Source organism: Streptomyces xanthochromogenes, from assembly GCF_014650455.1.
Taxonomy (GTDB): domain Bacteria; phylum Actinomycetota; class Actinomycetes; order Streptomycetales; family Streptomycetaceae; genus Streptomyces; species Streptomyces xanthochromogenes.
In genome coordinates this window covers 115,344-170,615 of the sequence record NZ_BMUZ01000013.1, presented here as the reverse complement: position 1 = coordinate 170,615, position 55,272 = coordinate 115,344, and the positions used below count along the sequence as shown (strand labels likewise).

Annotated in this window: 58 protein-coding genes, 1 tRNA gene and 2 riboswitches (2 of these 61 running past the window's edge); of the genes, 18 read left to right on the top strand and 41 right to left on the bottom strand. The window is 70.5% G+C overall.

Annotated features, from left to right (window positions below):
- From IE267_RS30600 to IE267_RS30550, 11 genes are all read right to left on the bottom strand, one after another.
- Positions 1-259, bottom strand: partial view of a hypothetical protein gene (locus IE267_RS30600; protein ID WP_189765411.1) — the beginning only. The gene continues 323 nt to the left of window position 1, outside the view; 259 of the gene's 582 nt are visible here — the first part of the coding sequence; the start codon lies at positions 257-259; its stop codon lies off the left edge, out of view.
- A 102-nt stretch (positions 260-361) separates the two neighbouring features.
- Positions 362-1,141, bottom strand: a complete 780-nt coding sequence (locus tag IE267_RS30595; RefSeq protein WP_100578538.1) for an HAD-IIA family hydrolase — start codon at positions 1,139-1,141, stop codon at positions 362-364.
- 218 nt (positions 1,142-1,359) lie between these two features.
- Positions 1,360-2,436, bottom strand: coding sequence for a 2-aminoethylphosphonate ABC transporter substrate-binding protein (locus tag IE267_RS30590; protein ID WP_167153026.1), 1,077 nt, complete (start codon positions 2,434-2,436; stop codon positions 1,360-1,362).
- A 109-nt stretch (positions 2,437-2,545) separates the two neighbouring features.
- Positions 2,546-3,343, bottom strand: coding sequence for an ABC transporter permease (locus IE267_RS30585; protein WP_161257787.1), 798 nt, complete (start codon positions 3,341-3,343; stop codon positions 2,546-2,548).
- On the bottom strand, positions 3,330-4,253 hold the full coding sequence (locus IE267_RS30580) for a 2-aminoethylphosphonate ABC transporter permease subunit (protein WP_229861498.1): 924 nt from the start codon (positions 4,251-4,253) through the stop codon (positions 3,330-3,332). The genes IE267_RS30585 and IE267_RS30580 overlap by 14 nt, the downstream gene beginning before the upstream one ends.
- Positions 4,246-5,325 (bottom strand): ABC transporter ATP-binding protein, encoded by a 1,080-nt coding sequence (locus IE267_RS30575; protein WP_167153024.1) that lies wholly within the window; start codon positions 5,323-5,325, stop codon positions 4,246-4,248. The genes IE267_RS30580 and IE267_RS30575 overlap by 8 nt, the downstream gene beginning before the upstream one ends.
- Positions 5,322-6,035, bottom strand: coding sequence for an HAD family hydrolase (locus IE267_RS30570; protein WP_189765410.1), 714 nt, complete (start codon positions 6,033-6,035; stop codon positions 5,322-5,324). The genes IE267_RS30575 and IE267_RS30570 overlap by 4 nt, the downstream gene beginning before the upstream one ends.
- Positions 6,036-6,049: 14 nt before the next feature.
- Positions 6,050-7,180 carry a TIGR03364 family FAD-dependent oxidoreductase gene (locus IE267_RS30565; RefSeq protein ID WP_189765409.1) on the bottom strand — a complete coding sequence of 377 codons (1,131 nt, stop codon included), beginning with the start codon at positions 7,178-7,180 and terminating at the stop codon, positions 6,050-6,052.
- A 433-nt stretch (positions 7,181-7,613) separates the two neighbouring features.
- On the bottom strand, positions 7,614-8,336 hold the full coding sequence (locus IE267_RS30560) for a GntR family transcriptional regulator (protein ID WP_161256496.1): 723 nt from the start codon (positions 8,334-8,336) through the stop codon (positions 7,614-7,616).
- Between the two features lie 236 nt (positions 8,337-8,572).
- Positions 8,573-9,364 carry a hypothetical protein gene (locus IE267_RS30555; protein ID WP_167153021.1) on the bottom strand — a complete coding sequence of 264 codons (792 nt, stop codon included), beginning with the start codon at positions 9,362-9,364 and terminating at the stop codon, positions 8,573-8,575.
- A gap of 283 nt (positions 9,365-9,647) precedes the next feature.
- Complete coding sequence (locus tag IE267_RS30550) at positions 9,648-10,742, bottom strand: ROK family transcriptional regulator (protein WP_229861497.1); 1,095 nt, start codon at positions 10,740-10,742, stop codon at positions 9,648-9,650.
- Between the two features lie 67 nt (positions 10,743-10,809).
- On the opposite strand from IE267_RS30550, the gene IE267_RS30545 reads away from it, so the two are divergent.
- Positions 10,810-11,895, top strand: coding sequence for a Gfo/Idh/MocA family oxidoreductase (locus tag IE267_RS30545; protein WP_189765407.1), 1,086 nt, complete (start codon positions 10,810-10,812; stop codon positions 11,893-11,895).
- A gap of 56 nt (positions 11,896-11,951) precedes the next feature.
- A complete protein-coding gene (locus IE267_RS30540) occupies positions 11,952-12,464 on the top strand; it encodes a heme-degrading domain-containing protein (protein ID WP_189765480.1) in 513 nt (170 codons plus the stop codon).
- 6 nt (positions 12,465-12,470) lie between these two features.
- On the opposite strand, the gene IE267_RS30535 is transcribed toward IE267_RS30540, so the two are convergent.
- The 5 genes from IE267_RS30535 to IE267_RS30515 form a co-directional block, all read right to left on the bottom strand.
- Positions 12,471-13,892: a choice-of-anchor A family protein gene (locus tag IE267_RS30535; protein WP_189765406.1), complete on the bottom strand. Its 1,422-nt coding sequence runs from the start codon at positions 13,890-13,892 to the stop codon at positions 12,471-12,473.
- Between the two features lie 383 nt (positions 13,893-14,275).
- Positions 14,276-15,133 (bottom strand): fumarylacetoacetate hydrolase family protein, encoded by an 858-nt coding sequence (locus tag IE267_RS30530; protein WP_167153018.1) that lies wholly within the window; start codon positions 15,131-15,133, stop codon positions 14,276-14,278.
- A 133-nt stretch (positions 15,134-15,266) separates the two neighbouring features.
- Positions 15,267-16,034 (bottom strand): YidC/Oxa1 family membrane protein insertase, encoded by a 768-nt coding sequence (locus tag IE267_RS30525; RefSeq protein WP_189765405.1) that lies wholly within the window; start codon positions 16,032-16,034, stop codon positions 15,267-15,269.
- Positions 16,035-16,139: 105 nt separating this feature from the next.
- Positions 16,140-16,463 carry a DUF6412 domain-containing protein gene (locus IE267_RS30520; RefSeq protein WP_167153016.1) on the bottom strand — a complete coding sequence of 108 codons (324 nt, stop codon included), beginning with the start codon at positions 16,461-16,463 and terminating at the stop codon, positions 16,140-16,142.
- A 190-nt stretch (positions 16,464-16,653) separates the two neighbouring features.
- Positions 16,654-17,187, bottom strand: a complete 534-nt coding sequence (locus IE267_RS30515) for a winged helix-turn-helix transcriptional regulator (RefSeq protein WP_167153015.1) — start codon at positions 17,185-17,187, stop codon at positions 16,654-16,656.
- Between the two features lie 249 nt (positions 17,188-17,436).
- On the opposite strand from IE267_RS30515, the gene IE267_RS30510 reads away from it, so the two are divergent.
- Complete coding sequence (locus IE267_RS30510; RefSeq protein WP_189765404.1) at positions 17,437-18,933, top strand: MFS transporter; 1,497 nt, start codon at positions 17,437-17,439, stop codon at positions 18,931-18,933.
- A gap of 25 nt (positions 18,934-18,958) precedes the next feature.
- Here IE267_RS30510 and IE267_RS30505 read toward each other — a convergent pair whose 3' ends face one another.
- From IE267_RS30505 to IE267_RS30495, 3 genes are read right to left on the bottom strand one after another with little or no spacing between them, the layout of a single operon-like run.
- On the bottom strand, positions 18,959-20,470 hold the full coding sequence (locus tag IE267_RS30505) for a sodium:solute symporter family protein (RefSeq protein WP_189765403.1): 1,512 nt from the start codon (positions 20,468-20,470) through the stop codon (positions 18,959-18,961).
- Positions 20,467-20,679 (bottom strand): DUF3311 domain-containing protein, encoded by a 213-nt coding sequence (locus IE267_RS30500; protein WP_161247106.1) that lies wholly within the window; start codon positions 20,677-20,679, stop codon positions 20,467-20,469. The genes IE267_RS30505 and IE267_RS30500 overlap by 4 nt, the downstream gene beginning before the upstream one ends.
- Positions 20,680-20,688: 9 nt before the next feature.
- A complete protein-coding gene (locus tag IE267_RS30495; protein ID WP_373304610.1) occupies positions 20,689-21,561 on the bottom strand; it encodes a class E sortase in 873 nt (290 codons plus the stop codon).
- Between the two features lie 116 nt (positions 21,562-21,677).
- Between IE267_RS30495 and IE267_RS30490 the strand changes: the two genes are divergently transcribed.
- The 3 genes from IE267_RS30490 (at position 21,678) to IE267_RS30480 (ending at position 26,911) form a co-directional block, all read left to right on the top strand.
- Positions 21,678-22,691 carry an SEC-C domain-containing protein gene (locus tag IE267_RS30490; protein ID WP_161247108.1) on the top strand — a complete coding sequence of 338 codons (1,014 nt, stop codon included), beginning with the start codon at positions 21,678-21,680 and terminating at the stop codon, positions 22,689-22,691.
- Between the two features lie 76 nt (positions 22,692-22,767).
- Positions 22,768-25,902, top strand: a complete 3,135-nt coding sequence (locus IE267_RS30485) for a DEAD/DEAH box helicase (RefSeq protein WP_189765402.1) — start codon at positions 22,768-22,770, stop codon at positions 25,900-25,902.
- Between the two features lie 94 nt (positions 25,903-25,996).
- Positions 25,997-26,911: an SRA domain-containing endonuclease gene (locus IE267_RS30480; RefSeq protein ID WP_189765401.1), complete on the top strand. Its 915-nt coding sequence runs from the start codon at positions 25,997-25,999 to the stop codon at positions 26,909-26,911.
- On the opposite strand, the gene IE267_RS30475 is transcribed toward IE267_RS30480, so the two are convergent.
- Entirely contained in the window at positions 26,900-27,571 is a 672-nt protein-coding gene (locus IE267_RS30475) for an ATP-binding protein (protein WP_229861496.1), read from the bottom strand. The two genes, IE267_RS30480 and IE267_RS30475, sit on opposite strands and share 12 nt — an antisense overlap.
- A gap of 196 nt (positions 27,572-27,767) precedes the next feature.
- Here IE267_RS30475 and IE267_RS30470 point away from each other — a divergent pair, with 196 nt between their 5' ends.
- The 3 genes from IE267_RS30470 (at position 27,768) to IE267_RS30460 (ending at position 29,197) form a co-directional block, all read left to right on the top strand.
- Complete coding sequence (locus IE267_RS30470) at positions 27,768-28,613, top strand: helix-turn-helix domain-containing protein (protein WP_189765400.1); 846 nt, start codon at positions 27,768-27,770, stop codon at positions 28,611-28,613.
- A complete protein-coding gene (locus IE267_RS30465) occupies positions 28,613-28,804 on the top strand; it encodes a DUF397 domain-containing protein (protein ID WP_189765399.1) in 192 nt (63 codons plus the stop codon). The genes IE267_RS30470 and IE267_RS30465 overlap by 1 nt, the downstream gene beginning before the upstream one ends.
- 87 nt (positions 28,805-28,891) lie before the next feature.
- Positions 28,892-29,197, top strand: a complete 306-nt coding sequence (locus tag IE267_RS30460; RefSeq protein WP_167153007.1) for a hypothetical protein — start codon at positions 28,892-28,894, stop codon at positions 29,195-29,197.
- A gap of 238 nt (positions 29,198-29,435) precedes the next feature.
- Here IE267_RS30460 and IE267_RS30455 read toward each other — a convergent pair whose 3' ends face one another.
- Complete coding sequence (locus tag IE267_RS30455) at positions 29,436-30,812, bottom strand: SGNH/GDSL hydrolase family protein (protein ID WP_189765398.1); 1,377 nt, start codon at positions 30,810-30,812, stop codon at positions 29,436-29,438.
- Positions 30,813-31,042: 230 nt separating this feature from the next.
- Between IE267_RS30455 and IE267_RS30450 the strand changes: the two genes are divergently transcribed.
- Positions 31,043-32,479 (top strand): DUF445 domain-containing protein, encoded by a 1,437-nt coding sequence (locus IE267_RS30450; RefSeq protein WP_189765397.1) that lies wholly within the window; start codon positions 31,043-31,045, stop codon positions 32,477-32,479.
- 159 nt (positions 32,480-32,638) lie between these two features.
- Here the strand turns inward: IE267_RS30450 and IE267_RS30445 are convergent, their stop codons facing one another.
- The 4 genes from IE267_RS30445 to IE267_RS30430 form a co-directional block, all read right to left on the bottom strand.
- The gene (locus IE267_RS30445) at positions 32,639-33,316 is read right to left on the bottom strand and encodes a DUF1707 SHOCT-like domain-containing protein (RefSeq protein ID WP_189765477.1); all 678 of its coding nucleotides are present in this window, start codon (positions 33,314-33,316) and stop codon (positions 32,639-32,641) included.
- 43 nt (positions 33,317-33,359) lie between these two features.
- Entirely contained in the window at positions 33,360-34,322 is a 963-nt protein-coding gene (locus IE267_RS30440) for an ABC transporter ATP-binding protein (RefSeq protein ID WP_167153004.1), read from the bottom strand.
- Positions 34,323-34,450: 128 nt separating this feature from the next.
- A complete protein-coding gene (locus tag IE267_RS30435) occupies positions 34,451-35,245 on the bottom strand; it encodes an ABC transporter permease (RefSeq protein WP_229861511.1) in 795 nt (264 codons plus the stop codon).
- 157 nt (positions 35,246-35,402) lie between these two features.
- Positions 35,403-36,203, bottom strand: a complete 801-nt coding sequence (locus IE267_RS30430) for an ABC transporter permease (RefSeq protein ID WP_167153003.1) — start codon at positions 36,201-36,203, stop codon at positions 35,403-35,405.
- A gap of 204 nt (positions 36,204-36,407) precedes the next feature.
- Between IE267_RS30430 and IE267_RS30425 the strand changes: the two genes are divergently transcribed.
- Positions 36,408-39,038, top strand: a complete 2,631-nt coding sequence (locus IE267_RS30425; RefSeq protein ID WP_189765396.1) for a transglycosylase domain-containing protein — start codon at positions 36,408-36,410, stop codon at positions 39,036-39,038.
- A 77-nt stretch (positions 39,039-39,115) separates the two neighbouring features.
- Here IE267_RS30425 and IE267_RS30420 read toward each other — a convergent pair whose 3' ends face one another.
- The 3 genes from IE267_RS30420 to IE267_RS30410 form a co-directional block, all read right to left on the bottom strand.
- A complete protein-coding gene (locus tag IE267_RS30420) occupies positions 39,116-39,436 on the bottom strand; it encodes a DMT family transporter (protein WP_100578560.1) in 321 nt (106 codons plus the stop codon).
- Between the two features lie 31 nt (positions 39,437-39,467).
- A riboswitch (guanidine-III (ykkC-III) riboswitch) is annotated at positions 39,468-39,538 on the bottom strand.
- Between the two features lie 71 nt (positions 39,539-39,609).
- A complete protein-coding gene (locus tag IE267_RS30415) occupies positions 39,610-39,942 on the bottom strand; it encodes a GroES family chaperonin (RefSeq protein ID WP_100578561.1) in 333 nt (110 codons plus the stop codon).
- A 44-nt stretch (positions 39,943-39,986) separates the two neighbouring features.
- Entirely contained in the window at positions 39,987-40,307 is a 321-nt protein-coding gene (locus tag IE267_RS30410) for a DUF3618 domain-containing protein (protein ID WP_100578562.1), read from the bottom strand.
- A gap of 136 nt (positions 40,308-40,443) precedes the next feature.
- On the opposite strand from IE267_RS30410, the gene bcp reads away from it, so the two are divergent.
- From bcp to IE267_RS30390, 4 genes are all read left to right on the top strand, one after another.
- Positions 40,444-40,911 (top strand): thioredoxin-dependent thiol peroxidase, encoded by a 468-nt coding sequence (gene bcp, locus IE267_RS30405; RefSeq protein WP_161256941.1) that lies wholly within the window; start codon positions 40,444-40,446, stop codon positions 40,909-40,911.
- Between the two features lie 161 nt (positions 40,912-41,072).
- Positions 41,073-41,702 carry an HNH endonuclease signature motif containing protein gene (locus IE267_RS30400; protein ID WP_167153001.1) on the top strand — a complete coding sequence of 210 codons (630 nt, stop codon included), beginning with the start codon at positions 41,073-41,075 and terminating at the stop codon, positions 41,700-41,702.
- Entirely contained in the window at positions 41,699-42,535 is an 837-nt protein-coding gene (locus tag IE267_RS30395) for an HNH endonuclease family protein (RefSeq protein ID WP_189765395.1), read from the top strand. Before IE267_RS30400 ends, IE267_RS30395 begins: the two co-directional genes overlap by 4 nt.
- A 15-nt stretch (positions 42,536-42,550) precedes the next feature.
- Positions 42,551-42,625 (top strand) — tRNA-Leu (locus IE267_RS30390).
- A 45-nt stretch (positions 42,626-42,670) separates the two neighbouring features.
- On the opposite strand, the gene rdgB is transcribed toward IE267_RS30390, so the two are convergent.
- The 4 genes from rdgB to IE267_RS30370 form a co-directional block, all read right to left on the bottom strand.
- Complete coding sequence (gene rdgB / locus IE267_RS30385; RefSeq protein WP_161256931.1) at positions 42,671-43,273, bottom strand: RdgB/HAM1 family non-canonical purine NTP pyrophosphatase; 603 nt, start codon at positions 43,271-43,273, stop codon at positions 42,671-42,673.
- Positions 43,274-43,349: 76 nt separating this feature from the next.
- The gene (locus IE267_RS30380) at positions 43,350-43,724 is read right to left on the bottom strand and encodes a DUF8711 family protein (RefSeq protein WP_167152999.1); all 375 of its coding nucleotides are present in this window, start codon (positions 43,722-43,724) and stop codon (positions 43,350-43,352) included.
- A 142-nt stretch (positions 43,725-43,866) separates the two neighbouring features.
- Complete coding sequence (rph, locus tag IE267_RS30375; RefSeq protein WP_100578567.1) at positions 43,867-44,604, bottom strand: ribonuclease PH; 738 nt, start codon at positions 44,602-44,604, stop codon at positions 43,867-43,869.
- A 132-nt stretch (positions 44,605-44,736) separates the two neighbouring features.
- Entirely contained in the window at positions 44,737-44,970 is a 234-nt protein-coding gene (locus IE267_RS30370; protein WP_053729485.1) for a PTS sugar transporter subunit IIB, read from the bottom strand.
- 231 nt (positions 44,971-45,201) lie between these two features.
- Between IE267_RS30370 and IE267_RS30365 the strand changes: the two genes are divergently transcribed.
- A complete protein-coding gene (locus IE267_RS30365) occupies positions 45,202-46,497 on the top strand; it encodes a PTS transporter subunit EIIC (protein ID WP_167152997.1) in 1,296 nt (431 codons plus the stop codon).
- A 381-nt stretch (positions 46,498-46,878) separates the two neighbouring features.
- The gene (locus IE267_RS30360; RefSeq protein ID WP_167152996.1) at positions 46,879-48,144 is read left to right on the top strand and encodes a PTS transporter subunit EIIC; all 1,266 of its coding nucleotides are present in this window, start codon (positions 46,879-46,881) and stop codon (positions 48,142-48,144) included.
- An 83-nt stretch (positions 48,145-48,227) separates the two neighbouring features.
- Here IE267_RS30360 and IE267_RS30355 read toward each other — a convergent pair whose 3' ends face one another.
- Positions 48,228-48,980: an MBL fold metallo-hydrolase gene (locus IE267_RS30355; RefSeq protein ID WP_167152995.1), complete on the bottom strand. Its 753-nt coding sequence runs from the start codon at positions 48,978-48,980 to the stop codon at positions 48,228-48,230.
- A gap of 233 nt (positions 48,981-49,213) precedes the next feature.
- On the opposite strand from IE267_RS30355, the gene IE267_RS30350 reads away from it, so the two are divergent.
- Entirely contained in the window at positions 49,214-49,675 is a 462-nt protein-coding gene (locus IE267_RS30350) for a type II toxin-antitoxin system PemK/MazF family toxin (RefSeq protein ID WP_167152994.1), read from the top strand.
- A 46-nt stretch (positions 49,676-49,721) separates the two neighbouring features.
- Here the strand turns inward: IE267_RS30350 and IE267_RS30345 are convergent, their stop codons facing one another.
- From IE267_RS30345 to IE267_RS30315, 8 genes are all read right to left on the bottom strand, one after another.
- The gene (locus IE267_RS30345; RefSeq protein ID WP_161245042.1) at positions 49,722-50,672 is read right to left on the bottom strand and encodes a PLP-dependent cysteine synthase family protein; all 951 of its coding nucleotides are present in this window, start codon (positions 50,670-50,672) and stop codon (positions 49,722-49,724) included.
- 1 nt (position 50,673) lies between these two features.
- Positions 50,674-50,952, bottom strand: a complete 279-nt coding sequence (locus tag IE267_RS30340; protein WP_161245041.1) for a MoaD/ThiS family protein — start codon at positions 50,950-50,952, stop codon at positions 50,674-50,676.
- A 111-nt stretch (positions 50,953-51,063) separates the two neighbouring features.
- Positions 51,064-51,192, bottom strand: a complete 129-nt coding sequence (locus tag IE267_RS40195) for a putative leader peptide (RefSeq protein WP_264198279.1) — start codon at positions 51,190-51,192, stop codon at positions 51,064-51,066.
- Positions 51,193-51,258: 66 nt separating this feature from the next.
- The gene (locus IE267_RS30335; protein ID WP_189765394.1) at positions 51,259-52,074 is read right to left on the bottom strand and encodes an ABC transporter ATP-binding protein; all 816 of its coding nucleotides are present in this window, start codon (positions 52,072-52,074) and stop codon (positions 51,259-51,261) included.
- A complete protein-coding gene (locus IE267_RS30330) occupies positions 52,071-53,060 on the bottom strand; it encodes a FecCD family ABC transporter permease (RefSeq protein ID WP_229861510.1) in 990 nt (329 codons plus the stop codon). Before IE267_RS30330 ends, IE267_RS30335 begins: the two co-directional genes overlap by 4 nt.
- Positions 53,061-53,152: 92 nt before the next feature.
- The gene (locus tag IE267_RS30325; RefSeq protein WP_189765393.1) at positions 53,153-54,127 is read right to left on the bottom strand and encodes an ABC transporter substrate-binding protein; all 975 of its coding nucleotides are present in this window, start codon (positions 54,125-54,127) and stop codon (positions 53,153-53,155) included.
- 38 nt (positions 54,128-54,165) lie between these two features.
- A riboswitch (cobalamin riboswitch) is annotated at positions 54,166-54,294 on the bottom strand.
- Between the two features lie 41 nt (positions 54,295-54,335).
- Entirely contained in the window at positions 54,336-54,758 is a 423-nt protein-coding gene (locus IE267_RS30320; protein ID WP_189765392.1) for a M67 family metallopeptidase, read from the bottom strand.
- 85 nt (positions 54,759-54,843) lie between these two features.
- Positions 54,844-55,272: the 3' portion of an amino acid permease gene (locus IE267_RS30315; protein ID WP_161245037.1), read on the bottom strand. Its footprint extends 1,035 nt past the window's final position; 429 of the gene's 1,464 nt are visible here — the last part of the coding sequence; the start codon falls outside the window, past its right edge — the gene reads right to left on this strand; its stop codon occupies positions 54,844-54,846.

The following is a 55,272-nucleotide window of genomic DNA, read 5'->3' as shown; positions in this document are numbered from 1 at the left end:
GGGCCTGGGCGTAGAGACCGCCGTCCGCGGCGGGCGTGAAGCGGGCCTCCGAGACGAAGGCGTCGGACGTGCCGACCGCCTCGCGGCCGCCGCACACGCTGACCCGCAGATCCACCTCCCCGCCGGGAGCCGTGGTGCTCGGGGTCACCCGCACCGATCCGTGCGGCTCGGACTCGGCCACCGCGGGGGACGCGGGCAGCACGGTCAGGGCGGCGGCGGCCATCGTGGCCGCACAGAATGTGATGGGACGGATGCGCATCGTGAACCTCCTGTAACCGAGATTCACGGCTGAGCCCGCATTCCGCATCCCGAGGGCGTGGCGACTGGGCCGGATGGTCCACAGTCGCCCGCCCCCGCGGGGTCAGACCAGCTTCACCAGATCGGCGATCGAGTCGACGATCTTGGACGGGCGGAAGGGGTAGGACTCCACGTCCTCCGGCCGTGTCAGGCCCGTGAGCACCAGGAACGTCTGCATGCCCGCCTCCAGGCCGGCCAGCACATCGGTGTCCATCCGGTCGCCGATCATGGCGCTGGTCTCGGAGTGCGCGCCGATCGCGTTGAGCCCGGTGCGCATCATCAGCGGGTTGGGCTTGCCCGCGAAGTAGGGCTTCTTGCCGGTCGCCTTGGTGATGAGCGCCGCGACCGCGCCGGTGGCCGGCAGCGGGCCCTCCTGGCTCGGCCCGGTCTCGTCCGGGTTGGTGCAGATGAACCGGGCTCCGGCGTTGATGAGCCGGATCGCCTTGGTGAGCGCCTCGAAGCTGTACGTCCGGGTCTCGCCGAGCACCACGTAGTCCGGCTCGTGGTCGGTCAGGACGTAGCCGATGTCGTGCAGTGCGGTGGTGAGGCCCGCCTCGCCGATGACGTAGGCGGTGCCGCCGGGCCGCTGGTCGTCGAGGAACTTCGCGGTGGCGAGCGCCGAGGTCCAGATGTTCTCGACGGGCACGTCGAGGCCCATGCGCATCAGGCGGGCGTGCAGGTCGCGCGGTGTGTAGATCGAGTTGTTGGTCAGGACCAGGAAGGGCCGGCCCGACTCCTTCAGCGTCTTGAGGAACGCGTCCGCACCGGGAATGGGGGTGCCCTCGTGGATGAGGACACCGTCCATGTCGGTGAGCCAGGATTCGATCGGCTTGCGCTCTGCCATGGGTGCGGACTCCTGCGTTCTGCGCGGTCTTCTCGCGCTGATGAGCGATCAGCTGGGGACGCCGGCGCACCGCACTGTGCGTTGCCGGCGCCCCCAGCCTAGTCAGCATCCGCCGATCCTGACCTGGCCGATTCCGGTTCGTGCCCGAGCCGGCGTCTTTGTGCCCGAGCCGGCGACTGCGTACGCGGCCGGTTCGGTCGGCGTCCGTCCGCCCGGGGTCAGCTACCGGTGGCGCTCTTCCACGCGTCCACGTAGTCCGGCAGGTTCTTGGAGATGTCCATCCAGTCCGGCTGGAAGACGTCGACGCCCTGCATCAGCTTGCCGAGCGCGACCGCGTTCGCGTCCGTGGCCTTGATGTCGGTGCGGGCCGCGAAGCCGCCGCCGATCTCGCTGACCTGCTTCTGCGCCTGCTCGCTCAGCATGAAGTCCAGGAGCTTCTTGCCGTTGGCGCTGTGCGGGGCCTTGCTCACCAGACCGGCCGCGTAGGGCAGCCCGAAGGAGGACGGCTTGGTGCCGCTCGCGGTGCCGGGGAACCAGATGCCGAGGTTGGGCATGGTCTTGGACTGGGCGTAGTTCATCTGCACATCGCCGTTGGCGGCGAGCAGCTCACCCTTGTCGACCTTGGGCGCGAGCTTGCCGGTGGAGGCGGACGGCCCGACGTTGTTGGCCTGGAGCTTGCGCAGGTACTCCATCGCGGCTTCCTTGCCGCCGAAGTCGTGCATGGCCTTGATGACCAGCGCGGTGCCGTCGCCCGCGACGCCCGGGGTCGAGTACTGGATCTTGTTCTTGTACTTGGCTTCGAGGAGGTCGTCCCAGTTCTTGGGGGCCTCCTTGAGCTCCTTCTTGTTGTAGACGAACCCGAAGTAGTTGTTGACCACCGAAGTCCACATGCCGTCGGGCGACTTGGCGCCGCCGTCGACCTTGTCCGCCCCGGCCGGCACGTACTTCTGGAGCAGCCCCTTGGCCTGGGCCTGCTGGATGAACGGCGGCAGGGTGATGAGGAGGTCGGCCTGGGTGTTGGACTTCTCGCGGACCGCGCGCTGCACCATCTCGCCGGAACCTCCCTCGACGTACTTGACCTTGATGCCGGTCTTCGTCTCGAAGTCCTTGAAGACCTGGTCGTACCAGCCGTCGCCCTTCTCGCCCTTGAGGCCGTCGGCGCTGTAGACGGTGACGGTCTTCGCGTTCGAGTCGGCCGAGGAGTCGCCGCCGCAGGCGGAGAGCGTGGCGGCGAGGACGAGGCTGCCGGTGACGGCGGCGACCGGCTTGAGCGTGGTGAGGGTGTTTCTGTGCATGACGTTCGGGACTCCTGAGCTTCTCGGGTCAGCAGGGGTTCGCGGGGTTCGGCAGGGGTTCACAGGGGTTCGGCAGGGTTCGGCAGGTGACGCACCAGGTGCGTGCGGTTCAGCGGAAGGAGGCTTTGGTACGGATGCGGGAGACGCCGAGCAGGACGAGCAGCGTCGTCGCCATGAGCACCACGGCGACGGCCGCGCCGGTGAACAGGGAGCCGCGGTCGGTGATCGCGAAGATCTGCACCGGAAGCGGGGTCCAGTCCGGCGGGTAGAGCATCATCGTGGCGCTCAACTCGCCCATGGACAGGGCGAAGCAGAGACCCGCCGCCGCCGTCAGGGACGGCAGGAGCAGCGGCAGTTTCACCCGCCAGAGCACCAGCAGCGGACGGGCGCCCAGACTGGCCGCGGCCTGCTCGTACATCGGGTCGAGCCGCAGGATGGCAGCCGAAACCGACTGGTAGGCGAACGCCATGACAAGAACGGTGTGCGCCAGGATCACGATCCAGCGCGTCCCGTTGAGCAGCACCGGCGGCTTGGAGAAGGCGACGAGCACGGCGAGCCCGACGACCACCGACGGCACGGCGACCGGCAGCACGAACAGGGCGTCCATGAACCTCCGTCCGCCCTTCTTCAGGGCGGCCGCGGCGAGCGCCGCCCAGGCGCCGACGGTCAGCGCGAGGACGCTCGCCGTGAGCGCGGTGACCAGGCTGGTGGTGAGCGCCTGGAGCGAGTCGCCCGTGGTCGCCGCACCGTAGTGGCCGGTGGTGAACCCGGACGGGAAGGCTCCCGACCAGTTCGTGGCGAACGACGCGGCCACGATGACGAGCAGCGGCAGCGCGAAGACGGGCAGGAACAGGGCGAAGAAGACGGTCCAGGTGGCCCAGCGGCCACCCCGGCTATGCACCAACACGACGGCTCACCACCCGGTAGAGGCCGTAAAGGCCCACGGAAATCGCGATGTTGACGACGGCGACGACACAGGCGGCCGGGTAGTCGGACTCCAGGATCGCCTTGCTGTAGACGAGCATGGGCAGCGTGGTCACACCCTTGGCGCCGGTGAACAGGACGATGCCGAACTCGTTGAGGCACATCACCAGGACCAGCGAACCGCCCGCCGCGAGCGCGGGCAGCGCCTCGGGCAGGATCACCCGACGTACGATCCTGGCCGGCCGCGCGCCCAGCGAGGACGCCACTTCCAGCTGGGCGGTGTCCAGTTGGGAGAAGGCGGCGAGCAGCGGGCGCATCACGAACGGCGTGAAGTACGTGATCTCCGCGAGCAGCACCCCCCAGGGCGTGGTCAGGAACTGGAACGGCCCGCTGTGCGCCCCCGTGACGTCCGTCCACACGCCGTTGGCCATGCCGACCGTGCCGTAGACGAACAGCAGGGCGAGCGTGATCAGGAACGACGGGAACGACAGGAACACGTCGATGAACTTCGCGACGGCCTTCCCGCCGGGGAACGGCACGAACGCGATGACGAGCGCGAGCACGAACCCGAGCACGAGACATCCCACGGTCGCGCCGACCGCCAGCCACACGGTGGTGCCGAGCGCCTCCCGGAAGGCGCCGGAGGCGAACACGTCCGTGTAGGGCTGGAGGGAGGTGCCGCCGGAGTCCGGCGAGAAGGACTGCTGGACGACGAGGGCGAGGGGGTAGAGGAAGACGGCGGCGAGGACGAGAACGGGCGGCAACACCCAGACGAAAGCGGGCAGTTGCCGTCGGTCCGCGTCGCGCCGGCGACCGGTGTCCCCCGGCGCCGAACGGGGCGCGGACCCCGCTGCCGGGTCGGCGGCCAGTACGGCCGAGCCGCGCCTACTCACCGCCGACCCCCGCGGCCAGCAGCACCGCGTCCTCGCGGGCGAAGTGCAGGGTGACCTCGTCGCCGAGCGCCGGGGTGGCCCGGAGTTCGCGGACGTCCGCCTTCACCCGGTGCCCGGCGACATCGACGTACAGCCGGTGGGTGGACCCCCGCCACTGCACCTCCGCCACCTTCCCGCGCAGCGCGTTCGGCCCGGGCCCGAGCCCGACCAGGTGCGGCCGCACGCACAGCGTGGCCGTCGCGCCCCAGACCGCCTCGTCCGTGGCGACCGCGAGCTCCGTGCCGCCGAACAGCACGGACCCCGAACCCACCCGTACGGGAAGGAGGTTGGCGTTGCCGACGAACGACGCCGTGAACTCCGTGCGCGGTCGCCGGTAGAGGTCCTGCGGGGTGCCGCAGTCCCGCAGGCGGGACTGGTCCATGACCGCGATGCGGTCGGCCAGGGTGAGCGCCTCCACCTGGTCGTGGGTGACGTACAGGATCGAGACGTCCGGCAACTCCCGGTGCAACCGGGCGAGTTCGCTCAGCATGCCGGAGCGCAACTGGGCGTCGAGCGCGGACAGCGGCTCGTCGAGGAGGAGGACGCCGGGGCGGATGGCGAGCGCGCGGGCGATGGCGACGCGCTGCTGCTGGCCGCCGGACAGCTCGCGCGGATACCGCTTGGCGTAGCTGTCCATCCCGGTCATCGCGAGGGCCTCGGTGACGCGTCCGGGGATCTGCCCCTTGGGGACCTTCTGGGCCTTGAGGCCGAAGGCGACGTTGTCCTCGACCCGCATGTGCGGGAACAGCGCGTACTGCTGGACGACCATGCCGATGCCCCGCTGGTGGGGCGGCAGCCGCGTCACGTCGCGGTCGCCGATGAACACCCGCCCGCGCACCGGCTGGACGAACCCGGCCACGGCGCGCAGCGCGGTGGTCTTGCCCGACCCGGAGGGGCCGAGCAGCGCCATGACCTCGCCGGGCTCGACGGTCAGGTCGAGCGAGTCGAGGACGACATTGCCGTGGTAGGCCACGGTGACGCCGTCGAAGCGGATGCCGCTGCGCGGCGCCCCCGGCGAGGCGGCGCCGCTCACTCGGCCGCCTCCAACTCTGCTAGCACGTCCGGGAGTTCGGCGATGGAGCCGAGCACGTGGGTGGCGCCCGCCGCGGCGAGCGCTTCCTTGTCGTGGGCCCCGGTGAGGACACCCGCGACGATGCCGGCGCCGGAGCGCACGCCGCTGAGCATGTCGTACGAGGTGTCGCCCGCCACCGCGATGTCGCGCACCGAGTCGACGGCGCCGGTACGCAGGAGGGCGCTGAGCACCATGTCGGGGTAGGGGCGGCCGCGGCCGCCCGCGTCGGCCGGGCACAGGGTGAGCGGAACGAGGTCCTGCCAGCCGAGCGCGGCGAGGATCGCGTCCTGGGTGACCCGGGCGAACCCGGTGGACAGGACCACCGTCCGCCCCTTGGCCGCGAGCCGCTCGATGGCCTCGCGGGCGCCCGGGACGGGGGCGATGAGCCCGCCGTCGACGAGCGACCCGTACGCCTCCTCGAAGGCGGTGTTGGCGGTCCGGGCCTTGCCCTCGTCGCCGAAGAGGTGCCGGAAGACGGAGATCTTGGACTCGCCCATGGTGGCGCGGACGTAGTCGAGCATGGTGGCGTGCTCGGCGGAGCCCGGCTCGACGCCGAGGCGGCCGGCCGCGCTCGCGAAGGCCCGCTCGACGAGTCCGCCGTCGGCGACGGTGGTGCCCGCCATGTCGAGCACGACCAGGTTGTACGTGGTCCTGGGTTCGTATGCGGTCATCGAATTCAACTTCCTTACCAGTCAAGCTCGTTGGCGGTCTGCTCGGCGATGGCGGGCGAGCAGGTCATGCCGCGTCCGCCCGGCCCGGTCACCAGCCACACCCCGTCCCGCACCTGCTGGCGATGCACGACGCGCGAGGTGTCGGTGCACTGGGCGTAGACCCCGGCCCAGCGGCGCTCGATCCTGGGCAGCGGCCGGCCGAGGAAGGACTCGACGACCCCGACGAGGTGGTCGTACGGCTCCTCCAGCACGTCGAAGGCGAAGGGGTGCTCGTACTCGTGGGTGTCGCCGATGGTCAGCCCGCCGTCCGCGCGCTGCACCATGAGGAGCTGCATCTTGTGTGCGGCGGCGGTCGCCTCCTGGCCCTGCCCGGCGTTCAGCGCGTCGAGGGCCTCGCTCGCGTACGCCGGGTAGTAGCGGAAGCTGTCGGCGTCGGCGATGGAGGTGGTGAGCGCTTCGCCGAGCGGTGCGGTCTGCATCATCTGCAGGCGCACGCGGCGCACGGGCAGCTCGGGGGCGAGCTCGCGGACGAGGCCGCCGAGCCAGGCTCCCGTGCACAGGGCGACCGTGTCACCGGTGTGCACATCGCCGTGGTCGTCGCGGACCGCGCTCCCGTGCGCGCCCTCGATGACCTCGCGCACCTCACGTCCGCCCAGGAAGGTGTACCGGCCGGACGCCAACAGGACCGCTTTCAGGGCGAGTTGCGCGGTCCGGGGCTCGACGGCAGCGTCCCGCTCGCACCACAGTGCGGCCGTGAAGCGGCCGCGCAGGGCGGGGTTGAGGGCGCGGGCCTCGTCGGCGGTGAGGAGCTTGTAGCCGCGGGCCGCGGCGTCGTCGCGGGCCAACGCGGCCTCGGCGACGGCGAGTTCGAGCTCGGTGCGCAGCGGGGTCAGCGAGCCGTTGGGGCGGAAGCCGATCCCGGGGACGCGCTTGCCGATCCCCTCCCACAGTTCGCGGGCGCGCAGCGCGGTGTCCAGCTCCTCGCCCCCGGCCCGGCCGCTGACCCATATCTGGCCGAAGTTGCGGAGCGAGGCCCCGCGCGCCTCGCTCTCGCGCTCGATGTGTACGACCTCGTGGCCGCGTTCCACTGCTTGCCAGGCGTGCATGGTTCCCACCACGCCGGCTCCAACGACGATGACTCTCACGTCGGCAACGCTCCTCGGGACGGGTGTCCCGCGCCGGTCCTGTTGGCAACGGGACGGTGAACGGGTCCTCAAGCTTGGACTAGACCCGTTATCTATTCGTTATCACCCACCTGATGGCGCGGCACCCCCGCCCGGAGCTCCGCCCCGCACCCCGTATCGCGCCTGAAGGGCGCTCGTCCTCAATCGCCGGACTGGCTGAAGATGCCCATGCGGGCCGGCACCGGAGTCTCCAACGGGGCGCTGGGCCGCCTACGGGGGGGCGCGGGACTGCGACATCGCGCGGCCCTCGCCGCGATGGACGCGACCAACGGGACGCTGGGCCACCTACAGGGGCGCGGGGAACTGCGCGAACGGCCCCCGCGGTCCGCAGCCGGGGCTGCGGGCCGGACGTCGGCCGGGGCCGGACAGCCGGGCCGGGCCGGGGCTCGGCGGGCTACCGCCCGAGGTGGGTCGTGAAGGAGAACCGGTCCCCCCGGTACAGCGTCCGAACCCGCTCAAGCGGCCCCCCCGCCGCATCGCGCGAAACCCGATGGATGAGCAGCATCGGCAGCGCCGGCGGGGTCCCGATGAGCAGAGCCTCCCGCGGCGTCGCGAGCACGGTCTCGATGCGCTCGTCCACGTCGCCGAGCGTGAGCCCGAGCCGGTCGCGCAGATAGGCGTAGAAGGAGGAGTCGGGCTCGAAGTCCTTGTCCAGGTCGGGCAGCCGGGCCACCGACGCGTACGTGCTCTCCAGGCCCATCCGCTCGTCGTCGGCGAGCAGCACGCGCTCCATGTGCCAGACGGGCTCGCCCCGCTGGAGCCCGGTCTCGGCGGCGAGTGCGGGCGGGCACGGGAAACGTTCGAGGGCGATGAGGTGACGTCCGGGCTTACGCCCCTGGCGCCGCACGCCCTCGGTGTAGCTGGCGAGCGAGAGCGGCTGCTCCAGTTTCGCGCCGGCCACCACGGTGCCCCGGCCCTGGCGCCGGAGCCGCCCTTCGAGCAGCAGCTCGCGCAGCGCCTGGCGCACGGTCTCGCGGGCGACCTCGTACCGCAGAGCCAGGTCGCGCTCGGTCGGCAGCGGATCGCCCTCCCCCAACTCATCGACGAGCAGGGCTACTTGGGCCTTGACGGCGTAGTACTTGGGGATGCGCCCGTGGTCGGGGATGCCGGAGCGGATGGGGGCGCCGGGGGCCTGGTTCTCCGGGTAACCGGCCGGCCCGAGGCGGCCGACCGGCGCGGGGTGGCCGGCCGGTTCCGGGACGGCGACCGGTTCCGGGCGGGTGGCCGGTTCCGGGAGGGTGGCCGGTTCCGGGGGGCCGGTCGGTTCGGGGCCGCCGGTCAGGGGGTCGTTCGGGTTTTCCACGGGGTCGATGCTCGCACGGGCAGGTGAACGGCCGGGGCCGCCCCGGCCGTTCAGCGGCGGCGCAGACGCGGCCGCCGCGACGCCATGACCAGGGCCGCTCCCGCCGTCAGGAGCACCGCCGCGGTGAGCGCGAGGCGGGCCAGCGCGCTGCCGCGGCCGGTCGCGGCGAGCTCGTCGTCGATCCGGTGCAGCAGATCGCCCTCGGGCACGATCTCGAAGCGGTAGTCGCCGGACTCCCCCACCCACTGCCCGTCGCTTCCCCGGCGTTGCACGATGGCCGCGTTCGCGGTGATCGTGTCGGGCACGGCGTCGGCGGCGAAGCCGAGCCGCACCGGCACGGTGAGCGTCCTGCCCGGGGCGATGACGAAGCCGGGGAAGCCGTCGTCGAAGACGCCGATGTGCTCGTCCGCGTCCGTCCCGACGAAGGCGACCGGGTGTGTGCGGCCGGTCGCCGGGTCGTCGAACTCCATCTTGAGCTGGCTGTTCTTCAGGGTGCGGTCGCGGTCGACCAGCACGAGCACGGGATGGACCGCGTCGCAGGTCTCGTGCGCGGTGTTGGTCAGATCGATCGACCAGGCCTGACTGTCAGCGCCCGGCTGGTACTCGGCGGGCCCTCCGTGGATCTTGGTTTCCAGGGGGAACGCGGCACCGGTCCCCGCGGCGCAGAGCGGGAGCTTCAGGGAGAGCGGCGGGTCGACGGGTGCCGCGGCGACGACCGGCTTGCGCGGCGCGAGGTCGTGACGGCCGGGCGGAAGCCCCCCGTCGTCGGCCGCGGCCACTCCGGCGGCCGGGACGAGGGCGGCGGCGGCCACCGCGGTGACGAGGGCGGTACGCAGTCGCATGAGGGGCCTTTGCTGCTCGCGGCGTGCGGGGTTCGCGGGCGCCACCCGTCCGGATGCGGGTCCTTCCGGTCGGGCCCGGTCGTGAATCCGCGAGCCTGCCACGCCCCCGCCCACGGCCCGGGCCGCCACGTCCGGGCCCGGCCCCGGAGCCCGTGAAGACCGCCCCATCAGCCCAATATCGGCCCATCGTATGGACGTTCCGCAGCGGCACCCGGGCCCTGTAGTCCGCCACCCACAGGCCCCGCCCCCGCACCTGGACCTGCGCCTCCGCCTACGGGTGCGCCTACGGGTACGCCACGTTCGCGCGGCCGAAGACGGGGACGAGGACGAGCTGAGCCGCGCCCTCGGCGACGGAGTGCGGGCCGCCCGCGGCGGCGCGGACCGGGATCGCGGGGGCTCCGCCGCGCAGGGCGCGCTCCTCCACCACCGCGTTCACGCCCCGCACGAACGTCTCCTCGTCGGCCGCGACCTTGCGGCCGCCCAGCAGCACCGCGTCGATGTCGAGCAGCCCGACGAGGTTGGCGGCCCCCACCCCGAGGAAGCGGGCCGCGGCCGCGATGTCGCCGCGGGCCACCGAGGCCAGGCACAGCGCCTCGATGCAGCCCCGCCCGCCGCAGCCGCACGCCGGCCCGCCGAGCAGGATCGTCTGGTGCCCGAACTCCCCGGCCCCGGTCCGGGCCCCGCGGTGCAGCGCCCCGCCGAGCACGAGTCCCGCGCCGAGTCCGCTGCCCAGGTGGAGGTACGCGAACGACTCCGCCCGGGTGTCGGCGCGCAGGGCGAGACCGAGGGCGGCCGCGTTGGTGTCCTTGTCCAGGAAGACCTTCTGGCCCAGGCGTTCGGCGAGCGCGTCGCGCAGCGGGAAGCCGCTCCAGTGCGGGAAGCCGGTGACCCGGTGCAGCACCCCGCTGTCGTGGTCGAGCGGTCCCGGCATGGCGACGCCGACGCCGAGCACCCGGCGCCCGCCGGTCAGCGCCTCGGCCTCGGCCGCTGCCGCCTCCACCACCCGCGCGGGCTCCGCGCCGAGATCGAGCGGCACGGTCCTGGCGCCGACCAGGGTGCCCGCGAGGTCGACGAGGACGGCGCTCAGCTCGTCGCGGTCCAGGTGCAGCCCGATGGCGTGCGCGGCGGACGGAACGAGCTTGAGCACGGTGCGCGGCTTGCCTCCCGTGGAGGCGCGGCGGCCCGCCTCGGTGGCCGTGCCCTCGTCCCGCAGCCGCCCGGTGATCTTGCTGACGGCCTGCGGGGTGAGCCCGGTTCGCTCGGCGAGCTCCAGTCTGCTGATGCCCTCCTCGCCCGCCGCGCGCAGCAGGTCGAGCACCAGCGCGGCGTTGTGGTTGCGCAGTGCCGGCAGGTTCGCCCCCGTATTGCTCCTGTTCACCGACCCATTGTCCCTCCTGCTTGCACTTTGGCAACAGCGTTGCTTAAGTGGATGCATGAAGGATCCCATGAACGCTCCCCAGACCGACGGCCTCCGCGTGGGACTCGTGGGCTACGGCCTTGCGGGCTCCGTCTTCCACGCCCCGCTGATCGCCGCCACCGAGGGCCTGGTCCTCGACACGGTCGTCACCTCCAACCCCGAGCGCCAGGCGCAGGCCCGCGCCGAGCACGGCGACGGGCTGCGCTTCGCCGGCTCCCCCGAGGAGCTGCACGACGCCGGTCTCGACCTGGTCGTGATCGCCTCGCCGAACAAGACGCACGTCCCGATCGCGACCGGCGCCCTCAAGGCGGGTCTGCCGGTGGTCGTGGACAAGCCGCTGGCCGGCACGGCGGCCGAGGCGCGCGAGCTGGCATCGCTGGCGGAGGAGCGCGGCCTGCTGCTCTCGGTCTTCCAGAACCGCCGCTGGGACAACGACTTCCTGACCCTCAAGCGGCTGCTCGCGGACGGCGAGCTCGGTGACATCCAGCGCTTCGAGTCGCGCTTCGAGCGGTGGCGGCCGCAGCCCAAGGGCGGCTGGCGCGAGTCGGGCGACCCGTCCGAGATCGGCGGTCTCCTCTACGACCTGGGCAGCCATGTCGTGGACCAGGCACTCGTCCTGTTCGGCCCCGCCCTGCGCGTCTACGCGGAGGCCGATGTGCGCCGCCCCGGCGCCGAGGCCGACGACGACACCTTCATCGCGATCACCCACGCGGGCGGCGTCCGCTCGCACCTCCACGTGAGCGCGACCACCGCTCAACTCGGCCCGCGCTTCCGCGTGTTGGGCTCGTCGGCGGGCTATGTGAAGTACGGTCTCGACCCCCAGGAGGCGGCCCTGCGCGAGGGCAGGCGGCCCGGCGTGGACAAGCCGTGGGGCGTGGAGCCACAGTCCCTGTGGGGCCACCTCGGCTCCGGCGAGTCCCCCCTGACCGGCGGCGGCGCCGCGGTGGAAACCGCCCCCGGCGACTACCCGGCGTACTACGCGGCGATCGCGAAGGCCCTGCGCGAGGGGGGCGAACCGCCGGTCACCGCGCACGAGGCCGCGGCCGCGCTCGACGTCCTGGAGGCGGCCCGCCGCTCGGCCCGCGAGGGCGTGACGGTGGAGCTGGCGCTGTGAGGGCGCGGGACACGGCGGCGAAGCCGGAGACCGCGGAGTCCGGCCCGGCCACGGCGATCACCGAAGATCCGGTGGCATCCCTGGAGGCGGAGCAACAGCGCCTGGTCCTAAGGCAGTTCACCTACGAGGACGCCTGGAACCTGGGCGTGCTGCTGCGCGAGCTCGCCGTCGCGCGCAACGCCCCGGTCGCCATCGACGTACGCCACGGAGCCCGGCAGGTGTTCCGCTGCGCGCTGCCCGGCTCCAGCGCCGACAACGACGCGTGGATCGACCGCAAGCGCCGGGTGGCCGAGCGCTATGCCGCCCCGTCATTCCTCGTGGGCGCCCGCTTCCGGGCCAAGGGCACGACGTTCGAGGAGTCGTCGCGCCTGGACCCCAACTCCTTTGCCGCACACGGCGGTTCGTATCCCGTGACGGTCGAGGGCGTCGGGGTCGTGGGCACGGCGACGGTGTCGGGCCTGCCGCAGGCGGAGGACCACGCGCTGGTGGCCGAGGCGCTGACGCGACTGGTCGACGGCCTCGGCCACCCGGGCACCCAGGTCAACAGCCCCTCCCACACGGGCGATTGAGGGCTGCTACTTCCACAGCCCCTTGGGCTTGCGGGTCACCGCGAGGGTGATGCCGCCGGCCGCGACGAGCGTGACCGCGAGCCCGCCGAGCAGGATCGTCGTGTCCGAGGACGCCCCGGTGTCGGGCAGTTCACCGCCGCCGGTGTCCCCGCCCGAGCCGGTGCTCCCTCCGGTGTGCCCGCCGGTGTCTCCACCGGTGTCCCCGCCCGTGGTCATGCCTCCCGAGTCCGGAGGAGTCGGTGTGGGCGGTTCGGGTGTCGGGGGCTCGGGGGTGGGCGTCGGCGGCTCGGGAGTCGGGTCCGGGGGCTCGGGCGTCGGAGTGGGCGGTTCAGGGGTGGGCGTCGGAGGTTCCGGGGTCTCCTTGCAACTGGGCAGGTCCCCGTTGAAGGGGTAGGCGTGGAACTCCTGCCCGCCCCCGCCGCCCGCGATGGAGCTGTGCGTCAGCGAACCGACCGTGAAGAAGCGCCCGTTGACCCCGGGCAGCGTGACCGTCGTCGTGCTGTCGGGGTTGCCGACGAGGACACTGCCGGAGAACTGCCCGCTGCCGCGCAGCCGGACGGTGCCGGCGTCGGGGAAGTTCCACAGCAGCCGGTCGCGGAGCGCGGGCGGGAGCATGCCCATGTAGGTGTTGATCTCGCGCACGGCGCCGGTGAGGTTGACCAGGACGGTGGCCCCCTCGGGGATGCCGGTGAACCGGAACCCCTGGGCCCCGCCGCCGGACGTGGCGAGGTCGAAGTCGACGTTGAAGACCTGGATGGCGGACTTGCCGTCCCCGGTGAACAGGGTCTCGCTGCCGTTGTTCTTCGCGCTGCCGGTGGCGGCCCTCGGCTTGCCGTCGACGTAGGCGTAGCAGTGGCTGGCGGCGGCGAGGTTCGGCTTGAGCCGGGCGTACGGGGCGGCCGCTTCGGGGTCGTGGACGGTCTTGGGGCGGACGGTGCCGCTGAGGGTGCCGCCGTGGCGCACGATGCCGGAGACCGAGCCCTCCTCCGCGAGGAGGCGCTGCCCGGTGGCGACGGTGACGTCCTTGCCGGTGGTCAGGAACGCGGTGCCGTTGTCCGGCGGCACGCGGGAGCCGACTCCGGCGACGCCCACGTTGTAGACCTGGGAGACACCGGCGGCCTTGTGCTGGTCGAAGTTGCCGAGGACGACGACCTTGCCCTCGGCCTCGGCGGCGGCCTGCCGCACGAGGAAGTCCCCGCCGACGAAGATGTTGATGTTGTTGTCCCGCCCGGCGAGGGGCCCGTTGTTGGGGTCCGGGTAGGGATTGTCCGGGCAGTTGCTCCCCTTGCAGGGCCCGAGCCCGTCCGGCAACGGATCGGCGAACCCGAGCGTGGCCAGGCCGCCCACCACGGCGGCCGCCGCCACGACGACGGCCGAGGCGGCGGCCGCCCGCCTTCGAATCCCTGGCGCAATTCCTGCATTTCGCATATGAGCAATATGCGAAGTTAACCCCGGACTTCCCCTGAGACACGCACGGAGCCGCCCCCGTCCGGCGCACTGCCCCGCCGCGCCAGGGGGTGCCCGACCGCAGGCGGGCGTCCCGACCACCGGCAGCCGGCCGCCAACGAGCCGGGACCACCCACAGGCGGCCGGGTCAGCCAACCCCGCCGAACGGGAGGCCCGCCGCAGGCGGGCGCCACGACCACCGACGGCCGGCCGCCAACGGAACCGGAACCACCCACAGGCGGCTCAGCCTCACGAGCGGGCCGAACGGGCTGGGGGTCCCCCCTGCTCCTTAAGAGCTTGGGGGAGGGCGGGAAAGAGGCCCGCCGCAGGCCCAAGCCCCCACCCCCAACCCCCCGCCGGAGGCGCTACGCGTCCTTCAACCCCTGCCGCTGCCGCCCCAGCCCGGAGACCTCCAGCTCCACGACGTCCCCCGCCCGCAGGTACGGCTTGGGCTCGGGCTGCCCCATGGCCACCCCCGCAGGGGTACCCGTGTTGATGACGTCCCCCGGGTACAGCGTCATGAACTGGCTGACGTACCGGACGACCTCCGCGACGGGGAAGATCTGCTGGGCCGTCGACCCGTCCTGCTTGAGCTCCCCGTTGACCCAGAGCTTCAGGGAGAGCGCCTGCGGGTCCGGGACCTCGTCCCGGGTGACCAGCCACGGCCCGAGCGGGTTGAACGTCTCGCAGTTCTTGCCCTTGTCCCACGTGCCGCCGCGCTCGATCTGGAACTCCCGCTCCGACACGTCGTGCGACACCGCGTACCCGGCGACGTACGCCAGCGGGTCCTCGTCGTCGCTCACGTACCGCGCGGTGCGGCCGATGACGATGGCGAGTTCGACCTCCCAGTCCGTCTTCACCGAGCGGCGCGGCACGAGCACCGTGTCGTTCGGCCCGACGACCGTGTCCGCCGCCTTGAAGAAGATGACGGGCTCGGCCGGAATCGCCGCCCCGGTCTCCTCCGCGTGGTCGTGGTAGTTCAGCCCGATGCACACGACCTTGCCGATCCGCCCCACCGGCGGCCCGATGCGCGCACCGGAGTCGTCGAGCGCGGGCAGCACGCCGGTGTCCGCCGCGGCACGTATCCGGTCCAGGGCGAACTCGTCGGCGAGCAGTGCGCCGTCGATGTCGCTCACAAGGCCGGACAGGTCCCGCAGGGTTCCGTCGGCGTCGAGCAGCGCCGGACGCTCATCACCGGCGTTGCCTACGCGCAGCAGCTTCATGGTCAGTCTCCCTTGGTCGAGCGGGGCCCGGCCGATGGGTAGCGGCCATCGGAGGATCGTCCGATCCTCCAAGGAAGACGTCCAGTCCGCAAGACCCCGTTCACAAACTGGACCGTAACCAAGGTCCAGGGTGCTATGCGGCCGTGGCCAGCGCGGCGGGCGCGGGCAGCATGTCCTTGTAGAGGAAGGCCCGCTCGACGGCGGTCCAGGTGGTGCTGGTCACGACGTAGAGCGCGGCGGCGAGCGGCACCACGGCGACGCTGAACAGCGTGGCGAAGGACAGCAGCGGCATGAACTTGTTCATCGCCGCCATCCCCGGCACCGCGTCCTGCCCGCCCGGCGCGACCACGGGGTTGGCCGCCATCTGCCGCTTCATCCGCCGGAAGTTGAAGGTGGCCACGGCGGCGACGACGGCGAACAGCACGAGGTACACGAGTCCGCGCGGCCCGAAGATCCCGCCGTCGCCGAGCGCCTGCGTCCAGTTCCCGCCGAGCGGCGCCGCGAAAAGGGTGTGATCGAGCAGCGCGTTCGCCTTGCCGCCGATCCGCGCGCTGGAGAACAGGTGGTAGAGCAGGAAGAACGCCGGCATCTGGAGCAGGCTCGGCAGGCAGCCGGACAGCGGCGACACCTTCTCCGCGGCATGCAGCTCCATGACCGCTTTCTGGAGTGCCTTGCTGTCCTTGCCGTGCTTCTCGCGCAACGCGGTCATCTGCGGCCGCAACCTGGCTTGCGCCTTCTGACCCCGCGCTGCCTGCCGCGACAGAGGGTGCACAGCGAGACGTACAAGAGCAGTGAAGAGCACGATCGCCGCGGCCGTGGACGCACCGTGGAAGAGCGGTTCGAGCAGGCCGGCCAGATGTGCGGCGAGGCTCGCGAAAGCGCTGAAGAGTGAGGTGAACATGGCGAAGCCCTCCGGGGCGTCTCGTCAGGAATGACACGTGGGCGCACATGCGTGATGTGCCGGTCGGCGTGACGAGCCGGGCGGAGCGGAGGTACGAGGGTGCCCCTACGCGGCCGTCGGGACGAGAGCCCCGGGCGCTCGGGGCCTGGGCCGCCCGGAGGCGTCGGGGTCGCGCTGCGGCAGGAAGGCGGTACGCCGTTCCCGGTCCCGGATCGCGGTACGCACCCGGGTGCGGGCCACCTGCGGCACCGCCCGCGAGGCGAGCGTGGCGCAGACGGCGAGCGCGGAACCCGCGGCGGCGGTCGCGGCGAGCGCGACGGCGGCCGAGAGCATGCCGCCCTCGACGAGGACGGCCTGGGCCAGCAGGAAGAGGAAGAGCCCGAGCAGCGGCCGGGCGAGGCGTGCGCACCGTGCGATGACGCCGCTCATGCCACCCTCCCTCGCTCTGGTTCCACCGGGGTTTTCCTTCCAGCCGTTATACACGACGCCCGGACGGGGGTCGCCGTCGCAAGGGCGAAGCCGGAGCGGACGGGGTCGGCGCGGACGGGGCTGGAGCGCACGGGCCGGATCGGGCGCGGGAGCGGGCGGGGCCGGATCGGACGGACCGGGCCAACGGAGTTCAGCGCGGCTGGAGTTCGAGCGGTTCCAGGAGCCGCCTCGGGGCCCGCAGCGCTCGGCTCACGGCGTCCTCGGCCGGCCCGAGCCCGGGACCCGGCCGCATCTCGACGTCCGCGGGGTCGACGGTTCGCCCGCACTGCGGGCACTCCCCGTACGAGCCGAGTTCCGTACCGCACTCGGCATGGTGGAAGGTCCGCATCGGCCGTGCGTCCGGGTTGAACGCCCGCCCCCACAGCCCGAGCGCCCGCAGCGCCGGCCACAGCGCCCGCCCCAGTTCCGTCGGTACGTACTCGTCGCGCGGCGGCGACTCCTGATAGCGGCGCTTCTCCAGGACCCCGGCCTCGGTCAGCGACTGGAGGCGGGCGGCGAGCACGGCCCGCGGGATCTTGAGGTGGACCAGGAAGTCGTTGTAGCGGCGCACTCCGTACAGCGCGTCCCGCACGACCAGCAGGGTCCAGCGCTCGCCGACGATCTCCAGTGCCCGCGCGATGGAGCACTCCTGCGCCGCGTAGTCGTAGTCCTTGCCGAGAGCCATGCACCCCAGCCTACCGCCTGGGTTCACTGAACGAACCTTCGATGCTAGGGTCGGAGACAGATCGGGTTCATTCACTGAACCCATGAAGGAACCCATGAGCGAACCCGTGCATGAACCCAGCGCGGGACTGAACCCACCGCGGGACCGGCCCCATCCCGGGGCCCACCGCGCGACTGGGCTTGTCGCGAGCCGGACCGGGCCCGCACCCCGACGCGCGACCGAACCGACCACGCCTTGGTGAGGGAATCCATGACGCAGGCAGCACGCACCACCCACGTCACCCCGACCGGCCACGCCACCTCGACGGCCTCGACCGCGCACGCGGCGGAGGTCGAGGCCGAGGCCGAGGTCGAGGTCGAGGTCGAAGCCACCGACCCGGGCGCCGATCCGGGCCCCGGACCCGCCCGCCCCGGACTCGCACACCCCGGCGTCGTCCGGCCCGGCGCCACGCTCGCCGTCACCAGCGCCGCCACCGCCGTCGCGCTGATGAACTACACCGCCCCGATGCTGACCCTGCCCGGCATGACCGCGTCCTTCCACACCGCGCTCTCCGCCCAGGCCTGGCTGCTCAACGGCGCCCCACTCGGCCTCGCCGCGCTGCTCCTGATCGCGGGCAGCCTCGCCGACGACCACGGACGCCGCCGGGTCTTCCTGGCCGGCACCCTCGCGCTCGGGATCACGATGGCGCTCGGCGCGCTCGCCCCGACCACCCTGACCTTCACCCTCGCCCGGGTCGCGCAGGGCATGGCATCGGCCGCCATCCTCGCCAGCAGCCTCGGCCTGCTCGTCGCCGCCTTCCCCGCGGGCTCCGCCCGCATCCGCGCCACCGGAGTGTGGGGCGCCTTCGTCAGCGGCGGCATCGCCCTCGGCCCGCTCCTCGCCGGCGCCCTCGCCACTCTCAACTGGCGTTTGATATACGGGGTGTTGGCCGTCCCGGCACTGGTCACCGCCGGGGTCGCGCTGCGCGCCCTCACCGAGTCGCGGGCCCCGCGCGGCGGCCGCCCGGACGTGCCGGCCGCGCTCACGCTGAGCCTGGCCTTCACCGCCCTGATCGGCGCGCTGACCCTGGGCCGCGACGGCTGGCTGCGCCCCGCGGTGCTCGTCCTGCTGGTGGCCGCCGCCGCCCTGACGGCCGCCTTCGTCCTCGTCGAGCGCCGCGCCGGGTCCCCCATGATCGACCTGGCGCTCTTCCGCCGCGCGGAGTTCCTCGCCTCGTCGGCGGGTGCCCTGTTCACCGGCCTCGCCGTGATCAGCTTCTTCAGCTATCTGCCGGCGCTGCTCAGCCGCTCCCTCGGCACCTCACCGATGAACGCCGCCTGGCTGTTCGTGCTGTGGTCGGGCTCCGCGTTCGTGGTCGCGCTCCAGGCCAGGCGGCTCGCCGGCCGCGTCGGCGCCCGCCACCAGTTGGCCATCGGCTTCGTCCTGCACGCCGCCGGAGTCCTCGCGATGCTGGGCGCCCTCGCCTCCGGCCCGCTCCCGCGCCTCGTCCCCGGCCTCCTGCTCGCGGGCATCGGCAGCGGGCTCCTGAATGCCGCGCTCCCCCGCCTCGCCGTCGAATCGGTTCCGGCCGAGCGCGCCGCGATGGGCTCGGGCGCCAACAACACGGCCCGCTACATCGGTTCGTCCGCGGGCGTCGCCCTGACGATCGCGGTGGCACCGGCGGGCCCGGACACCGCGCTCGTCCTCTCGGCGGCCCTCGCGGCGGGGGCCGCGGCACTGACGGCGATGCTGCGCCCGCGCGGCTAGCGGCTGGCCGGACAGGGGCGGGACGTCACGTCCGAACCGCGGCGGACCCCATCTCGTCACCGTCGTGGATGGGATCACGGGCCAGCACATCGTCGTCGTCACCCACCGGCACCTCCCGCGGCCCGAGGAACGAAACGGCAAGCGCCACAAGGAGGTTGACGCCCAGGGCGACGATCCCCGCGTTGACGCCCCACACCGGATCGTGATCGGTGAAGACGAAGCCGCAGACCACCGCGACCCCCACCGCGAGCCCCGCGAGACCTCCCACCAGGGTCAACTTCCGCCACACGAGGCCCAGAAGCAGCATCGGCAGCAGCTGAGCCATCCCCTCGTAGGAGATGAGCGAAAGCCGTACGAGCGTGTTGGGCACGGCGTAGGTCATGAGCAGCGCGAGCGCTCCGGCGACGACCACCACGACCTGCGAGGCCGCCTTCTGCCGCTCCCGCAGCCGCGGCACCAGCGAGAGCACGCTGCGCCCCCACATCGTTCCGATGACCAGCATGAACACCGCCATCGGCACAATCGACGAGAGCGCCGCCGCCACCCCGATCAGGCCGACGGTCCAGGCGGGCAGCGAGTCGACGACCAGCTTGAACAGCGCGAGATTGGAGTCGGCCCCGGCCAGCCCCGGCACCACGAAGATCGCGGCCATGCCCAGCAGCATCGGCACGAAGAGCAGCACGTTGTAGGCGGGCAGCAGGATGGCGTTGCGCCGCAGCGCATCGGCGCTGCGCGCCCCGAGGTACCCGGCGACGGTGGTCGGGAAGATCACCACGGTGAGGGAGTTGAGGACGGATGTGGTGGCGAACCACGCCTGCCCGAAGGTCCCGCCGTGGCCCGGCAACGTAAGCCAGTCGCTCTTCTCGTTCACGACCCGATCGAGGAAGTCCCCGTACCCGCCGAAGTAGTGCAGCGGCACATAGACCGCCAGGAAGGCGAGGGTCGCGATGACGAGCACGTCCTTGAGCACCGACACCCAGGCGCTGCCGCGCAGCCCGCTGACGACCACGAACCCCGTGGTGACCGCGAAGGCGATGAAATAGGCCCAGTTGAGGGAGATCGCCCCGTAGGAGATCGTCGAGACGACGACGCCCATGCCGGTGATCTGCAGCTGGATGTACGGGAGCAGGAACACGGTGGCGAGCAGCGCGACGAGCGCCCCCACCCAGGGCCTCCCGTACCGGTGGGCCACCATGTCGGTGATCCCCACAAGCCCGTGCTTCTTCGCGTACGCCCACAACATGGGCCCGACCACATAGCCGACGGCATAGCCGCAGGACATGTAGGCGACCACATACAGCACCGGCGCACCGTAGTTGTAGCCCCAGCCCGCGGCGCCCAGATAGCTGAAGCTGGTGTAGCTCTCGCCCGCCATCAGCACCCAGATGAACACGGTCCCCAGGCTCCGCCCGCCCACCGACCACTCGGTGAGCCCACCGCCCCCGCCGCCGCGGCCGCGCACGGCGAAGAGCCCGAGGGCGACGGTGGCGACCATGAAGACGCCGAAGACGGACGTGGCAACAGCAGCGCTGCTCATCGCGACCTCCCCCGGCGTTCGCCCCGGTGGTCTCCCCGCCAGGTGAGCCAGACGGCGAGCGGAGTGGCCAGGGTCGCGACCAGCAACCAGAAGAAGAGGAAGGGGAGTCCGAAGACCACGGGCCGCACCTTGTTCACCAAGGGCAGCGCCCCCAGGTACAGCAGATAGGGCACCCCCAGCCAGAGCACATGAGATCGACGACGACGCATCCCCGAACGCTAGCGCGGACGGCTCGCCCGCAACTTCCCCCACACGACGAGCCGGTAGGTGGAGGTGAACTCGGGTGTGCAGGTGGTGAGCGTGATGTAACGCCCGGGCGCGCTGTACCCGTACGAGGGCTTGACGACGCTACGGGGGACGGGAGCTATGGTCCCGCCGTCGCGCGAGGAGGTCTGCGGCAGGAGCGAGTCGACCACATACGCATAGACGGTGTCCCGGGTCTCGACGACGACGGAGTCCCCCACCCGCAGCCGGTTGATGTAGCGGAACGGCTCACCGTGGGTGTTGCGGTGCCCGGCGAGCGCGAAGTTCCCGGCCTGCCCCGGCTGAGCGGTCCCCACGTAGTGCCCGACGTACCCCTTGTCGAGCACCCCGGCCTTGCTGATCCCCTCCGCGATGGGTGCCGTGACCCCGATCCGCGGAATCCGGATGACGGCGTACGCCTGATCTCCACGCGGCGTGCTCTTCCCTCCGGACGCGGCGCCACCACCGGGGGCGCCGGCCCGGGGCCCGCCCTCCACGGCGGCGTCCTCGTCACCGGCGGCGGGCGAGGCCTGCGACGAATCAGATGGATCGGACGGATCGGATGAACCGGCCAGACCGGACCGACCGGAGGGATCACCGGCGCGGTCCGAGCCCGGGGCTCCCCACTGATCCTCAAGTGAGTGGACGGTGTCGCGGGCCTCGGCACGGGCCTCCCGATTGGTCCACCACAGTTGGTGCGCGACGAGCAGCAGCACGAGGAGCCCGACCGTGACGGCGAGCTCCGCGCCGACCCACAGCCCGCGAGCCGCCCGAGCCCGCGGCCCGCGCCCGGGTCCGCGTCCCCGTCCGCCCTGCACCCTCACCGGTACCGGTATCCCTGTGCGCACGGGCGCAGGCTAGGTGCCGGGGCGGCAACTCACCAGGCCCACGACGTGACGCAGTCGACCGCCCTGGGCCGGAAGCGCCCTCCGCCGGGCACCCGTACGGCAGTACGGTGTCCCTCATGCGCCCCGACACGCCTGCCGATCACACCGCCGAAGCCGAGCGTCTGCTGCGCACCGCGGACCAGTACCCGGAGGACCAGGAGCCCCTGCTGCTCCAGGCCGCGGCCCACCTGGAGCTCTCCGGCGACCGCCCCCGGGCGACCACGCTCTACGACCGCCTGCTGTCCACGAGGGTGGACCACCCGCACCTGGTGAAGGCGTTCAAGGCGGCGAACCTGTGGGAGTACGGCCACGAGCCGGAGGCCCGCGCGATCATCGAGGGCATCCGGGCAGCGGCCCCGCTGGACCCGGCGGCCTGGGAGATCGTCGCCGAGACCCTTGAGGCCCACGACGAACTGGACCTCGCCCACGCCTCCCTGACCAGGGCCCTGACGCTCCTGGGCATCGCCGAGGCCACGGTCGACACGAGGGCGATCCCGTACAGCACCCAGTCCCTGGTCACCACCCGCCACCGGGTGCGCCGCCTGCTCGCGCTGCCGCACGACGACTGGGACACCCTGGCCGACGACCTGCACACGGCACCGATCTCCCTGGACGAACTCCACGACCCCAAGCGCCTGTGGTCCCTCGGCTCGGAGGACCCGGCCGAACTCCAGGCCGAACTCGCCCGCCTGCGGGCCGAGTTGGGCAGCTACCGTGCCGCCCTGTCCCGCCCGTTCCCGGTCGCGGTCCTGCACTGGCCGGAACCGGAACTGGACGAACTCCTGACGGCGTATCCCGAGCTGCAGTCCGAATACCCCACGCACGCGGCCCACTTGCTGGACATCGAGGCCTCCCTGCGCGAACTGGCCGCGGCCGGCACGCCGAACCTGGGCATCGTGACGGCCACGGTCCCCTCCTACGAGGCCTTCGCCGCCTCCGAAGCCTCCTCCCCCGCCAACGCCGACCTCCTCCCCCAATACGCCACCACCCTGGCCGCCCGAGCCCGAGCCACCTCCTGGCCCCCCGGCCGCGGCGCCGACTGCTGGTGCGGCTCTGGGGTCAACTACGGGGACTGCCACGGGGCGGCTTGATCCGTTCAACTCCCTTGTCCGGAGTGTCAGTGGCCCCTGCTTCACTAGGGGTGACAGTCCATGGGAGGGGCGCAGCGTGACCAACACCGCCGACTCGGGGCAACCCGTAACCGGTCTCTACGAGCAACTCATCACGCTGCGTCTCACCGAGCAGCTCAAAGGGCTGGATGCCGCCGGATGGCAAACCGTTGATGCCGAGGTCGGCGCCGAATCAACGCCGCACGTCCTCGCGCGTCATATCGCCAACACCGTGCGCCAGGTACTCCACCGACTACCGGCCGCAGAACGCGTACATGCCGCCAATCACATCCTTGAGTCCCTGAGCACATTGGCTGGAGCGCGGGAGTGGGTGGATCTCGTAGCCGAAGGCCCGCGCCAACTCCTGGCCTTGGCCGAGCCAGAGGCACCGGGTGTCTATGCAATCCGCCCGGCCACTCCGCTGTCCGAGACGGCTTTGATCACCAACGCACCCGACGATCCCAATCTGGGCTTCGAACTTCGAGCCGAGCTCGCCACTGCTGACCGCGTCGACCTGCTGTGCGCCTTCGTTAAGTGGCACGGCCTGCGCGTGCTGGAGCAATCACTCAAGGCAGCCCATGCCCGAGGCGTACCTATCCGAGTGATCACGACCACTTATATCGGAGCCACGGAGCGACGAGCTCTTGACCGTTTGGTCGAAGAATTCAACGCCGAGGTGCGCGTGAGCTACGAGCTACGCTCAACACGTCTGCACGCAAAAGCCTGGCTCTTCCGTCGCAACAGTGGGTACGACACGGCGTATGTAGGGAGCTCGAACCTCTCCAAGGCTGCTCTCCTGGACGGGTTGGAATGGAACGTGCGGCTGTCTTCCGTCGCCACCCCCGATGTCCTGCGTAAGTTCGAAGCCACCTTCGACTCGTACTGGAACGATCCGACGTTCGAGCTGTACGACCCAGCCCGAGACGGCACACGCCTCGACGAGGCATTGAATCGCGCCTCGGGCCGAATGAACGGCACCGAGCGCCCCTCGCTCCAGCTCTCGGGCTTGGAAGTCCGCCCGTATCCGCATCAGCGGGACATGCTGGAGCGCCTTGAGGTCGAGCGCACCGTTCATGATCGCCACCGCAACTTGCTGGTCGCAGCGACTGGTACGGGCAAGACGGTCATGGCCGCATTGGACTACAAGCGGTTGCGGCAGAAATTGGGCCGTGATGCACGACTCCTGTTCGTCGCTCACCGCAAGGAGATCCTGCAGCAGTCGCTCCGCACTTACCAAGACGTCCTCGTCGACGCCGACTTCGGCGAGCTGCTCCACTCCGGCGAGATCCCCGAGCGATGGACCCACGTCTTCGCCAGTGTGCAATCCCTCAACGCGCGCGCTCTAGAGCAACTCGCCCCGGACCACTTCGACATCATCGTTATCGACGAGTTCCACCACGGCACCTCTCCGACATATCGAAAGATTCTCGACCACTTCCGCCCATCCGAACTGCTCGGCCTGACCGCTACGCCGGAACGCATGGACGGCAAGAACATTCAGGACGAGTTCTTCGATGGTCGCATCGCAGCTGAGATGCGTCTGTGGGAGGCGCTCGAGAACGACCTCCTCAGCCCCTTCCACTATTTCGGGATCAGTGACAACACCGACCTCACTACCGTCCAGTGGAAGCGAGGCGCCTATGACACTGTGGCCTTGAACAACGTCCTGACGGGCAATGACGCCAGGGCTCGTCTGGTGATCAAGGCAGTAGAGGACAAGGTGCCGGACCCTGGGTCCATGCGTGCTCTAGGCTTCTGTGTCTCGGTCGCTCACGCCCACTTCATGGCGAAGTACTTCCGACGCGCTGGCCTGAACTCTGTTGCGCTCTCCGGTGAGACCCCAGCGGAGGAGCGCAAGCGCGCCTTGGCCGACTTGAAGACGGGCAAGCTCCAGGCCATCTTCTCCGTCGACCTCTTCAACGAGGGATTGGACATCCCTGACGTTGACACGCTATTGCTGCTGCGACCGACTGCAAGCGCGACCGTCTTCCTCCAGCAATTGGGCCGCGGCCTGCGTCGAAGTGAAGGAAAAGCAGTGCTGACCGTCTTGGACTTCATCGGCCAGCACCGTAAGGAGTTCCGCTTCGAGAACCAGTTCCGAGCCTTGACCAATCTGACTCGGAAGCGGCTCCTGAACCACATCGAGCATGACTTCCCCAAGCTTCCCTCTGGCTGCCAAATCATCCTGGAGCCCAAGGCGAAGAAGGTCATCATGGAAAACATCAAGGCTCAACTCGGCGTCAACGTAGTGGCACTGGCACGCGAGGTTGCGACATACGGCGAGTCACGTCTGAGCACCTACCTCGATGAGAGCGGCCGCGACCTCCAGGAGATCTACCGCAGCGGCAATTCATGGAGCGGCCTGCTGCGTCGCGCCCAGCTTCTGACCTCACCTGCGCCGGAGGGTGAGGCAGCCCTCCTGAAGCGGGTTCCGTCTTTCCTCCACGTGGACGATCCACAACGAGTGGCCGCCTACTCCCAACTTTTGGCAGATCAGCCGCCCGCCTACGCCGACCTCAGCGAGCAGGAGCAGGGGTATGCCCGCATGCTCTACTTCTCGCTGTGGCCCCTGGGCGGCTTCGCTAGCTACGACGAGGCCTTCGCCACGCTCGCCGACCAGAAGGCCCTACGCGACGAATTGACGCAGGTCTTGGCACACAACCTCGCACACACGGAGCACGTGCCGCTGCCACTCCACGGAAGCCAAGCCAGTTTGCCGCTCACCGTCCACGCCTCGTACACACGCGAGGAAATCCTGCCAGCCCTCGGCCAGTCCGAGATTGGCGGCTTCATGCCGGCCCACTTCCGCGAAGGCGTGAGGTGGTGCGCGTCGGCGATGACGGATGCCCTCCTCATCACGCGCGAGAAAGACGAGAAGGACTTCTCGCCCCAAACCCGTTACCACGATTACGCGTTGAGCGAGAGACTCTTCCACTGGGAGTCCCAGAACCAGACCTCGGAGTCGTCACCCACCGGCCTGCGCTACCAGAACCACGGAGCCGAGGGCAGCCACATCCTCCTTTTCATCCGCCGCTACAAGACCATGGACATCGGGGGCGCCCAGCCATGGATGCTACTGGGGCCTGCTCGCTACGTTAGCCACAAGGGAAGTAAGCCCATGGCCGTCACATGGGAACTCGCGCATGAGCTCCCTGCCGACGTTCTAACGTATTCCGTGATCGCCGCGGGCTGAATAGGAGCTGGCGGTCAGCTTTCCAATTCTGGAAACCATTGCTACTCAAGAGCAGTTCTGAATTCCGATAGCCGCAACCGCGAGGAGTCACGCAGTGAACATAGTTGCCGTTGGCACCAAAATAAAGCGAACGGTGATCCACGACCAGCATGGCGGGAATCGCCAAAAGGGGATCAGCCGCCCGAAGAACGGACCCTACCTCTTCCTCTTCTCCAACCCTGAGAGAGGTCGCGAGTACGGGTACTACGACGGGTGGGGAAACGACGGGTGCTATCACTACTGCGGTGAGGGTCGGGTTGGGGACCAGGAGATGACTGCTGGCAATCTGAACATTCTTGAACACCAGCAGCAGAAACGTTCGCTCGAACTTTTCAAGTCCACCGCAAAGGGTGTGGTTGCTCGCCTCGGACAGTTCGTCCTAGACGAGAAGGAGCCTCACTACACCACCGACGCCCCAGGCACCGACGGCGTGATCCGCACCGTCATCATGTTTCGCCTGCGGCCCGTCGATCAGGCAGCACCGAAAACCGATCTGCCACTCGAACCTGTCAAGTCCACGCAGGTCAAGGACGTTGCCATCGAACAGCACAATGTGGAGCAAATGACGGTGAGCTCCAGCGGTAGGTCGCGCCAATCCGAGCGTCGCGAAGCGAAGCTCGTCAAGGCGTACAGCCGCTACTTGGCCACCAAGGGGCACCACATCACCAGAAAGAAGATCATTCCAGAGGGGGAAGTGAAGGCTCTCTACACTGACCTCTACGACGCGACCGACGAACTGCTCATCGAGGCAAAGGCTAACGTGACGCGCGAAGCAATTCGTATGGCCATAGGTCAGCTCTTCGACTATCGACGACACTTGGAACCCAAGCCCGCCATAGCGCTCTTGCTGCCTTCGAAGCCGCGACTCGATCTCCTCAAGCTCTGCCATGCCGCCGAGGTTGCCGCCCAGGTGATTTGGCCGGAGGGCGATGAATTCGTGAAGAGCACGCCCCAGACGTCAATGGCGTGACTCCGCCTCGTCCATGTTCTCGAAGTGACTCCATGCTCTGTCGATGACCGCTTGGGAGTCGCGCCCATGCACACGCAGCCATCGCAGGAGGTCGACGATCAGCCCAGTCGTCACCTTTTCCGCGGCGGAAAGGGTGACGCGGCGGGCTGGTGTCTGGCAGTTCTGATCATTCAGGGAGTAGAGGGCCAACAGGGCTTCTGCGCGCGCGACTTGAGGGTCGTCAACATGGTCGTACGCGGACCGAAGCCCCGTCGCCAGCTCGCACCACGTGACCTTCACATCCTCCCGGAGAATCACGCCCCACCGCTCCGCGGTCGCTTCCACCAAAGCCATCCCTCGCCCCGATTCATCGTCGGCGCAAGCCGACAGGAGCGTCGGTAGGGCTCGCGCATCGGGATCAATGACCGCAATACGTAGTCGACTTCCGTTCATGGATACGGCCAGCGTCGTCGGCGTGCCCGGTCCGACATGAGTGATGACATTAGTGACGAGTTCCGTCACGCACAGCTGAGCCGCCTCAACAACGTGGGGCAGCCCCCACAAGTTCAAGTGGAGACACATGACGCGCCTCAGGCCGGCGAGCTCCCTGGGTTCTGCCATGAACGGCAGAGCCCAGGCCTTCCTCTCGATCTCGAATCGGCATCCGTCCCAGACAGTCACCTTGCGCCCCCTTCTCAGCTGCTCTGTGTGCGCCGCTCTGTCTCTCCAGGGTGGCAGCGGAACTCTCAATATGGAACTCTCACAAGGGAGTTGCAGGAGCACGGCCGGCCTTCATGCGCCCCAGGCGTGCGCTGTGTTGTCCTCAACGCCATGGGCCGGGCAGGCTCAGGGAGATCGACACGAAGGGCCGTCACCCATGGCTGTTGGACCGACCACCCGCAGGCGCCAGCTCGGGGCGGACCTGCGTCGGCTGCGCGAGCGCACGGGGCTCACCTTGGAGGAGGCCGGGGCACTCGTCGGGGTCTCCAAAGCCACTCTGAGTCGCTACGAGACCAAAGAGGGAACCGTCAAGTGGCCCGCTGTGGATGCACTTTGCCGCGAGTACGGGGCTTCCGAGCAAGAGCGGACTACGCTCGTCGAACTAGCCAAGGGGGCAAAGATTCAAGGGTGGTGGCGATCCCTCGCCGACCCCATCCCGGAGTCCATGAACTTGATGCTGACCCTGGAGGACGAGGTCGTCCGCGAGGACCACTACGCGTGCATGTACGTTCCCGGGCTGCTCCAGACACGTGCGTACGCCGAGGCCGTACACCGCGCCTCGGAGATGCGCTGCACCGAGCAAGAGATCACGCACATGGTGGACATCCGCATGAAGCGCCAAGAACTGCTCGCGCGAGACGATGCTCCTCACATCTGGGCCGTGATCGACGAGGCGGTCATTCGCCGAATGGTCGGGGGAAGGGAGGTCATGCGTGATCAGCTGCACCACCTTCACGATCAGGCTAGAAAGCCCCAAGTGACCATCCAAATACTGCCGTTTGCTCAAGGTGCGCACGCGGCAGCCGTCGGAAGCTTCGTGATCCTGGGTGGCCCAACACCCGAACTAGACGTCGTGTACGTGGACATCATCGGCGGCGGGCTGTTCATGGAGAAGCCCGCAGAGCTGGAGCGCTATAAGTTGGCGTTCCAATATCTGAGCGCCCAGGCGTTGGACATCGAAGCGTCGGCGGCGCTCCTCGATCGGGCCCGCAGGGAGCTGTGATGGATCAGCAGGACGTCCGCTGGGTGAAGTCCTCGTACAGCGGTGGCAGCGGTACGGAGTGCGTGGAGACCGCGCAGTTCTCGGCGCGCACGGCCGTGCGTGACTCGAAGCGGCCCGACGGTCCGTGCATATCGTTCGGAAGTGTCCCTTGGGTGGCTTTCGTCCGGGCGATAAGGCGCGAGGCTCTCTGACGAGAGGCCGCCCTGCCCCGGCCCGCCGCCAAGCCCCCCGACCCCCCGAGCTAGCCTCGAAGAAAACCGCACTCCAGGAGGCAAACCATGGCAAAGGTCCCCGCAACTTTGATCGCGGCCGGTGGGCTCGTCGGGGGGTATGGGGTGGCTCGGTGGACCAGGAAGCGGCCGCTTGGCGGGGTGGCGCTGGCCGGGGCCGGGGCGCTGGCGGCCCGGCAGTGGCAGCAGGCGGCCGGGACGAAGGCGGCCGTGGGGCTGACCACCGCCTATGTCGCCGCGTTCGCCGGGTCGCACCCGCTGGCCAAGAAGGTCGGCGCCTGGCCCTCCGTGTTCGGGGTGGCCGGGGCCGTCGCCCTCGCCTCCTGGGCCGTCACGCGCAACTCGGGTGAGTAGTAGTTCCACCCCGCGGCAAAGAAGGTCCGGGGGGCGTGAACGCGTGGCTCCCCACGCCCGTACTTAGGGGCAACTCCCCCTGGTGGTCGGGTGCATGGCCGTACGACTGGGACGGGCAGAAGCCAGTCGTGCCCGGTTGTGCACCCGGCGGGAGGGGCCCGTTGAGCCGCGGCACACGCGTGCCGCCAAGCCCCGGCCCCGGGGCCCAAGCCCCGGCCCCACGCCCCGCCCCGGCCCGTCACAGCGCCCCCGGATCGATCGCCGCTCCCACCGCCCGGTACCCCGCATCGCTCGGGTGCAGGTGGTCCCCCGAGTCGTACGGGGGTGACAGCTCGCGCGGGGAATCGGGGGCTCTCAGGGTGCGGTCGATGTCGATGACGCCCTCGTAGACCCCGCCCCCTCGGATCGCCGCGTTCACCGTTTCCCGTACCGCCTCGACCTGCGCCGTGCAGGCGCGAAGGCCGCCGCACGGCGCAAGGGTGGTGCCCAGGACTCGTACGCCCCGCGCGTGGCCACGCCGCACCAGGTCCCGCATGCCGGCGAGCAGCGCGTCCGCGTTGCGCTCGCCGCCGCTGAGCAGGTCGTTGATGCCCAGCTCGACGATGACCGTCCGCACCCCTGCCCGGCCCAGCGCGTCCCGCTGGAAGCGGTCCGGGCCGCTCGGGCCGCTGCGCCCTGTCAGTAGGCCGTTTCCGCCGATCCCGGCGTTCAGGACGGCCCGTGGCACACCGGCCGTCCGCTCCCGCAGGTTCCTCAGGCGTTCGGCCAGCACATCCGTCCAGCGACGATCCGCGCCCGGGGTGGAGCCCACCCCCTCCGTGATCGAGTCGCCGAGCACCACGACGCTGCCGCCCGCCGACTCCGGGCCCTGTACGTCCAGCGCGGTCACGTACCGCCAGGCACCTGTCGTGCCCGCGAACGCCCCGGGATCGGCGGCGCGGTCCGTCCCTCCCGGTACCTCGTACGAGGTCCCCAGCGCCTGGGGGTGCCAGGTGACGGGGCCGGCCGCGTACACGGATACGTACAGGTCGGCCGCTGCCGGTACCTCGAACGTCAGCGGGTCGCTCACGGCCTGCCCGCCCGGCGGTACGGAGATCCTCGCGTGGCCGTGGAAGGTCAGCGTCCGCATGGTCCGGGCCGGGGCGGCCGCGGTCGCGAGGGTGGCGTGGCGCAGGTCGAGCGGGGCCGTCCCGAACAGGTTCGAGACGGTGATGCGGGCCCGGCTGCCGCCCATCGTGGTGTGCACGACATTGCGTACGGTCCGCGCCGCGCCGCCCCCCGGCTCGGCCTCGACGGGGGCGGAATACCAGGTTCCGACCCAGCCGTCACCGCCTGCTCCCGGGTCCGGGCCCGCCTCAGAGCCCTGGCCGACTCCAGGGCGCGCGCCCGTACCCGTACCCGTACCCGCACCCGTACCCGTACCCGCGCCCGCACCCGCACCCGCACCCGCACCCGCACCCGCACCCGCACCCGCCAGGGAATCAAAGCCCCTCCCCACGCCCCTCCCCACGCCCGTGCCCACCGCCGCCCCGCTCGGCACGACCACCGCGCACAGGACGGCGACAACCAGCACCGTCACCGCCGCGAGCCAGGCCGGACGAGTCCGCGTGGACATGATCCGAATGTACGGAGCCACGGCCAGTCCGGCCACGCGAACGGGTGACAGGACGCCTGTACGGGAACTGAACGTGCGGCCCACGAGTAGTTCCTGTAGAGGTCGGTGGAGGTACGCGGAGGGCCGCCACAGGCACAGGGGCCGTACGGGGTCGCACAGGGCTACCGGCCGAATCCGGCCTCGTGGTCGTGAATGATCGGGGCGCGGGTACCCGCGGACAGGTGGAGCGAATGGAACGGGAACGTACGAGAACGGGGCCCGGGGCCGAGAACACCGGGAACGCCGGGAAAGCCGGAGATTCCGGGGATGCCGGGGATGCCGGGGATGCCGGGGCCTCCGGGAACGCCGCGGCGGCGGTCGCGGCGGACACCGCCGCGCGCACGCCCGGCGCAGCCTCCTCGTCCCCCTTCGCCTATACGGCGGCGGACGAGGAGAAGCGCCGGGGCGTGCGCCGGATGAAGGCCACCGCGACCGGGCTGCTGCTCCTGGTCGCGGTCGTCTTCGGGCTCGCCACCTGGGCCGACCGCTCGGGCGCTGGCGCCTGGGCCGGGTACGTGGCGGCGGCGGCCGAGGCCGGCATGGTGGGCGCGCTCGCCGACTGGTTCGCGGTGACCGCACTGTTCCGCCGTCCGCTGGGCCTGCCCATCCCGCACACGGCGATCATCCAGAACAAGAAGGACCAGTTCGGCGCCTCCCTCGGCACCTTCGTGGGCGAGAACTTCCTGTCGGCCGCCGTGGTGCGCACCCGCCTGCAGGCCCTCGGCATCGGCCGCCGCCTGGGCACCTGGCTCGCCGAGCCCGACCACGCCGAGCGCGTCACATCGGAGCTGGCCACAGCCCTGCGCGGCGCGCTGACGGTCCTGCGGGACTCCGACGTCCAAGCGGTCGTCGGCGAGGCCATCACGCGCCGGGCGGACGCCGCGGAGATCGCACCGGGCGTCGGCAAGGCCCTGGAGCGGATCGTGGCCGACGGCAGCCACCGCCGGGCCGTGGACCTGGTGTGCGTACGGGCCCACGACTGGCTGGTCACACACGGCGACTCGGTGATGGACGCGGTGCAGGGCGGGGCCCCCGGCTGGACCCCCCGGTTCGTGGACCGCAAGGTGGGCGAGCGCGTCTACCGGGAGCTGCTGCGCTTCGTGACCGAGATGCGTGACATGCCGGCCCACCCGGCACGGGGCGCCCTGGACCGGTTCCTCGCGGACTTCGCGGCGGACCTCCAGTCGGACTCCGAGACCCGGACCAGGGTCGAGCGCTTCAAGTCGGAGATACTGGCCCGCCCCGAGGTCCAGGACATCATCGCCTCGGCCTGGTCCTCCGTACGCTCGATGATCATCGCGGCGGCCGAGGACGACCACAGCGAGCTGCGGCTGCGCGCCCGGGCGTCCCTGCTCTCGCTCGGCACCCGACTGTCCACCGACCCCCGCCTCCAGTCCAAGGTGGATGGCTGGCTGGAGGACGCGGCGGCGTACGTGGTGTCGACGTACCGCGCCGAGATCACCTCCCTGATCACGGACACGGTGGCGTCCTGGGACGCGAACGACACCTCCCGCAAGATCGAGGCGAACATCGGCCGCGACCTTCAGTTCATCCGTATCAACGGCACGGTGGTCGGCGCGCTGGCCGGTCTCGTGATCTACACGGTGTCGCACGCGCTGGGCGGGTAGACCCGGCCCGGCCCGGTTGACCCGGCTCAGCCCAGATGACCCCGCCCAACCCAGGTGAGCCGGCTCAGCCCAGGACGCCCGGACCGACCCAGGTGGCCCGGACCGACCCGGACGATCCGGACCGACCCCGATGATCCCGCCCGGCCCAGACGATCCGGCTCAGCCCAGTTCCTTGCGTTCCCGCTTCTTCCGGGTCTCCCGCTGCTTCTCCAACCGCAGCCGCTCCTTCTGCGCCTTGCGCAGCTTGCGGTCGACGCCGATGCCGCCCATCAGCGCGTACGCGAAGATCGTGACGTCCGGGGAGCCGGGGGTGCCGTCGCCGCTGGCCTTGCCGCCGTCGACACCGCCCATGATGCCGAAACCCTTGACCCGGACGGTCAGTTCGGGCGGTACGGTCACGCCGATTCCGCCCATGATCGTGAAGAGGCGCAGCACGGTGTGGCGGTCCTCGAAGCGGGCCTCGCGCAGGTCGATGTCGCCGCCGCCCCACATGGCGAACGCGGTGAACCTGCGCGCCACCGTCCACGTCCCCTTGCGCGAGAACCCGCTCCAGAAGGCGAACCCGCCCGCGGAGGTGGGCGAGTGGCCGATGCGGGAGGGCCAGTGGACCTCGGTCTCGTCCTCCGTGCGGCGCGCGGCGGGAGCCGTCGGACCCACCGCGACCACCGAGCCGGGCGCGGGCAGGTCACGGACCAGCGGCTCCAACTCCCCGTGCGTGCGCGCCTTGTAGGCCGCCTCCAGGCGCTGCTCGAACTCCTCCATGTCGAGACGCCCCTCGGCCACCGCGTCCCTCAACGACTCGGCGACCCGCTCCCGCTCGGCGTCCGAGGCACGCATCTCCGGCAGCCCGCCCGTTGGTTCACTCGTCATGCTGCGCAGACTAGTGAACCTCCGGGCCCTCGTACATTCGGGCGATCACGGCCTCGATGTCCGGCTCCCGCACCGACAGGTCCACCAACGGATACTCCGCGGCGATCTGTGCGACCAGCGGCGCCGCCGACGCCGAGGCGGGGAACGCGAGCCACTGGCGGGGTCCCTCGACCTTGATCACCCGGGCTCCCTCGGCCCGCACCGGCGGGAGTTCGCGCTCCAGGTCCACCACCAGGGTGCGTTCGCTCTCGCCCGCCTCGTGCAGCCCGGCGAGCGCGCCGTCGTACATCAGGCGGCCGTGGTCGATGACCATCACGCGCTTGCAGAGCTGCTCGATGTCGGTCAGGTCGTGGGTGGTGAGCAGGATCGTGGTGGCGCGCTCGGCGTTCAGGTCGCGCAGGAACTGGCGGACCTTGGCCTTGCTGATGACGTCGAGGCCGATCGTCGGCTCGTCGAGGTACAGCACGTCCGGGTCGTGCAGCAGGGCCGCCGCGATGTCGCCGCGCATCCGCTGGCCGAGCGAGAGCTGGCGTACGGGAACGTCCAACAGGCTTGCCAGGTCGAGGAGTTCGACGCAGCGGTCGAGGTTCTCGCGGAACCGGGCGTCCGGGATGCGGTACATGCGGTGGGCCAGGCGGTAGGAGTCGTAGAGCGGCAAGTCCCACCAGAGCGTGGTGCGTTGGCCGAACACCACCCCGATGCGCTGCGCCATTTTCGTCCGCTCGCGGGACGGGTCGAGGCCCGCGACGCCGATGCGGCCGGCGCTCGGGGTGAGGATGCCCGTCAGCATCTTGATGGTGGTGGACTTCCCGGCGCCGTTCGGGCCGATGTAGCCGACCATCTCGCCGCGCGGCACCCGGAAACTGATCCCGTCCACCGCCCTGACCTGCCGCTTCTCGCGTCGCCAGCGGCCCGTCTTGCGGCGTACGTCGAAGACCTTCTCGACGCCGTCGAGTTCGATGAGGTCCGTCACGTCAACGCCTTCCGTTCATGGGCGAGTTCGGGCTCACAGGGCGGCCCGCGGTGCTGGTTCGTGGTTCACGGGCGGCCCCGCGGTGCTGGTTCGTGGTTCACGGGCGGCTCCTCGCGCCGGCTCACGGGTCAGCTCCCCGTGCTGCGGTACGCCCTGACGCCCACCCGCCACGCCAGGCCCGCCAGGGTCAGGCACAGCGCCGCCACCAGCGGGGGCGTGAAGGCGAGCCAGGACGGCAGGCCCAACGGGTAGGGGCGGCCCAGGATGTAGAGCGCGGGCAGCCAGTTCACGAAGGCCAGCGGAAAGATGTAGGTGACGCCGCGCACCATGTCCTTGGCGAACACCGTCGGCGGATACTGGAGCAGCGTCTGGCCGCCGTACGTGAACGCGCTCTGCACCTCGGCCGCGTCCTGCGCCCAGAACTGGAAGGCGGCGCCCGCCACGAACACCGCGCAGAAGATCGCGGTGCCGCTGAGCAGCATCACCGGCACGAGCAGCACCTTCAGGACCGTCCAGTGCACGTGCAGGGCCAACAGCGAGCCACCGAGCACCAGGCCGCCCTGCAGGAGGCGGCCGAGGCGCTGGAGGCCGAAGCGGTCGGCGGCGACCTGGGCGAGGACCGGCGCAGGGCGCACCAGAAGGGTGTCGAGCGTGCCGTCCCGGACCCGCGCGCCCAGCTTGTCGATGGAGCCGAGCAGCGCGTTCGCGAGGCCGAACGCCGTCGTCGACGTCCCGTACAGGAAGGCCACTTCGGCGAAGGAGTAGCCGCCGAGCGAGCGGACCTGCGAGAACATCAGGGCGATCACGACGAAGTCGAACGCCGTCACCAGGAAGTTGCCGACCAGCATCATCACGAAGGACGCACGGTAGGCGAGTGTGGAGCGGATCCACATTCCGGCGATCATCGTGTACGTGGCCCACATACCCGGCGCCGGAAGCCGCTCGGTCACGCCCGCCGCCCCGGCCACACCGACCACTCCGGTCGCGTCCATCGCGTCTGTCGCCCCGGCCACGCCCGCGGCGCCGACGGCCTCCGGCGCGTCCGGCACGCCGGGTCCGCCCGTCCCTCCGGGCCCCGTGTCAGCCACCTTGCACCACCACCCTCCGTACCGCCGCGGACTGGAGCACCCGGCCCGCGCCGAGCAGCACCGCCGCCCAGCCCAGCTGGAAGCCGTAGGCGCCGAGCAGGCCCGTGCCGTGGTGGCGGCCCATCAGGACGTCCGCCGGGATCTGGAGCAGGCAGGACCAGGGCAGCGCGCGGGCCACCTCGCCGAGCAGGCCGGGGAAGGCGTTGAGCGGCAGCAGCATCCCGGAGAAGAACAGGCCCGCGATGGAGACGAGCGAGGAGACTCCGGCCCCGTCGAGCAGCCAGAACGCGGTGAGAGCCACCAGGAACCGCAGCGCGAAGCTCACCACCACGCCGAGCAGCACCGCGAGGAGGAAGGCGAGCCACGTCCCCGGGTTCGTCGGCAGCGCGAGGTCGAAGAACAGCGCCCCGAAGGCGAGCGGGACCGCTCCGCGCCCCAGGAAGTGGAACAGCGCCCGGCCCAGATCGGCCGACAGCCACCACAGCTGGAGGTCGGCGGGGCGGTAGAGGTCGATCGCGATGTCACCCGTACGGATGCGTTCCACGAGTTCGTCCGCGAAGCCCCCGCCGAACATGTTGACCGTCATCAGCATGGCCTGGCTGACCCACACATAGGTGAGCGCCTGGGACTGGTCGTAGCCACCGAGGTTGGGGCGCTGGTCCCACAGGGCTATATAGGTGTACGCCACGATCACGCCGAAGACGGTGTTGGTGAACACCCCGGCCGCGGTGGCCACCCGGTACGTCGTATAGCGCCGGAACCCACCCGCGGCCACGACCCCGTACAGCCGCACGAACGCCCCCTCACCCGCCACGGACACCAAAGCGCGAGAGCCTAGCCCAGCCCCCCGGCCCTTCGCGACGGAATTTCCGCGGTTGGACATGCAAGATGTCCTTACGGTGCGAATCGCCCTAATTGGTCGATTCTTATCGACAACCAGCCCGTACCTCACCCCGCACGCGACCGAGACGCAAGGGCCGGAGAGAGCCGGAGAGACATGAGCGACGACGAGCAGCCGGAGCCACCGCACCCCGGACCCAAGGCGCCCCGGGAGTGGACGCCCCGCGACCTCGGCGCCTCCGGATCCACCCCGCCCGGCCGAGGCGCCGCAGCCGAGGGCCCCGACGGCCCGGCCGGCCCGAGCGAGACCGCAGGCCCACCCGGCCGGCCCGATGCCACCCCCGGTGCGAGCGCCGGCACCCCCGCCGGCACCCCCGCGGCCCCGGCCGGCCCGGGCAAGCGGCCCAAGCGCACCGGCCGGCGCCGGTTCGTACCCCGCTGGCGCGTGGTCCTCGGCATCGTCCTGCTCTTCGCGCTGCTCCTCATCGGCGGCTTCGTCGCCGGCTACACGCTCGTGTCGATCCCGGCCGCGAACGCCGGGGCCACCGCCCAGTCCAACGTCTTCCTGTACGCCGACGGAACCCCGCTCGCCTCGGACGGCGAGGTCAACCGCGAGAACGTACAGCTCGCGCAGGTCCCGCTGACCGTCCAGCACGCCGTACTGGCCGCCGAGGACCGGGACTTCTACTCCGAGCGCGCCGTCGACCCCAAGGCGATGGTCCGCGCCGCCTGGAACACCCTCACCGGCAAGGGCACCCAGGGCGGCTCCACCATCACCCAGCAGTACGTGAAGAACTACTACCTGGGCCAGGAGCAGACCGTCACCCGCAAGGTGAAGGAGTTCTTCATCGCGATCAAACTCAATCGCGAGGAGACCAAGGAGGACATCCTCGCCGGGTACCTGAACACCAGCTACTTCGGCCGCAACGCGTACGGCATCCAGGCCGCGTCCCAGGCGTACTACAGCAAGGACGTCGAGAAGCTCACCACCGGCGAGGGCGCCTACCTCGCGTCCCTGCTCAACTCCCCCAGCGCGTACGACGTGATCGCCCACCCGCAGAACAAGCCCCGGGCGCTCGCCCGTTGGAACTACGTCCTGGACGGCATGGTCAAGAAGAAGTGGCTCGGCGCCCCCGAACGGGCCGCGACCACCTTCCCCGTGCCCGGAAAGGTCAAGCCGCGCGCGGGCCTCGCGGGCCAGCGCGGCTACGTCGTCGAGGCCGTCAAGGACTACCTCACCGGCAACAAGATCATCGACGAGAACACCCTGGCCACCGGCGGCTACCGGATCACCACCACCCTCCAGAAGGCCAAGCAGGACGCCTTCGTCAAGGCCGTCGACGACACCGTCAACTCCAAGCTGAGCGCGGACCGCAAGGCCGACCGCAACGTGCGGGTCGGCGGCGCCTCCATCGACCCGGCGAGCGGCAAGGTCCTCGCGATGTACGGGGGCATCGACTACACCAAGCAGTACGTCAACAACGCGACCCGGCGCGACTTCCAGGTGGGCTCCACCTTCAAGCCGTTCGTCTTCACCTCGGCCGTCGTCAACGGCTCGACCACGCAGGACGGGCGCCCCATCACCCCGAACACCGTCTACGACGGCACCAACAAGCGGTACGTGCAGGGCTGGAAGGGCACCCCGTACAACCCCGCCAACGAGGACGACACCTCCTACGGGCCCATCACCGTGCGCACCGCCACCGACAAGTCGGTCAACGCGGTGTACGCGCAGATGGCCGTCGACGTCGGCCCCGCCAAGGTCAGGCAGACCGCGGTCGACCTCGGCCTGCCCTCCGACACCCCGGACATGCCCAACGGCCCGTCCATCGCGCTCGGCACCGCGACCGCCAGCGTCCTCGACATGACACAGGCGTACGCCACGCTCGCCGGGCACGGCCGGCACGGCACGTACACGATGGTCGAATCCGTCATCAAGGACGGCGAGAAGACCGAACTGCCCGCGCAGGACGCCGAACAGGCCGTCACCCGCGAGGCCGCCGACACCACCACGTCGATGCTGCAGAGCGTCGTCGACGGCGGCACGGGCACGGCAGCGCAGGCCTCCGGGCGGCCCTCCGCCGGCAAGACCGGCACCGCCGAACAGGACAAGGCCGCCTGGTTCGCGGGCTACACCCCGGACCTGGCCACCGTCGTCGCGCTGATGGGCGCCGACCCCGACACGGCCGTGCAGCAGCCGCTGTACGGGGCACTCGGCTTCCCCCGCATGAACGGCGGCGGCCCGCCCGCACAGATCTGGGCGCAGTACACCAAGGGCGCCCTGCGGGGCAGCGAACCCAAGGACTTCGACCTGGAGCTCCAGGACGGCGCCACCATTCCCGTCGAACCGCCGGCCCCCAACCCGCCCCAGCCCTCGACGCCCGGCACCGACCAAGGCCCGACACAGGGCCAGGACCAGGGCCAGACGGGTGGCCGCAACCAGGGTCAGACGCAGGGCCAGAACCAGGGGCAGACCCAAGGACAGAACCAGGGCGGCCGCAACCAGGGACAGACCCAGGGCCAGAACCAGGGCGGCCGCAACCAGGGACAGACCCAGGGCCAGAACCAAGGTCAGGACCAGGGCCAGACGCAGGGCGGCGCCGACAACGGCGGTACCAACACCGGCGGTCAGACCCAGGGCCAGACACAAGGTCAGATCCAGGGCCAGGACCAGGGCCAGACCCAGGGCGGCACCGAGACCGGCGGCACCAACACCGGTGATACCGAGGGCCCCGGCGCCACCACGACGGGCCTGGCCGCACGGCCCCGGGGCTCACGAAGCCCCTGACCTCGTGAGCCCCTGACTTCGTGAGCTGGTGACTTCGTGAGCTGGTGACCTGGCGAGCTGGTGACCTCGCTCGTGAGCTAGTGGCCGCTCGTCGCCTTGAGGCCGACCACGGAGACGAGCAGCAGACAGACGAAGAAGATCCGGGCGGCGGTGGCCGGCTCACCAAGGACCACCATGCCGAGCACCGCCGCACCGGCCGCGCCGATCCCCACCCACACGCCGTACGCGGTACCGATGGGCAGCGTCTTGGCGGCCTGCGACAGCAGCATCATGGAAGCGACGATCCCGGCGCCCGTGAGCACACTGGGGACCAGACGGGTGAAGCCGTCGGTGTACTTCATCCCGATCGACCAGCCCACTTCGAGCAGACCGGCGACGACGAGCAGAACCCAGGCCATGAGGACCTCCGAGACGCGTGACGGAAATGCGGGTGCGTCGTCTTGTCCTGACCCGGTACGACGCGTCTCGTCGGGGTCCCACCACGATAACAAAGGGCAGGCAAAAGGGCTGGTGACAACGGTCACCAGCCCTTCGGCACGGCCACGGAGGCGGTCGGCCCCGCCTCACGGATTCACAGATACAGCCCCGTGGAGTCCTCCGACACCCGCTCGGAGGCCACGGCGTGCAGATCGCGCTCCCGCATCAGGACGTACGCCACACCCCGCACCTCGACCTCGGCACGGTCCTCGGGGTCGTACAGGACCCGGTCGCCGGGCTCCACGGTGCGTACGTTCTGACCGACCGCGACCACCTCCGCCCAGGCCAGCCGTTTGCCGACGGCAGCGGTCGCCGGAATGAGGATGCCGCCGCCCGAACGCCGCTCGCCCTCGGGCGTGTCGGACCGGACCAGCACACGGTCGTGCAGCATCCGGATGGGCAGCTTGTCGTGGGTGTTCTCGCTCACGGGGTCGAACCTACCCGCACCGGCCACCGCCGTACGCGGAAGGGTCAGGCCCGCCGCTTGCGGGCCGACAGGGCGAGCAGCCCCACCAGGCCGACCGCGACGAGCGCGACCGGCACGATCCGCTCCACGCGGGGCGCGCCCTCGTCGGAAACGAACTGCGCCTTCACGTCGCTCACCGTGCGGTTCACCGCGACGTACGCCCGGCCCGCCGTGTGGTCCACGGCCGAGGCGAACCTGGCCTTCGCATCGCCGACGATCGTGGACGGGTGCAGCCGCACCCCGATCTCGTCGAGGGTCACCGCGAGCTGGTTTCGCCGGCTCCTGATGTCCGCCTCGATCTGCGCAGGGGTCCTGGCATCCGACACTGCGCCGCCTCCGGTGGTCGTATGGGGTCATCCGTCATCCACAGTCTGTCAGTTCCACCGCGAATGCACTGTCACAGGCCCCCATTAGGCTCTGTCGGTGTACGCCACCCCCTCGGCCATTCCGGAGGAAACCCACATGAGCGAGCGACTTCAGCCCGGCGACACCGCCCCCGCCTTCACCCTGCCCGACGCCGACGGCAACGACGTCTCGCTCGCCGCCCACAAGGGCCGCAAGGTCATCGTGTACTTCTACCCGGCCGCCCTCACCCCCGGCTGCACCAAGCAGGCCTGCGACTTCACGGACAACCTGGAGCTGCTTGCGGGCGCCGGTTACGACGTCATCGGCGTGTCCCCCGACAAGCCCGAGAAGCTGGCGAAGTTCCGCGAGAAGGAGTCCCTGAAGGTCACGCTGGTCGGCGACCCCTCCAAGGAGGTCCTGGAGGCGTACGGGGCGTACGGCGAGAAGAAGCTGTACGGCAAGACGGTGACGGGCGTCATCCGCTCGACGGTGGTCGTGGACGAGGACGGCAAGGTGGAGCGCGCCCTGTACAACGTGAAGGCCACGGGCCACGTCGCCAAGATCATCAAGGACCTCGGCATCTGACCCCGGGCAGGGCGTCCCCGCCCCGCACAGCGCCCCGCCCCTGCACAGCCCCGCCCGACGGGGAAGCGGGGTGGGGCGTTCCGCATTTCGGGTGTGACTGTCCGCTATTCGGTTCGTTACTCCGTACGAGGCTGCGAACGTGCGGCCGGGACGGAGGAGCCATGGCAACCAGGTACACCCCCGCGCGGCTGGCTGAGGCTGCCCGGGAGACGCAGCACATCGACGACGCGGTCCGCTGGTGCGGAGGCGTACCTACGCCCGGCAGCAGGCGCTATCTGCGGCAGCGGATGGCAGAGGCCGGGATCGACATCTCGCACTTCGCCACGAACCAGGTTCGGCACACCGAGCAGCGCCTGCGTGCGGCAGTGGCTGTGTCGGCCACCATCAAGGACGTCGTGCGCCACTTGGGTATCAGCCAGGTCGGTGGCAACCAAACCCATATCAGCCGACGCATAGCCGCCCTGGGGATCGACACCAGCCACTTCACGCGCACACGCCGGGGCCGCCCCAGGGGCTCCCTCGGTGACCTTCTCGGTCTGCGCGACCCCGCGGACGGCAGGATCCCCGGTGAGCGTCTACGGCGAGCGCTCTTGAGCAAGGGCATCAAGGAGCGGTGCGCAATGTGCGGCACGGGGCCGGAGTGGAACGGCAGACCGCTCCGGCTCGAAGTCGACCACATCAATGGCGCCTGGTGGGACAACCGCTTGGAGAACCTCCAGCTCCTCTGCCCCAACTGCCATGCGGTTACCGACACTTACCGCGGCCGTACGCGACGAGAGCAGGCGTCATGACTTCGCCGAAGTACACCCGGGACCTGCTCGCGGAAACGGCCAGCACTTCCTCCAGCCTGGTCGACATGCTGCGAAGGTTCGACGCTCCGCTGAGCAGCCGCCCACTCGGCTACCTCAAGAGGCGGCTGGAGCACTACGGAATCGACACCGCGCACTTCGAGGAGGAGGCGCTTCCCGAACGGGCCCGGCGCTCCTATCCGAAGGAACTGCTCGCAGAGGCGGCAGCCGCTTCGCGCAGTATTCGGGAGATGGTCCAGTACATGGGGTTCTCACCGCGTGACAGCCCCTACGGGCACATCCGCAACAAGTTGGACCAGTTCGGCATCGATACCTCCCACTTCGTCGAGGGCCGCAGACACGGACCCAAAACCGTGCCCCGCGACCGGCTCGAAGCCGCCGTCGCTTCGTCCCGGAGCGTTGCTGGGGTACTGGAGAAGCTCGGTATCACCAACAATGGCGCGGGCCGGGCTCGCCTGAAGCGCAGCCTGGACGCGCACGGCATCTGCACCGACCATTTCGTCGGCCAGGGCCACCGCCGCGGTGTCCCGTCCACCGAGCGCAAGTCGGCGGGTGAGATTCTGGTGCGGCTGGCGCCCGGTTCGGCCCGCACCAAGACGGCGCAACTTCGGCGCGCACTCGACGATCTGGGGATCGCACACGTCTGCGACGCCTGCGGGACGAGCGACACCTGGCAGGGGAAGCGGCTCGTCCTTGAGATCGACCACGTGAACGGCGACCGCCTCGACAACCGACGGGAGAATCTCCGGTACCTGTGCCCCTGCTGCCACAGCCAGACCGGAACCTTTTCGAACCGCCGGGGAGCCGCACAGTAGAGTGGGCACCGTCTGGGGCCCGTATCCCAGCTGGCTAGAGGACGCCGGTTTAGGTCCGGTGTGTCGTGGGTTCGAGTCCCACCGGGCCCACATCGAAAGGGCGTGGCGCACAGGCGCCACGCCCTTCGGCGTGCCTCAGCCCACCAGCTCCCGCACGACCGGTACCAGCGCCCGGAACGCCTGTCCGCGATGGCTGATCGCGTTCTTCTCGTCCGCCGTCAGCTCGGCGCACGTCCGCGTGTGCCCCTCCGGCTGGAGGATCGGGTCGTAGCCGAAGCCGCCCGTGCCGGCGGGCGTGTGGCGCAGGGTGCCGAGGAGGCGGCCCTCCACCACTCGTTCCGTGCCGTCGGGCAGGGCGAGGGCCGCGGCGCAGGCGAAGTGGGCGGCGCGGTGTTCGTCGGCGATGTCGGAGAGCTGGGCGAGCAGGAGGTCCAGGTTGGCCCGGTCGTCGCCGTGGGTGCCGGACCAGCGGGCCGAGAAGATGCCGGGGGCGCCGTTCAGGACGTCGACGCAGAGGCCGGAGTCGTCGGCGACGGCGGGCAGGCCGGTCGCCTGTGCGAGGGCGTGTGCCTTGAGGAGGGCGTTCTCGGCGAAGGTGACGCCGGTTTCCTTGACGTCGGGGATCTCGGGATACGCGTCGGCCCCCACGAGTTCGTGGGGCAGCCCGGCGGCGGCGAGGATGGCGTGGAGTTCGGTGATTTTGCCGGCATTGCGGGTGGCGAGGATCAGGCGGGTCATGCCCACCAGTATCGGGGCCCGGCCGGGGCGTCCGGGGCGGGCCGCCTCCGTCCGGGGCCCGCCCAGGGGTGCCGGGTCAGGGCGTGCAGACCTTGCCGACTTCCTTGGCCGCGTCGGTGACACCGCTGATGTCGGGGGTGTTGTCGCCGTTCTTGATGGCGGTGCGGACGTTGCCGACGGCCTTGTCGAGGTCGTCGACGGCCTTGGACAGGTCGGCGTCGCCGGTCTTGCTCTTCAGGGACGACAGCTCTTTGTCGATGTCGTTGAGCGCCTGGTCGGCCTGCGCGGGGTTGTCGGTGGCGTTGCCGACGGCGCGGCCGAGGTTGCCGACGCTGTTGCCGATGGCGTCCGCGGTGTTGACGCAGTCGACCGCCTTGTCGATGGCTCCGCAGCCCGCGGTGACGGTGACGGCCAGGGCCGCGGTGGCGACGGCGAGCACGGTTCGGCGCATCGGTCGGGTCCTCCCCCAGGAGTTCCGGAAGGTGTTCTGGAGGGCGTTCCAGAAGCCGTTCCGGAAGGTACGGACGGGCGCACGGTTGGCCCGTACGCCCGTGCTCGTAGGGACGCGGGGAGCGCCCTGCTTGGTTGCTTCTTTACTCTCCGGACACCGCGGCGAGCGCGCGGAGTTGGAGGGCGGCGAGGTCGGCGCAGCCGCCGGTGGCGAGGTCGAGGAGGGCGTTCAGTTCCTTGCGGTCGAACGGCTCGGCCTCGGCGGTGCCCTGGACTTCGACGAAGCGGCCGTCGCCGGTGCAGACGACGTTCATGTCGGTCTCGGCGCGTACGTCCTCCTCGTAACAGAGGTCGAGGAGGGGGGCGCCGTCGACGATGCCGACGGAGACGGCGGAGACGGTGCCGGTGAGCGGCTTGCGGCCGTGCTTGACGAGCTTCTTGTTCTGGGCCCAGGTGATGGCGTCGGCGAGGGCGACGTAGGCGCCGGTGATGGCGGCGGTGCGGGTGCCGCCGTCGGCCTGGAGGACGTCGCAGTCGAGGACGATGGTGTTCTCGCCGAGGGCCTTGTAGTCGATGACGGCGCGCAGCGAGCGGCCGATGAGGCGGGAGATCTCGTGGGTGCGGCCGCCGATCTTGCCGCGGACGGATTCGCGGTCGCCGCGGGTGTTGGTGGAGCGGGGCAGCATCGAGTATTCGGCGGTGACCCAGCCTTCGCCGCTGCCCTTGCGCCAGCGCGGGACGCCTTCGGTGACGGAGGCGGTGCAGAAGACCTTGGTGTCGCCGAAGGAGACGAGGACGGAGCCCTCGGCGTGCTTGCTCCATCCGCGTTCGATGGTGACGGGGCGGAGCTGTTCGGGGGTGCGGCCGTCGATTCGAGACATGGCTATGAGCCTAGGTGATGGCGTCGCGGGTCGGTTCCGCGCGTACGGGGGTTCGGGCGCGCGGAACGGGTGTGCGTACGCGAAAGGCCGGCCCCTGGTGGGGGCCGGCCTTCGGCGGTGTGGGTCAGCGACTCACATCATGTCTTCGATGTCCGCGGCGATGGGGTCCGCGTCGGTGCCGATGACGACCTGGACGGCGGTGCCCATCTTGACGACGCCGTGGGCGCCGGCGGCCTTGAGCGCGGCCTCGTCGACCTTGCTCGGGTCGATGACCTCGGTGCGCAGGCGCGTGATGCAGCCTTCGACTTCTTCGATGTTCTCGATACCGCCGAGGCCGGCGACGATCTTCTCAGCCTTGCTGGCCATGTGTCTCTCCTGGTTCTTGAAGAACGCTGTGTCGGCCCACGGTAGGTCCGCTTTGTCACGGTAACCCACGTTTGGCCCAGCTATGCGCGCGGGCGCATTCCGCCTGGCCAAGGATGGCGATCACCGGAGCCATGTCCCGCGAGGGGCCCCTCCGGACGATACCGCAACTGGTCTACACCAGTTTGCAACGACCGCCCGAGCCGGCTTGTTCCACAAGCCTGGAGGTTGCCGATGAGTGCCAGCAGCGCGGCCGCAGTACCGCAGCCCAAGTGGTGGAACGGATTGTTCCAGGGGCTGCAGAAAATGGGCCGCAGCCTCCAGCTGCCGATCGCCGTGCTGCCCGCGGCGGGGATTCTCAACCGGTTCGGCCAGGACGACATGTTCGGCAAGACCGGGCTCGGCTGGGACGACGTCGCCAAGGTGTTCAACGGCGCGGGCGGCGCCCTGCTCAACGGCTCGCTCGGGCTGCCGCTGCTGTTCTGCGTGGGCGTCGCGATCGGCATGGCGAAGAAGTCCGACGGCTCGACCGCACTCGCGGCGGTGGCCGGCTTCCTCGTCTACTACAGCGTGCTCCTGATGTTCCCGAAGGACTGCGCCGCCGGCTCGACGCTGACGGCCGGCGCCTGTGTCGCCAAGGACGGCACGGCGGTCCTTGCGACCTACCAGAACCCGGGCGTCTTCGGCGGCATCGTGATGGGCCTGCTGACCGCGTACTTCTGGCAGCGCTTCCACCGCACGAAGCTGGTGGACTGGCTGGGCTTCTTCAACGGGCGCCGGCTCGTGCCGATCATCATGGCCGGGATCGCGATCGTGTTCGCGGTCCTGTGCCTGTGGGTCTGGCCGCCGGTCGGTGACGCGCTGACGAGCTTCAGCAAGTGGCTCGTGGACCTGGGCTCGTGGGGGTCGGGCATCTTCGGTGTCGCCAACCGCGCACTGCTCGTGATCGGTCTGCACCAGTTCCTGAACACCTTCATCTGGTTCCAGTTCGGCGATTTCACCAAGCCGGACGGCACGGTCGTGCACGGCGACATCCCGCGGTTCCTCGCGGGCGACCCGACGGCCGGCCAGTTCCAGACCGGCTTCTTCCCGATCATGATGTTCGCGCTGCCCGCGGCCGCCCTCGCGATCACGCACTGCGCCAAGCCGCACCGCCGCAAGGAGGTGGGCGGCATGATGCTCTCGGTCGGCCTGACCTCGCTCGTCACCGGCATCACCGAGCCGATCGAGTACTCCTTCGTCTTCATCGCGCCGCTGCTGTACGCGATCCACGCGGTGCTCACCGGTGTCTCGATGGCGGTGAGCTGGGCGCTCGGCGTGAAGGACGGCTTCAGCTTCTCGGCCGGGTTGATCGACTACGTCATCAACTGGGGCCTGGCGACGAAACCTTGGATGATCATTCCGATCGGACTGTGCTTCGCGGTCGTCTATTACGCGGTCTTCCGCTTCGCGATCACCAAGTTCAACCTCCAGACGCCGGGGCGCGAGCCCGACGCGGACGAGCTGGAAGAGGAGAACATCAAGGCGTAGGCGCCCCTCCCCTCCCGGCGCCCCCCTTTCGCCGGGCCTTTCGGCCCGGACCCGCAAGGCCCTCGGACCCCTTGGTCCGGGGGCCTTCGCGCGTTCCGCGACGGGCCATTCGGGCGCCGCCCAGGGGCCGTTCGGGGCGCGGCGCGGCTACGGAAAGGTCACGGCGAGGAGACGGCACGGAGTCGGTGTTGCCCGTATTGCCGGGTATGGCTCAGACCACAAAAAACGAAGGTTCCTTATCTAACCCTCACCGTGCTACAACTGGTCTACACCACTCATTGGTGTAGACCACGCGGGCTTGACCGCGTTCCCCCGAGACGCCGCCGTCCCCCCGTATTTTCCCATGTCCCCCGGGCGGCGCCTTGCCTACTGGAGGATGTTGTGAGTACGGCCAGTGCCGCCCCCGCGGCCACGAAGAAGAAGGGCGCCGGCGCGATGGCTGTCATGCAGCGCATCGGCCGCAGCCTGATGCTGCCGGTCGCCGTGCTGCCCGCCGCCGCACTGCTGGTCCGCTTCGGCCAGCCGGACATGCTCGGCCGTCCCTCGTTCCCGGAGTTCATCCACAAGCTGGCCAGCTACATGGCCGCCGGTGGCGGGGCCCTGCTCGACAACATGGCGCTGCTGTTCTGCGTCGGCATCGCGATCGGCTTCGCCAAGAAGTCGGACGGCTCGACCGCCCTGGCGGCCGTGACCGGCTACCTCGTCTTCCAGAAGGTGCTCGCCACCTTCACCGACAGCAACCTCCCGAAGGTCGCGTCGGTCGTCGACGGCAAGATAGTCATGAACGCCGCCCCGGTGAACGCCGGTGTGCTCGGCGGTGTCGTCATGGGCGTCATCGTCGCCCTGCTGTACCAGAAGTTCTACCGGACCAAGCTGCCCGACTGGGCGGGCTTCTTCGGCGGCCGCCGCCTGGTGCCGATCCTGTCGGCCTTCGCGGGTCTGCTCGTCGGCATCGTCTTCGGTCTGATCTGGCCGGTCCTCGGCACGGGTCTGCACAACTTCGGTGAGTGGCTCGTCGGTTCGGGCGCGGTCGGCGCCGGCATCTTCGGTATCGCCAACCGCGCGCTGATCCCGGTCGGCATGCACCACCTGCTCAACTCCTTCCCCTGGTTCCAGGCCGGATCGTACGAGGGCAAGAGCGGCGACATCGCGCGCTTCCTCGCGGGCGACCCGTCTGCCGGACAGTTCATGACGGGCTTCTTCCCGATCATGATGTTCGCCCTCCCGGCGGCCTGCCTCGCGATCGTCCACTGCGCCCGCCCCGAGCGTCGCAAGGTCGTCGGCGGCATGATGTTCTCCCTCGCGGCCACCGCCTTCGTGACCGGTGTGACCGAGCCGATCGAGTTCACCTTCATGTTCATCGCGCCGGTCCTGTACGCGATCCACGCGGTGCTCACCGGTGTCTCCATGGCGTTGACCTGGTCCCTCGGCATGAAGGACGGCTTCGGCTTCTCGGCCGGCGCGGTCGACTACTTCCTCAACCTGGGCATCGCGACCAACCCGTGGGGACTCGCCCTGGTCGGCCTCTGCTTCGCGGCGGTCTACTACGTGATCTTCCGGTTCGCGATCACCAAGTTCAACCTGCCGACGCCGGGCCGCGAGTCCGACGAGGAGCTGGCGGAGCTGGCCAAGGCCGAGGCCAAGTAAGCCCCGCCCACGCCTGACGACAAGGCCCCCGGAACCGAACGGTTCCGGGGGCCCTTTCGTGTGCACGCGCCAAGCGGGGCGGGTCAGAACTCGTACACCGCGCCCGGCGCGGCCAGTTCCGTCGGGCCGGAGTAGACCGCGCGGGCGTCGGCCAGGTTGACCTCCGCGTCCGTCCACGGCGGGATGTGGGTGAGGACCAGGCGCCCCGCACCGGCCCGGGCCGCGTGCTCGCCGGCCTCGCGGCCGTTGAGGTGCAGCGCCGGGATGTCCTCCTTGCCGTACGTGAAGGACGCCTCGCACAGGAACAGGTCGGCGCCCTCGGCCAGTTCGTCGAGGGCGGCACAGACCCCGGTGTCGCCGGAGTAGGTGAGCGTGGAGCCGGCGTGCTCGACGCGGATGCCGTACGCCTCGACGGGGTGGCAGACCCGCTCCGTGCGCACCGAGAAGGGGCCGATGTCGAACGTGCCCGGCTTCAGGGTGTGGAAGTCGAAGACCTCGCTCATCGACGACGCGGAGGGCGTGTCCGCGTACGCCGTGGTCAGGCGCTGCTCGGCGCCCTCCGGCGCGTACACCGGCATGGGGGCGCAGCGGCCGCCCTCGTGGCGGTAGTAGCGGGCGACGAAGTAGCCGCACATGTCGATGCAGTGGTCGGCGTGCAGATGGGACAGGAAGATCGCGTCCAGGTCGTACAGGCCGATGTGGCGCTGCAGCTCACCGAGGGCCCCGTTGCCCATGTCGAGGAGCAGCCGGAAGCCGTCTGCCTCAAGGAGGTAGCTGCTGCAGGCCGATTCCGCGGACGGGAACGACCCGGAGCAACCGACGACGGTGAGCTTCATGGAGCGTGAACCTCCGGAACAGAGGGGCCAGGCGAAGCCTGTCGTTGAGGGGCGGCCGGGGCTGGCGGGGAGGCCGCGGGGAAGGGCTGCGGTGGATCGAGCGTAAGGCGCGCCAAGGCCCCTCGCTCCTTCGGAGCGGGCCGTTGTGGGGGAACTCACCTGCACTGTCACCGGTTCGGATGGTGTTGTCAGGGAGCGCGCGCCGCGGGTGGTGCGCCGGTAACGTCTGCGCTATGGACACGTCGTGGTGGCTGGCGCTGGGAGCCGTGGTGGCGCTCGCCGCCGTCGCGGCTCTGATGGACGGGCGCGGACGGGCGCGGCGTCGGCCCGGTGGGCGCACCCGGCCGCCCGGACGCCCGGCGCGGCCCGGGCGGACTTCCGGGCGGCTGCCGAAGGCCGGGGAGATCTGGTGGGCGCAGGTGCCGTACGAGGACGTGCCGGGCGGCAAGGACCGGCCGTGTCTGGTGTTGCGGGTGCGCGGCGGGACGGCGACGGTCGCGAAGATCACCAGCAAGTACCACGACGAACGGGCCGGGGTGATTCCGCTGGCGCCGGGCACGGTGGCCGACGCGCACGGGCGGCCCAGCTTCCTGGAGACGGACGAGCTGCGCGAGGTCGGGGTGTCGGAGTTCCGCCGGCGGGTGGGCGTGGTGGACCCGGCCCTGTGGGACCAGGTCCGTCACCTGGCGGGGTGACGGACCCGCACCACCGGCCTCCGGCCCCTGGGGGCGGGCTCGGCCGTCAGGCCCAGAGCTGGCCCTGCAGGGTCTCGATCGCGGCTTCGGTGGTCGGCGCGGTGTAGACGCCGGTCGACAGGTACTTCCAGCCTCCGTCGGCCACGACGAAGACGATGTCGGCGGGGGTGCCCGCCTTGACGGCCTTCCTGCCGACGCCGATCGCCGCGTGCAGGGCGGCGCCGGTGGAGACGCCCGCGAAGATGCCCTCCTGCTGGAGGAGCTCGCGGGTGCGGGTGACCGCGTCCGCGGAGCCGACCGAGAAGCGGGTGGTCAGGACCGAGGCGTCGTACAGCTCGGGCACGAAGCCCTCGTCGAGGTTGCGCAGGCCGTAGACCAGGTCGTCGTAGCGGGGTTCGGCCGCGACGATCTGGATGCCGGGGACGTTCTCGCGCAGGTAGCGGCCGACGCCCATCAGGGTTCCGGTGGTGCCGAGGCCCGCCACGAAGTGGGTGATGGAGGGCAGGTCGGTGAGGATCTCGGGGCCCGTGGTGGCGTAGTGGGCGCCCGCGTTGTCCGGGTTTCCGTACTGGTAGAGCATCACCCAGGACGGGTTCCGCTCGGCCAGTTCCTTGGCGACGCGCACCGCGGTGTTGGAGCCGCCCGCCGCCGGCGAGGACACGATCTCGGCGCCCCACATCGCGAGCAGGTCGCGGCGCTCCTGCGAGGTGTTCTCCGGCATCACGCACACGATGCGGTAGCCCTTGAGCTTCGCGGCCATCGCGAGGGAGATGCCGGTGTTGCCGCTGGTGGGCTCCAGGATGGTGCAGCCCGGCGTCAACCGCCCGTCCTTCTCGGCCTGTTCGACCATGTGGAGGGCCGGCCGGTCCTTGACGGAGCCGGTCGGGTTGCGGTCCTCCAGCTTGGCCCAGATCCGTACGTCGTCCGAGGGGGACAGACGCGGGAGCCGGACCAGCGGGGTGTTGCCGACCGCGGCGAGAGCGGAGTCGTAACGCATCTCAGACGGAACCGCCCGCGACCGCGGGCAGGATCGTCACGTTGTCGCCGTCGGCGAGCTTGGTGTTGATGCCGTCGAGGAAGCGGACGTCCTCGTCGTTGAGGTACACGTTCACGAAGCGGCGCAGGTTGTCGCCGTCGACGATCCGCTCGCGGATGCCGGTGTGCCGGGAGTCGAGGTCGTTGAAGAGGTCGGCGAGGGTGGCGCCGCTGGCCTCGACGGCCTTGGCGCCGTCGGTGTAGGTGCGGAGGATGGTCGGGATGCGGACCTCGATGGCCATGGCGTGGGCTCCTGATCTAGGCGGAGAGGCAGGTGGGCGCGGCTCGGGCTCGGGTCCGCGCGCCGCACGCGCTGGGGCGTGCGGTGGTGCGTTGGTGCGGGGCGCGCGGCGTCAGACGGCGGCTGCGCGGGCCGTACAGATCGCGCTGGCGAGCCGGCACAGGTCGACGTGCAGCCGCGCCACGAGCAGCAGGGCGGGGCCGCTGCTCGGCGTCTTGTCGCTCACGTCGTTCGAAACCATGGGGTCATCGTATAGATTCCCGGTCCGCTTCCCGGAATGTGATCTCGCATCCTGGACGGATCTCGCTCAGGATGTGGGCAGCCTGGGTGCGGGCGGTGTGCGGGTGCCGGTCGGCGGCAGGTAGACGACGGTGGGCGCGCCGGTCGTCGGGTGGACGCTCACCTCGGCGTTCACCCCGTACACCTCGGCGAGCAGGTCCGCGGTGAGGACGTCCGCGGGCGGCCCGGAGGCGACGATACGGCCCGCCGACAGGACACAGATGCGGTCGCAGTAGTACGCGGCGAGGTTCAGGTCGTGCAGGGCCAGCAGGTTGACGGTGCCCAACTCCCTTACCAGGGACAGGACTTCGAGCTGGTAGCGGATGTCGAGGTGGTTGGTCGGCTCGTCCAGGACGACGACGTCCGGCTGCTGCACGAGGGCCCGGGCGACCAGGGCGCGCTGGCGTTCGCCGCCGGACAGGGACGGGAAGGGGCGGCCGGTGAGGTCGGCGATGCCGACGCGGGCCAGTGCCTCGCGCACCAGGGCGCGGTCGGCGGCGGTGTCGGCCTCCCAGAACCGGTGGTGCGGGGAGCGGCCCATGGCGACGATCTCGTGGACGCTCAGCTCGATGCCCCCGGCGTCGGCGTCCTGCGGGACGGTCGCGATGCGCCGGGCGCGGGCCTTGACCGGCAGCGCGTGCAGATCGGCACCGTCGAGCAGGACCCGGCCGGCGGTGGGGCGCAGGGCGGCGTAGACACAGCGAAGGAGGGTCGTCTTGCCGCTGCCGTTGGGGCCGACCAGGCCGACGGTCTCGCCGTCGGCGGCGCCCAGGGTGATGTCGTGGAGCAGGGTGCGGCCCTGGGGCGTGGTGTACGACAGCGACTCGGTGCGCAGGGTCGTCATGCCGGGCCGCCTTCCGCGCGGGTCCCGCGGCCCCGCAGCATCCACAGGAAGAACGGGCCGCCGGTGAGCGCGGTGAGGACGCCGACGGGGATGTCGCTGGGGGCGGCTACGGTGCGGGCCGCGAGGTCGGCGAGGACGAGGAAGGCGGCGCCGCCGAGGGCCACGACGGGCAGCAGGGTGCGGTGCGCGGCGCCGACGGCCATGCGGGCGGCGTGCGGGACCATCAGGCCGACGAAGCCGATCGCCCCGGTGTACGCGACGAGCACGCCGGTCAGCAGGGAGGCCAGGACGAAGACCCCGGCGCGGAAGCGGCCGGTGTCGAGGCCGAGAACGCCCGCACCCTCCTCGCCGACGAGGAGCAGGTCGAGCGGGCGGGCCAGGGCGATCAGGACGAGCGTGCCGAGGACGAGGGCGACGGCGGGCAGCGCGAGCATGTCCCAGCGGGCGCCGCCGAGTCCGCCGAGCGTCCAGTGCAGGACTTCCTGGGCGTGGGCGGCGCTGGCCGAGGTGACCAGGATCAGGCTGGTGAGCGCGGACAGGACGTACGAGACGGCGACCCCGGCGAGCACCAGGCGCCCGCCCGTCATGGAGCCCGCGCGCCGGGCCAGGGCGTACACGAGGACGAGGGCGGCGAGCGCGCCGGCGAAGGCGGCGGCCGGCAGGGCGACGGTGGTGGCGACCCCGGCGCCGACGCCGAGCACGATCACGGCGACGGCTCCGGCGGAGGCCCCGCTGGAGACGCCGAGCAGGAAGGGGTCGGCGAGCGGGTTGCGCACCAGGGCCTGGAGCACGGTCCCGATGACGGCCAGCCCGGCACCGGTGACGGCGCCGAGCACCACGCGGGGCGCCCTGACCTCCAGGACGATCGTGCGGTACGGGCTCGGCTCGGCGCGGCCGGTGACGATGGCGAGCACCTGGCCGGTGGGAATCCGCACCGACCCGAGCGCGAGCCCGGCGACGGCCGCGGCGAGGAGCACGAGGGCCAGCGCGGCGAGAACGAGCGGGTAGCGCGAGCGCGTCGTCGTGCGCGGGCCCCCGCGCTGCCGGGCCGGCGGTGCTGCCGCTCGCGGCAGGACCCTCACTCCCCCGCCCCGAGCTGCGCCGCCAGCTTGGCGACCGCGTCCGGGGCCCGTACGCCGGTGACCATGTCGGAGAGGGGGAGGACGGCGAAGCGGTCGTTCTTGACGGCGGGGACGGACGCGAGGGCCGGGTCGTCGCGCAGGCGCTTCTTCTTGGCGTCCACGCTGGTGCCGCCGTAGTCGAGGATCAGGATGGTCTCGGGGGCGCGGGCGACGACGTTCTCCCAGCTCGCGTCGCCGAAGGACTGCGTCTTCAGGTCGTCGGCGAAGACGTTGCGGGCGCCCGCGCGGGTCACGATGTCGTTGCCTATGCCCTTGCCGCCCACGGTGAACGCCGTCTTGTCGCCGCTGTCGTAGACGAAGACGGGGGTGGGTGCCTTGTCCTTGCGTGCCGTCCGGGTGCGTTCGTTGGTGGCCTCGGCCGAGCGGATCCAGGACTCCGCGCGGTCCCCCACACCGAAGGTGCGGCCCACCTCGCGGACCTCCTGGTACACGTCGTCCATCGTGGTCGCGGCGCCCTTGGGGCAGTTCTCCACGTTGAGGCGGGACTTGATGCCGCTCTTGGCGAGGGCCTCGCGCGCGCGGCCCTCGCCCGCGGCGAAGGCGGAGGCGTAACCGCCGTAGACGAAGTCGGGGTTCGCCGAGAGGAGCTTCTCGTACGAGGGGTATTCGGCGGCCAGGACCGGGACCGAGCGGTAGTCCGCCGCGTACTTCGGCAGCACCTTGTCGTCCAAGTAGGCAGTTCCCGCAAGGGACTTGGCGAGGCCGAGCTCCAGCATCACCTCGGTGGCGTGCTGGTTCATGGTCACCGCCCGCTTCGGGGGCGCGGTGTACGTCGTGGTCACCCCGCAGTTGGTGACCGTGTAGGGGAAGCCGGGGGCGGGGGCGCCGCCGGCTTCGGGCTTCGCCTGGGTGGTGCACGCGGCGAGCGGGAACAGCAGGGCGGCGGCCAGGGCCGCACGGCGCCAGAGCATGGCTGAGCTCCTCCAAGGGGATTTCCACGTCCCCTGTCGTCGGGAGAAGGCGGCAGGTCAGTTCCTGGCTTCCGACTCCGCGGGCTTGCCGCGGGGCCGGTCACAGTGGCGGGACCGTGCCGGATTCGCACCGGCTTCCTGGTCCTGCCGCCCGATGATCAAAAAGTGCGTAGGCACAGTATGCGGGATCACCGGGCACGGGTATCCGTCAGTAGGCCTCTACGACCCTTACGTCTTCCTCCGTGATCACGCCGTCCACGATGCGGTACGAGCGGAACTGGAACTCCCCGGCTCCGTCCGTGTCCGCCGTCGACACCAGGACGTAGTGCGCGCCGGGCTCATTGGCGTAGGTGACGTCGGTGCGGGAGGGGTAGGCCTCGGTCGCGGTGTGGGAGTGGTAGACGATCACCGGCTCCTCGTCGTGGTCGTCCATGTCGCGGTAGAGCTTCAGCAGGTCCTGCGAGTCGAACTCGTAGAACGTGGGCGAGCGGGCCGCGTTCAGCATCGGGACGAAGCGCTCGGCGCGGCCGGTGCCGGCCGGGCCCGCGACCACACCGCACGCCTCGTCGGGGTGGTCGGCGCGGGCGTGCGCGACGAGCTGGTCGTACAGGGCCTGGGTGATGGTCAGCATGTCGGCAAGGATAAGCATGCGGGCCGTCCCGTATCGAGGTGCGATACGGAACGGCCCGCATGGTGAGAATGCGCTGGTCAGAGCCTCAGCTGCGCTTGGCGAACGCCTTGTTCTCGGGGTTCTTGGCCTTGAGGACCAGGTAGGAGACGCCCAGGATCAGGGCCCACAGCGGCGCGCAGTACAGCGAGACGCGGGAGTCCTTGTCGATGCCCATCATCACGATGACCATGAAGATGAAGAGCAGGGCGAACCAGCTGGTGTACGGGGCGCCGGGGGCGCGGAAGCTGGACTTCGGCAGCGCTCCGGCGTCCGACTGGCGGCGGTAGCGGATCTGGCAGACCAGGATCATGATCCAGGCCCACATGCCGGAGATGGTGGCGAAGGAGACCACGTAGTCGAAGGCCTTGCCGGGCGCGACGTAGTTGATCCACACGCCGACCAGCATGAGGGCGGCGGAGACCGTGGTGCCGACCAGCGGCGTGCCGCTCTTGGTCAGCTTGGTGAAGACCTTCGG

Excerpts from the sequence above, each read along its gene's own strand:
- IE267_RS30320 (WP_189765392.1), bottom strand. The coding sequence starts at position 54,758 with ATGCTGACCATCACCCAGGCCCTGTACGACCAGCTCGTCGCGCACGCC.
- IE267_RS30505 (WP_189765403.1), bottom strand. The coding sequence starts at position 20,470 with ATGAGCAGCGCTGCTGTTGCCACGTCCGTCTTCGGCGTCTTCATGGTC.
- IE267_RS30450 (WP_189765397.1), top strand. The coding sequence starts at position 31,043 with ATGGAACGGGAACGTACGAGAACGGGGCCCGGGGCCGAGAACACCGGG.
- IE267_RS30400 (WP_167153001.1), top strand. The coding sequence starts at position 41,073 with ATGGCAACCAGGTACACCCCCGCGCGGCTGGCTGAGGCTGCCCGGGAG.
- IE267_RS30325 (WP_189765393.1), bottom strand. The coding sequence starts at position 54,127 with ATGCTCTGGCGCCGTGCGGCCCTGGCCGCCGCCCTGCTGTTCCCGCTC.
- IE267_RS30515 (WP_167153015.1), bottom strand. The coding sequence starts at position 17,187 with ATGGCTCTCGGCAAGGACTACGACTACGCGGCGCAGGAGTGCTCCATC.
- IE267_RS30345 (WP_161245042.1), bottom strand. The coding sequence starts at position 50,672 with ATGCGTTACGACTCCGCTCTCGCCGCGGTCGGCAACACCCCGCTGGTC.
- IE267_RS30380 (WP_167152999.1), bottom strand. The coding sequence starts at position 43,724 with ATGCGCCGAACCGTGCTCGCCGTCGCCACCGCGGCCCTGGCCGTCACC.
- IE267_RS30420 (WP_100578560.1), bottom strand. The coding sequence starts at position 39,436 with ATGGCCTGGGTTCTGCTCGTCGTCGCCGGTCTGCTCGAAGTGGGCTGG.
- IE267_RS30470 (WP_189765400.1), top strand. The coding sequence starts at position 27,768 with ATGGCTGTTGGACCGACCACCCGCAGGCGCCAGCTCGGGGCGGACCTG.
- IE267_RS30425 (WP_189765396.1), top strand. The coding sequence starts at position 36,408 with ATGAGCGACGACGAGCAGCCGGAGCCACCGCACCCCGGACCCAAGGCG.
- IE267_RS30350 (WP_167152994.1), top strand. The coding sequence starts at position 49,214 with ATGGACACGTCGTGGTGGCTGGCGCTGGGAGCCGTGGTGGCGCTCGCC.
- IE267_RS30355 (WP_167152995.1), bottom strand. The coding sequence starts at position 48,980 with ATGAAGCTCACCGTCGTCGGTTGCTCCGGGTCGTTCCCGTCCGCGGAA.
- IE267_RS30455 (WP_189765398.1), bottom strand. The coding sequence starts at position 30,812 with ATGTCCACGCGGACTCGTCCGGCCTGGCTCGCGGCGGTGACGGTGCTG.
- IE267_RS30545 (WP_189765407.1), top strand. The coding sequence starts at position 10,810 with ATGAACGCTCCCCAGACCGACGGCCTCCGCGTGGGACTCGTGGGCTAC.
- IE267_RS30370 (WP_053729485.1), bottom strand. The coding sequence starts at position 44,970 with ATGGCCAGCAAGGCTGAGAAGATCGTCGCCGGCCTCGGCGGTATCGAG.
- IE267_RS30365 (WP_167152997.1), top strand. The coding sequence starts at position 45,202 with ATGAGTGCCAGCAGCGCGGCCGCAGTACCGCAGCCCAAGTGGTGGAAC.
- IE267_RS30555 (WP_167153021.1), bottom strand. The coding sequence starts at position 9,364 with ATGCGACTGCGTACCGCCCTCGTCACCGCGGTGGCCGCCGCCGCCCTC.
- IE267_RS30570 (WP_189765410.1), bottom strand. The coding sequence starts at position 6,035 with ATGACCGCATACGAACCCAGGACCACGTACAACCTGGTCGTGCTCGAC.
- IE267_RS30510 (WP_189765404.1), top strand. The coding sequence starts at position 17,437 with ATGACGCAGGCAGCACGCACCACCCACGTCACCCCGACCGGCCACGCC.
- IE267_RS30490 (WP_161247108.1), top strand. The coding sequence starts at position 21,678 with ATGCGCCCCGACACGCCTGCCGATCACACCGCCGAAGCCGAGCGTCTG.
- IE267_RS30340 (WP_161245041.1), bottom strand. The coding sequence starts at position 50,952 with ATGGCCATCGAGGTCCGCATCCCGACCATCCTCCGCACCTACACCGAC.
- rdgB (WP_161256931.1), bottom strand. The coding sequence starts at position 43,273 with ATGACCCGCCTGATCCTCGCCACCCGCAATGCCGGCAAAATCACCGAA.
- IE267_RS30590 (WP_167153026.1), bottom strand. The coding sequence starts at position 2,436 with ATGCACAGAAACACCCTCACCACGCTCAAGCCGGTCGCCGCCGTCACC.
- IE267_RS30445 (WP_189765477.1), bottom strand. The coding sequence starts at position 33,316 with ATGCGTGCCTCGGACGCCGAGCGGGAGCGGGTCGCCGAGTCGTTGAGG.
- bcp (WP_161256941.1), top strand. The coding sequence starts at position 40,444 with ATGAGCGAGCGACTTCAGCCCGGCGACACCGCCCCCGCCTTCACCCTG.
- IE267_RS30335 (WP_189765394.1), bottom strand. The coding sequence starts at position 52,074 with ATGACGACCCTGCGCACCGAGTCGCTGTCGTACACCACGCCCCAGGGC.
- IE267_RS30535 (WP_189765406.1), bottom strand. The coding sequence starts at position 13,892 with ATGCGAAATGCAGGAATTGCGCCAGGGATTCGAAGGCGGGCGGCCGCC.
- IE267_RS30530 (WP_167153018.1), bottom strand. The coding sequence starts at position 15,133 with ATGAAGCTGCTGCGCGTAGGCAACGCCGGTGATGAGCGTCCGGCGCTG.
- IE267_RS30595 (WP_100578538.1), bottom strand. The coding sequence starts at position 1,141 with ATGGCAGAGCGCAAGCCGATCGAATCCTGGCTCACCGACATGGACGGT.
- IE267_RS30520 (WP_167153016.1), bottom strand. The coding sequence starts at position 16,463 with ATGAGCGGCGTCATCGCACGGTGCGCACGCCTCGCCCGGCCGCTGCTC.
- rph (WP_100578567.1), bottom strand. The coding sequence starts at position 44,604 with ATGTCTCGAATCGACGGCCGCACCCCCGAACAGCTCCGCCCCGTCACC.
- IE267_RS40195 (WP_264198279.1), bottom strand. The coding sequence starts at position 51,192 with ATGGTTTCGAACGACGTGAGCGACAAGACGCCGAGCAGCGGCCCCGCC.
- IE267_RS30460 (WP_167153007.1), top strand. The coding sequence starts at position 28,892 with ATGGCAAAGGTCCCCGCAACTTTGATCGCGGCCGGTGGGCTCGTCGGG.
- IE267_RS30395 (WP_189765395.1), top strand. The coding sequence starts at position 41,699 with ATGACTTCGCCGAAGTACACCCGGGACCTGCTCGCGGAAACGGCCAGC.
- IE267_RS30500 (WP_161247106.1), bottom strand. The coding sequence starts at position 20,679 with ATGCGTCGTCGTCGATCTCATGTGCTCTGGCTGGGGGTGCCCTATCTG.
- IE267_RS30435 (WP_229861511.1), bottom strand. The coding sequence starts at position 35,245 with ATGTGGGCCACGTACACGATGATCGCCGGAATGTGGATCCGCTCCACA.
- IE267_RS30465 (WP_189765399.1), top strand. The coding sequence starts at position 28,613 with ATGGATCAGCAGGACGTCCGCTGGGTGAAGTCCTCGTACAGCGGTGGC.
- IE267_RS30525 (WP_189765405.1), bottom strand. The coding sequence starts at position 16,034 with ATGTTCACCTCACTCTTCAGCGCTTTCGCGAGCCTCGCCGCACATCTG.